A 57,671-nucleotide genomic window follows, 5' to 3' on the forward strand; every position below is an offset into this window, starting at 1 on the left:
AAGGAATCTGAAAGCCTTATATTTACTGGCTTAGAGATTCCGAGAGATTATATCAGTGAAACGGAGGTGGCTGGTTATGACATCAGGAAGCTTATACTTTAAGCTGCTAAAGGAGGATTTCAGGAGAAGGCTGTGGGCCATTGCCCTGGTTTTTCTGGCATTTTTCTTCACTCTTCCCATTGGGCTGGCCCTGAACATGGAGAACGCAGCCAACACCAATTACTACAGGTACAATGATTATGAACCTTTTATCCAGGACGCCGCCATGACCGACCTTCAGTACAAGACAAGGCTTCTGGAACTGAAGACAGAGGTGGTATTAAATGGTGTGGAATACGGGAACGGCATGATTGCCTTTTTGATGATAACCGCGGCAGTGGTCATCGGCGTATCCAGCTTTGCCTATCTGCATAATAAGAAAAAAGTGGATTTTTACCACAGTATTCCGGTGAGGCGGGAGGCGCTGTTTGGGGTCCAGTTCTCAGGAGGCATATTTATTGTCGGCGCTGCCTATGGTCTGAACCTGCTGCTGCTTACCGGGGTGGCCATGTCCTACGGCGTGCCTGCGGGCAGGATACTGGGCGCCATGGCCGGTGGCTGGGCTCTTAACATGCTGTATTACGCCCTCATGTATTCAACTGCTGTGGCAGCCATGATGATGACGGGAAATATTGTGGTAGGCGTTTTGGGAACAGGCGTTTTCTTTTTTCTGCTGCCCGGGATTATGCTGCTTCTGTGCTGGTACTGCGGAACCTTTTTCGTCACTACGGCCAGATATCTGTGGAGTTCGGATCAGTCGCCTTTTATGTGGGGGGTCAGGTACCTGTCTCCATTCAGCGTATACATCAATTCCTTTGGCTGGAAGATGAACGAACTGTCAAAACATGTTCCGGAGCTCATCTGTACGGTACTGGCATTTTTGGCAGTTACCACACTGGATTTGGGGCTGTACCGCAAACGTCCGTCAGAAGCAGCTGGGAAAGCTATGGCATTTAAGAAATCCATGCCGCCTATCCGTATACTGCTGGTGCTGGGAATTGGTCTGGCCGGAGGCATGTTCTTCTGGTCGCTGCAGAGCAGGCTGCGCTGGGGACTGTTCGGAACCATAGTATCAGTGGTGCTGACCCACTGCATCGTGGAAATTATCTATCATTTTGATTTTAAGAAGATGTTCAGTCACAGACTGCAGCTGGGACTGTGCCTTGCAGCTGGAATCCTGGTATTCTTAAGCTTCCGGTATGACTGGTACGGCTACGATTCCTATATTCCGTCCAAGGAAAAGGTCGTATCCGCCAGCCTGGATATCAGTGTGGACAGCAGATGGCTCTCGGATAAGACCTTTGAGACAGGCAGTGACGGAAAGCTGCAGATACGTTATGCAGACCCATATGAATATATAGAAGAAAACATGGTGCTCACCGATAAAGAGGCTGTTATGTCCATGGTGGAAGAGGGAAGGAAGCGCGCCCTCGAGAGAAGGGATGAGCGGCTGGGCATACGCAAGGCAGTGGCCCGGGTTGACGGCTATCATACCAATGCAGCCAGTTCCATCAGCTATATCGGCGGGGCGGACGGCCCCACCTCCATCTTTTTGGCAATGAAGTCAGGCGGAGGGGAGGATTCGGACCAGGAGAAATTTGAGACCAATATGACGGTATGCTACCGCCTGGCAAACGGCCGTGAGGTGAGACGTTCCTATTCCCTGCCTCTGTCTGCCGTGATGGATTCCTATGAGGCATTGTACAGACAGGATGCTTATAAGGAAGGCATGTACAGGATTTTAAGCCAGGAACCGGGACAGGTAAAACAGATTATGTACAGGGAGGCGGACCAGGTCACGGATGTGAGCCAGGACAGCCGTGTCCAGGAGGCCGTGCTAAAGGCGTATCAGCAGGATATGAGGGAGCTGACCGTGGAGGAGCGGCTGGTGGAGATGCCTGTGGGCAGCCTTATGTTCATGACAGACCAGGAGAATACCTATCTCCAGCAGCAGCGCCAGGCAGCCAGGTCGTCATTTGGCGGCATAGCGCGGTATCAGGTGGAGGATGTGAGCCAGTACTGGCCGGTGTACCCATCCTTTGAGCGGACCATTACGCTATTGAAGGAGCAGGGAATAGAACCCGGCACATGTCTGGCGCCTGAGAAGGTGGAGCGCATCGCCATTGACGTGCAGAATTATTTTTATGAACAGCAGGGAGAACTGCCGGAGGGAGAGACCCTGGCAGAACTTCAGAAAATCAATCCCAACTACCAGGAGGACGGTTCTCTGATATTTGAGGATTCCCATACCATCGGTCTGCTGCTGGAAGCCATTGCAGAAGATGAAAGCAGCGGTATGAATTATCTTTGCGAGACAGTGGAGGGAGGCCCCCACTGTACCATAAGGACAGAGAAAGAAGCAGGAGTGGGAGGCTTGCTTATAAAGAACAGAATCACTCCTGAGATAGCGGAACTCTTTACCGGTATACCCATGAATAACGGGAAGTAGACGGTCAGAAGAGGACTGAACACAAAAACAGGGAATCAACCACGTTATGGTGATTGGTTCCCTGTTTTTGTTATTGCGGCACTATCTGTCCGGCACCGCTGCATCCCGTTTAAACACATCGCTTTAGGAGGAACATCCCCCGCATCCGCTGCATCCGCTTTTTGGTTCCCGAACAGTGCCGAAAACCTGTTCATGAAGACGCCTTCCCGTAGGGGTGGCAGCCAGGCCGCCCTCGGCCGTCTCCTTTAAGGTGGAAGACATGGCGTCGCCCACCTTCTTCATGGTCCAGATGACTTCATCCGCAGGTATGGCGCTTTCGATGCCGGCCAGAGCCAGCTCCGCCGCCACAAAAGCACCTGCCACGCCGGAAGCATTGCGCTTGATACAGGGAATCTCCACCAGCCCGGCTACCGGATCGCATACAAGTCCCAGTATATTCTTGATGGCAATGGCGATGGCATGTTCCGCCATTTTCGGGGTACCGCCTGCCAGCTCCACGATGGCAGCGGCAGCCATGGCGGCGGCAGAGCCGCATTCAGCCTGACATCCGCCCTGGGCGCCTGCCAGGGAGGCATTGTTGGCAATGACCATGCCCACGGCAGACGCGGTGAACAGGGACATGACACAGTCTCTTTCCGGAATCTGTTTTTCTGCCTGCATGGTCAGCAGGGCGGCGGGCAGGATGCCGCAGCTTCCAGCTGTGGGGGCAGCCACAATCCGTCCCATGGCAGCGTTGAGTTCCGAGACAGCCAGGGCGCGGTACAGGGCACCGGAGAGAAAGGAGCCGGTCAGGCTCTTTCCGTTTTCAGATATCCGGCGCATCTTATAGGCGCTGCCGCCGGTCAGCCCGCTGGTACTTTTTAGGTCTTTATTGCAGCCGGGATCAATGCACTCTGTCATGACCTGGTAATTTTTCCGCATATGTTCATATACTGATTCCTCTGTCTGCTCCATCTGTTCCGCCTGCTGCCTCAGTACGATGGCAGAGATGGGAAGACCGCTTTTTTCGGCGGCAGCTACGATGGATGCCACGGAAGAGTAATTGAATTCAGGTTCCATAAATATAATTCCTCCTGTAATTATGGGTTTCATCAGCTATATGGGCTGAAGCATGGTGCTGGAGAAAATGTTGGGCAGCACTTTGATTTTCTCGTTCAGTTCCGGTCCGAAACTGCCGTCAATTTCAATGGTCATCACGGCTTCGCCGCCCCGGCTCTGCCTGGACAGGCGGAAGTTGCAGATATTTACCCCGGCGTCTGCCATGACTTCCGTGACAGCCGCAATGGTGCCGGGCGCGTCGCGGTGGAGCACAATCAGGGTTGTGTGCTGGCCGGTGATGGATACCTCCATGCCGTTGACTTCCTTGACAAGTATATTGCCGCCGCCGATGCTGCTTCCCAAAAGAGAGACTGTGTTGCCTGTAACGTCGGTCAGGGTGACCCTGGCCGTATTGGGATGGGCCCCGTCGATTTCGCCTGTGGTAATGCTTACTTCCAGACCCTGTTCCCGTGCTAACTCCGGCGCCCTGCGTATACGGCTGTCGTCTGTGGCCATGCCCATGATACCGGCAATCAGGGCCTTGTCCGTGCCGTGGCCCTTATAGGTCTTTGCAAAAGAGCCGTGAAGGAAAATGTCTGCCTTCACGGCCGGCGCTCCCAACAGAGCCAGGGTTATCCTGCCGATTCTGGCAGCCCCTGCCGTGTGGGAACTGGAAGGGCCTATCATCACCGGCCCCAGGATATCAAATACATTCATGATATTCCGCCTTTCTGTTATTCTTTATCAGTATTATTTGTCAGGCTATGATAAGCTTTGCCCCGGCCCCCCGGATCCGGCTTTCCATCTGAGGGGAGATGCCGGAGTCTGTCACGATGGTATCTACCTCCTCAAAGGGACAAATTTTGAGCAGGCTGGCCTTTCCGAACTTGGTGGAGTCAGCCAGGACAATGGTACGGGTGGCAGAACGGTGCATCTGGTTCTGTATCCGTATCTCGCTCAGCCTCTGGTCCGTACATCCGATGACAGGGTCAATGCCCGTCACGGTCATGAACATGATGTCGATATGAATGCTTTCCAGCGTGGAGGAGAATTCATTGACCAGGGTATACTCATCCCGGTTCAGAATACCGCCTGTGAGAATGATGGTAATGCCGGGATTCTCAGCCAGCATCAGGGCGTTCTGGATGGAGTTGGTCACAACGGTAAGGTTGCGGAACCGTTCCTTTAATACAAGCGCCATCATCTGGCTGGTGCTTCCGTAATCCAGGGCAATCACCTGTCCTTCGCTTACCAGGCCGGCTGCCTTTGATGTGATGGCAGCTTTTTGCTCCAGGTTCTGGGAGTTGCGGATCTGAAGGGAAATGTATCCCCCCGGAATATCCGCTGGTTTTCCGGAATCCGCAGGGACAGCCCCTCCGTGTACCCTGGACAGGCGTCCCTGGCTGTCCAGATACTCCAGGTCCTTGCGGATGGTTTCTGAGGAAACGCCCATCAGCTTCACCAGTTCGGCTGTATGTACAATTCCGTCTTTATCTAAAAGCTGCAGAATCTTTGTATATCGCTGTTTTGCCAGCATATGTTTTAGCCCTCCCTTCTGATGCTTTTCTTAACATAAGTCATTCACAATTTATTATATCCCAAAATCCCAAAATGGAAAAGTGAAAAGTGCAATAATTCCCAAGCTAATCCCAATAACGCTTCACTGCGGCGGAGAAAAAAGATTGCGAAAAACTTGGGTTTAATACGACCGATTTCATTATAACCAACATATTCGCAATTTTATAGATGCGAAATGCACAAAAAGCCAACAAATAATTTGGTATAATTGCGAAAAAATTTGATATTATTGCGAATTAGCTTGAAAACCCAACCAAAAGCAGATATACTAAGTCTGTAGCAAGATGGAAATGTCTTGCAGGGAATGAGAGGTACCGTTTATGGAGTGGGTACCAGATACACACAACGAAAGGAGATTTAATAGATATGAATAATGAAACAAGAGCGAAAATCGTAAAAGCAGCACCCAACCGCTGGCTGGTGTTCTGTATCCTCACATTATCAGGAGGTATTGCATTCAAGCTTTCGTCCATGAAGGACATGTTCTATGTACCCATGCAGCAGTTTATGGGACTCACCAATACCCAAATCGGCGGCGCCCTAAGTGCTTACGGCATCGTGCAGACCATCGGCCTCATTGCAGGTATTTATATCTGCGATATGTTCAGTAAGAAATATATGATTGGCGGCTCCCTGATTGGACTTGGAATCGTGGGTGTATATCTTTCCACCTTCCCCGGATACTGGGGATTTTTGGCAGCCTTCGGCGTAATGGCTATTTTGGGTGAGGTTACATACTGGCCCGTACTGTTAAAGGCCATCCGTCTTCTGGGAGATGAGAAAACACAGGGACGTATGTTCGGGTTCCTGGAAATGGGGCGCGGCGTTGTGGACGTCATCATCGCATCCTCTGCACTGGCCATCTTCAAGGCCATGGGAGAAGGTGCAGCGGCGCTGAGGGGCGGTCTCTTATTCTTATCAGCAGTTACGGCAGCAGCCGGCGTTCTCTGTCTGATTTTTGTTCCCAATGATGAAAAACGCGTGGATGAAACCGGCAAGGAAGTCAATAAGGCACAGGCAGCCTTTGGCGGTATGATGCAGGCTATCAAGAGTGTTGATATTTGGGCTGTTTCTTTGAATGGTTTTACGGTATACTGTATTTATTGCGGACTTACATATTTTATTCCTTTCCTGAACCAGATTTACTTCCTTCCGGCAACAGCCGTAGGTATGTACGGAATCATCAACCAGTACGGCCTTAAGATGGTAGGCGGACCAATCGGCGGCTTTATGTCCGATAAGGTGCACAAATCCTCTGCAAAGCATATCCGCGCAGGCTTTGTGGTATGTATCATCGCCATGGCTCTTTTCCTGATGGTGCCTCATGAGTCCCTGGGACAGGGCGGCAACTGGATAATTGGCGCGGCGTGCACACTGGCTTTCGGAGCCATTGTATTTACCATGAGAGCCGTGTTCTTTGCTCCAATGGATGAAGTCAGGGTTCCAAAGGAGATTACGGGAGCAGCTATGAGCCTTGCATCCCTGGTCATCTACCTTCCCAATGCATTTGCATATGTAATGTACGGCAGTTTCCTTGACAGGTATCCGGGCATGGCAGGATTCAGGATTGTATTCAGCGTCATGATTGGATGGGCGGTTATCGGCGTGGGCGTGTCCACATTCCTGATTCACCGCATCAAGAAGTGCCAGGCAGCAGCTAAGGCAGAGTAGGTCTGCGGACTGATTTTGACAGAAGGACGGTATGAATATATGAAGGAATATCATGGTTTTAAAAATTGCGGAAACTGGTATAAGGGCAATATCCACAGTCATACCACGGTGTCGGACGGCATGCTCACCCCGGAGCAGTCTGTTAAGCTTTACAAGGACAACGGATATCATTTCCTGTGTTTTTCGGAGCATGACATATTTACAGACTATCGGGAGCAGTTCAACACAGAACAATTTATCATAGTGCCGGCCGTGGAGAGCAGTGTGGTGCTGTACCGGGCAAAGGGCACAAGCGAGCGCTATAAGATACATCACCTCCACGGAATACTGGGAACGCAGGCCATGCAGGATGCGGCCCCCCTGGGAACCTACGGACACATGCAGTTCATCCCCCCTATGAAATTTTTCGGGGAGTGGACCGGCCCTGAGGCTGCCCAGAAAGTGGCTGACATGCTGAGGGACCACGGCTGTGTGACCACCTATAATCATCCCATCTGGAGCCGCGTGACAGAAGAGGAGTTTATCCACACAGAGGGCATCAGCTCCCTGGAGATATTTAACTTCAATACAGTGCAGGAATCCAATACCGGCTACGATGTGACATACTGGGACAGGATGCTGCGCATGGGAAAGAAAATCAATGCATTTGCCAGCGACGACAACCACAATGAAGGGCTGTTTGAGGATTCCTGCGGCGGCTGGATCTGCGTGCAGTCTCCTGAATTAAGCCATGACGGCATTGTACAGAATTTTATTGACGGTAATTATTATTCATCATCCGGCCCTGAGATATATGACTGGGGCGTACGGGACGGCAAGGTATGGATTGACACATCCAATGTGAATCATGTAAACTTTGTATGCGGAAATATCATCAATGACGGGACCACGGTTCTGGGTGAGCGGTTTAAGGATACTCTGAACCATGCGGAATATGCCTTGAAGGGCCATGAGACCTATATACGTGTGGAGGCAGTGGACAAATACGGCCGCACCGCATGGACAAATCCCATTTATTTGGAATGGTAATCAGGTACTAAAGGAGGAATGGAAGAATGAAAGAGCTTCAGCAGATTCTTACGACCTTTGACGACTGGCTGTGGGGCAACTGGCTGTTGTTTGTGCTTCTTGGAGTGGGTCTTTTGTATACAATCATAACAGGAGGCATACAGATACGGCGTTTTGGATACATCATAAGAAAGACAATCTGGGAGCCCATTCTCTCAAAAAGCAAGGAATCCAAAGAAGCAGGAACCATTTCTTCCTTCCAGGCCTTGTGTACGGCAGTGGCATCCTGTGTGGGAAGCGGCAATATTGTGGGCGTGTCCACAGCCGTGCTGGCAGGCGGCATGGGAGCTATCTTCTGGATGTGGGTGGCTGCCTTTGTGGGAATGGCTACCAAATACGGCGAGATCATACTGGGTATGCTGTACCGTGAAAAGAATGAAGAGGGAAATTACGTGGGCGGTCCCATGTACTATATCAAAAAGGGACTGCATGCGCCCTGGCTGGCTGTGCTGTGCGCCTTCTTCATGGTAACCCAGATTATCGGAGGCAACTTCATCCAGTCCAACACCATAAGCGGCGTCATGAAGGAGAATTTTGGCGTTCCCTATCTCACAACAGGAATCGCCCTTGTACTTATCATCTTTGTGATTACCCTGGGCGGGCTTAAACGTCTGGCCCATGTGGCCCAGAGGCTGGTTCCCACCATGGCGCTTATCTATGTGGTGGGCGGGCTTCTCATCATCCTGGCCAACATCACCAAGGTACCGGGCGTGTTCGCGGACATATTTGCCGGAGCCTTCGGCCTCAGGGCCATGGCTGGCGGCGCCATGGGATCCATGCTGATTGCCATGCAGAAGGGTGTTGCAAGAGGGCTGTACTCCAATGAAGCAGGCGAGGGATCCGCGCCGGTTATCCACTCTGCGGCCCAGGTAAACCATCCGGTGGAACAGGGCATAACAGGTGTGGCTGAGGTATTCTTAGACACCTTTGTCATCTGTACCATCACAGGTCTTGTGCTGGGAGTCACCGGAGTGCTGGATTCAGGCGCACCGGGAAACGTACTGGCCATCAATGCCTTTGCCAGCGTGTGGGAACCCCTGCGCTATGTGGTGGCTGTCTGTCTCCTGATGTTCTCGTCCACCACCCTGATGAGCCAGTGGTACTTCGGGTTTGTGGGTCTGAACTACATATTCGGCACAAAGGTGGCCGATAAATTCAAATACGTGTTCCCATGCTTCTGCATCATCGGAGCATTGGCGGAGATCGAACTGGTGTGGGTCATCCAGGATGTAGCCCTGGGACTTCTCACCATACCAAACCTAATCGCCATGGTGGCGCTGGCCCCGCAGGTGAGGAAGGCTACCAAGGAGTATTTTGGGAGAGAGGCAGGCGGACGTGGATAGGCGTCCGCGTTCCCGCCTCTCACCCACTGCATATCAGGGCGTCCGCTGTCCTTTCTCCGCACAGGTAAGAAAAAGTCTCTGCCTGAAGATATGGAAAATGGGATAGGGAGGGCCTGCTAAAATTAACTTATAACAGCATTCAGGCAAGGCGCGGTATTGCTTTGGATGCGTCTTTTTATGGGTATGCCAGTAGTCCCGGCATGCCATTTTTCTTTTTTGCGGATTGGTTATAAACGGTGCAGACGCAGAGAAACGCAGCGGGTGAGAGGAAGGGGAGGACCACCTAAGCGTCCGCCCCTTAACAACCAAATCCCCCTATTGACAATCTTTCCCCATAAAGCTACAATCATATCAACAGATGGACCAACTAGTATATGTAAAATAAAGTAAGGTACGCCGTCAGGGAGAAAGAGAGGACATAAGTATGATATCAGAGAAAATGAAACCATTGGTCAATAACAATTCCGCCATCCGCGCCATGTTTGAGGAGGGGAAGCGTCTGGCCGCCATCCACGGTGCGGAGAATGTGTATGATTTCAGTCTGGGCAACCCCAATGTGCCGGCTCCGGCGGAGGTGAACCAGGCAGTCTGTGATATCCTGAAGGAAGAAGAGTCCACCTATGTCCATGGTTATATGAGCAACGCAGGCTATGAGGATGTAAGGCAGGCCGTGGCTGAATCCTTAAATAAGCGCTTCGGCACGCAGCTTCACCAGAATAACATTCTGATGACAGTGGGGGCAGCCAGCGGCCTGAATGTGATTTTAAAGACATTGCTGAACCCGGGGGATGAGGTAATTGCATTTGCTCCCTATTTTGTGGAGTACGGCAACTATGTCCGTAATTACGACGGAAATCTGGTGGTCATTTCACCGGACACAACGGATTTTGAGCCTAATCTGGCAGAGTTTGAGCAGAAGATTAATGAAAAGACCAAGGCGGTTATCATCAATACCCCCAATAACCCTACCGGAGTGGTATACTCCCTGGAAACCCTTACAAAAATGGCTGACATCATGAGGGCTAAAGAAAAGGAACTGGGGACAACCATTGTGCTGCTGTCAGACGAACCTTACAGGGAACTGGCTTATGACGGCGTGGATGTGCCCTATGTGACGAATGTTTATGACAACACCGTTATCTGCTACTCTTACAGCAAGTCTTTGTCCCTGCCGGGAGAGCGGATTGGTTATCTTGTGATTCCCGATGCATTAAAGGACAGCGGTGAAGTGTTCAATGCAGCGACCATTGCGAACCGTGTGCTGGGCTGTGTCAATGCCCCGTCCCTGATGCAGAGAGTCATCCTGCGCTGCCTGGATGCCAAGGTAAATCTGGAGGCATATGACAGAAACAGGAACCTGCTCTACAACGGCCTTAAGGATCTGGGTTTTGAGTGCATCAAGCCCCAGGGAGCATTTTATCTTTTCGTAAAGTCACCGGAGGCCGATGAAAAGAAATTCTGTGAGAACTGCAAGAAATACAATATCCTGGTGGTTCCGGGAACCTCCTTTGCATGCCCTGGCTATGTGCGGATATCTTACTGCGTGTCCTATGAGCAGATTGAACGTTCCCTTCCTGCCTTCGCAAAGGTGGCGGCTGACTACGGCCTTACAAAATAAGCAGCCGCGCCGGGCGGAATACAGCAGGTAAGAAGGAAAAATTCTGGAGGAGAGCAGACATGAGACCATGGGAAATGAATATACGCCGTGTAGTCCCCTATGTACCGGGGGACCAGCCGGCAGGCGATAAGCTGATTAAACTGAATACCAACGAAAACCCCTATCCGCCTGCGCCGGGCGTGGAACGGGCCTTAAGGGAAATGGACGCGGACCGTCTGCGCAAGTATCCAGACCCGTCTTCCGCAGAGCTTGTAACGGCTCTGGCAGAATATTACGGGGTGGGGGAGGACCAGGTGTTTGTGGGCGTTGGATCTGACGATGTTATAGCCATGTCCTTCCTGACCTTTTTTAACTCCCAAAGGCCGGTGCTGTTTCCGGACATCACCTATTCCTTTTACAAGGTTTGGGCGGATCTGTACCGGATTCCCTATGAGACGCCGGCACTGGACGAAAATATGGCTATCCGGTCTCTGGATTATAAAAGGGAAAATGGGGGAATTATATTCCCAAACCCCAATGCGCCCACAGGCCTCTATATGCCCCTGGACCAGGTAGAGGAAATTGTGAGGGCCAACCAGGATGTTATTGTAATCGTGGATGAGGCATACATTGACTTTGCAGGCCCCTCCGCCAGGGAGCTGCTGCCCGGGTATGACAACCTGCTGGTGGTCCAGACCTTCAGCAAGTCCCGTTCCATGGCAGGAGTGCGCATTGGCTTTGCGCTGGGAAGCCCTGCACTGATCAAAGCCCTGAATGATGTTAAATATTCTTATAATTCCTATACAATGAACCTGCCGTCCCAGATCGCGGGCACCCAGGCCGTGAAGGACAGGGCGTATTTTGAGGAGACCAGGGCGAAAATCATGACCACCAGGGAGCGCTCCAAGAAACGGTTTGCAGAACTTGGGTTTACATTCCCGGATTCCATGACGAATTTTATTCTGGTGACCCATGAGCGCGTTCCGGCCAGGGCCATATTCGACGCGCTGAAGAAAGAGCAGATTTATGTGCGCTATTTCAATGCGCCCAGACTTGACAACAGCCTTCGGGTCAGCATTGGCACGGATGAGGAGATGGATGTTTTGTTCCGGTTCCTGGAACAGTACGTGAAGGAGTGGAAGCCGGCCGGGAATTCAGAGTAAGGACAGTAAGGAGGGGCCGGACAGCCGGGTGCCGGTAAGATGAATCGCGGTCAGACGTATGGGAAATGAATCAGACGTATGGGAAATGAAAAGGAGAACGGCTCCGGGGTAAAGGAAAGGGAAAATGCTCCGGAGAACGGAAAAAGCAGTCAGGAGAGATGGATATGATGGAAGAAACAGGCTGGAAGCATTATCTTCGCCTTATACTTAATATTGTAATCCCATTGACGGGCTGGCTGTTAATCTGCCTGCTGGGACCTAAGCTTTTGAAATTTTTCATGCCCTTTGTCATCGGCTGGGTGATTGCAATGATTGCTAATCCCCTGGTGCGCTTTCTGGAGCGGCGGGTGAAGCTGGTGCGCAGGCACAGCTCCATTGTCATTGTGGCGGCAGCCCTGGCCCTTGTTATCGGACTCTTATATCTGCTGGTGTCAAGGACCTTTGTCCTGCTGCGCCAGTTCATCATAGACCTGCCCGGCCTCTATGCCGGCATTGAGGGAGATGTGGCCCGCAGCATGGAGCAGCTGGAGCATTTGTTTGATTTTATGCCCGACAGCATACAGCAGAGCTGGGCCCAGTTTGGAAACAATCTGGGAAGCTATATGGGAACTGTTGTGGAGAAGATTGCATCTCCGACTGTGGAGGCGGCGGGAACCGTGGCCAAAAGCCTTCCGGCCATGCTGGTCTACACCGTGGTCACTATCCTGTCCGCCTATTTCTTTATTGTGGACAGGGACCGGATTCTGGCAGCCATAAAAGCCCATATGCCCCAATGGGCGGGCCGTTACGGGCTGTATCTGAAGGGGGAGGTGCGCCATCTCATAGGCGGTTATTTCATGGCCCAGTTTAAGATTATGGCAGTGGTGTGGCTTATTCTTACGGTGGGGTTTATCGTGTTGGGCGTGGGTTACGGTCCGCTGTGGGCGTTTCTCATCGCCTTTCTGGATTTTCTGCCGGTCTTTGGAACGGGTACAGCCCTTCTTCCATGGGGGCTTATTAAGCTTTTGGGGGGCGAGTACGCTTTTGCGGCCGGCCTGCTGCTGATTTATGTACTGACCCAGGTGACAAGGCAGATTGTGCAGCCAAAGCTGGTGGGAGACAGTATGGGCCTGCCGCCGCTTCTCACGCTGTTTTTGCTGTATCTGGGATTTAAGGCGGACGGGATTGCGGGAATGATTCTGGCCGTACCCATTGGTCTGCTGTTTGTGAATCTGTATCATTACGGAGCGTTTAAAGACATTACGGACAGTTTGTCTGTCCTTGTGAGGGATATAGACCGGTTCCGCCGTAAAGAGGAATAAGGTCCCTGCCATTGAGGCAAAAGGAATAAAATCGAATCAGGAGAAGACGGAGTTGAAAGTAGAGAATAATCTGGATACAGATAAAGTCAGAGGGCTGGTGTGGAGGCTGGCATTTCCTTCCATGCTGGCTCAATTTGTGAATGTGATGTACAGCATCGTGGACCGTATGTACATTGGGAATATTCCGGAGATTGGCGCCCTGGCCCTGGCCGGCGTGGGAATATGCGGTCCCGTGGTCACCCTTATATCATCGTTTGCCAGCTGGATTGGAGTGGGAGGGGCGCCTCTTATGAGTATCCGTCTGGGACAGAAAAATGAGAGGGCCGCCGCCCAGATGGTGGCCAACTGCTTTGCCCTTCTGACAGGAATGGCCCTTATTATCATGATAGTGTCCTATCTGTTTAAGGATCAGCTCCTGGTGTTCTTTGGCGCGGGCCCGGCCATATTTCCCTATGCCAACCAGTATATGAGCTGGTATCTGACAGGTACTGCCTTTGCTTTGATTTCAGCCGGCATGAACCAGTTTATCATATGCCAGGGATTTGCCACGGTGGGCATGAAATCAGTGGTGCTGGGGGCTGTCAGCAATATTGTGCTGGATCCGGTGTTCATTTTTGTTATGAATATGGGAGTCAGGGGTGCTGCCATTGCAACCGTGCTGTCACAGATGGCGTCCTGCATCTACGTGCTGCTGTTTCTGTTCGGGAAACGTCCTCTGGTGCGGATTACCTTTGGCGGTTACAGGTGGAAGACCATGAAGCAGGTGCTTTTGGTGGGCTTGTCCCCCTTTTTAATCATTGCCTCGGACAGCCTGCTCATTATTGTTATGAACATGGTTATAAGCAGCTATGGCGGACCTGAGAGAAGCGATATGCTTCTTACCTGCAATACCATTGTACAGAGCTTTATGCTGATTATCACTATGCCGCTGGGAGGAATTACCGGTGGAACACAGACCGTCATGGGGTATAATTATGGTGCGGGCCGTCCTGACAGGATACGGAAGGCGGAAAAACATATACTGCTTTTATCAGTTGCCTTTACAACTGTCATGTTCATAATTGCCCAGGCAGGACCGGGGTATTTTGTCAGGATATTTACAAGGGAAATGTCCTATGTACGGGTTACGGAGTGGGCAATCCGCATATTTACCCTGTGTATTATCCCACTGGCTGTGGAATATACGGTGGTGGACGGATTTACAGGCATGGGTATCGCAAAGGTGGCTATCAGCCTGTCCATGTTCAGAAAATCGGTCTATTTCCTGGGAATGATTCTGCTGCCCCGTTATTTCGGGGTGGAGGCTGTGTTCTATGCCGAGCCTATTTCGGATATTATGGCCTGCGCGGCTGCGTCCACAACATTTATTATGTTGAGCGGAAAGGTGCTGAAGGACAATCGCAGGCTGTTCTGATGGGGCGGTTTGCGGACAGTCGGACAGAAACATACATAAATGGAAGGAAGAGGAATATGAATATACTGGTAAGCGCCTGTTTGCTGGGTGTGGAATGTAGATATGACGGCCGCGGCGTGCTTATGTCCCAGGCAGAGGAACTTCTAAGCAGACATCACCTGATTCCGGTATGCCCGGAAATCATGGGCGGTCTGGCCACCCCCAGGACACCGGCGGAACGAACGGGTTCGGGAGTCGTTACAAGGGATGGCGAGGATGTCACGGCAGCGTATGAAAAAGGAGCCTGGGAAGTGCTTAAGCTGGCACAGCTTTACGGCTGCCAGGCAGCCATACTAAAGGAGAGAAGCCCTTCCTGCGGAAGCGGGCAGGTCTATGACGGCACATTTACCGGCACCCTTACAAAAGGGGACGGTGTCTGCGCCGCATGTCTGAAGGAACACGGGATTAGAGTATATGGGGAGAGCCAGGTGGGGAGACTGTTGGAAGACATAGAAAGGTAAAGGTGCATGAGGGAAGAAAGAAACAAGGCAGAATCCGTACCAGCCCGGAGCGAGGAAAGGCGTCCCCGCCGAAGCCGCAGCAGGGAGGCTTTCAGACAGCGTCAGAAGGAGCTGGCAGAAAGCAGGGGGCAGGAGAAGCGGGTACAGGAGAATGGGGGGCAGGAGAAGCGGGTACAGGAGAATAAGCTGCAGGAGAATCGGGTACAGGACACCCCGGGGACGGGCGAAGACAGAACGCACGGAGGCCAGCCGGAAAATGACGGCCAGGGAACGTTTAATACACAGGGAAAAGGTCCTTTTGATAAATTCCTGAGCTGGAAAACCGCTGCTCTGGTTCTGATTCTGGCCGTCGCTGTTCTGGCTGGAATCTATGCATACAAAGCCCTGGGTTACCGGAATACATATTTCCCCCATACAGTTATTAATGGGATGGACGTATCAGGGAAAACCGTAGGGGAGGTAAAGGAACTCATAGCCTCCGGCGTAAACGGGTACGGGCTTGTACTTAAGCTGCGGGACGAGGAGCGGGAGACAATCACCGGTGAAAAAATCGGTCTTCATACGGTGTTTGACGGAAGCCTGGAGGAAATCATTCGCCAGCAGAATCCTTTCCGCTGGCCCAGATATCTGCTTAAGGGACCATCTTACGATATAAAGACCATGATTGCCTATGATGCTGATGCTCTGGCTCAGACCCTTGGCGGTCTGTCCTGCTTTGACAGCAGCAGGGCCGTCCTGCCCTCAGACGCTTACCTGTCAGACTATGTGAGCGGCCAGGGATATTCCATTGTGCCTGAGACAGAGGGCACCACACTTGACATGGATAAGGTCAGGGCCCAGGTGGATGAGGCTATATCCAGCCTTGCCCCGGAATTGGACCTGGACGCCCTGGGATGTTATAAGTCTCCGTCCATCCGCAGGGGCAATACCTCTCTGGCAGCGGCCAGGGATGCCAGGAACCGCTATGTGAATATGACTGTGACCTATACCTTCGGCAGCAAGACGGAGGTGCTGGACGGGGATGAGATACATGAGTGGCTTGTGTCTGACGGGGAACAGGTTTCCATTGACCCGGACCAGGCCGCAGCCTACGTAAAGAGCCTGGCCTCTAAATATAATACGGCATACAGGAAGCGCTCTTTTGCCACCAGCTACGGTCAGAATGTGGAGGTATCCGGTTTTTACGGCTGGAGGATCAATCAGTCAGAGGAGACAAGAGAGCTTCTGGGCATTCTGGAGGCAGGAGAGAGTGTCTCCAGGGAACCTGTATATTTGCAGACAGCAGCAAGCCATGACGGGCCGGATTACGGCAGTACCTATGCAGAGGTAAATCTGACGGCCCAGCACCTGATTTTTTACAAGGACGGGCAGAAGGTGCTGGAATCTGATTTTGTGTCCGGCAATGTTTCCAGGGGGCATACTACGCCGCCGGGAATTTTTTCTATTACATACAAGCAGAGAGACGCGGTGCTGAAGGGAGAGGGATATGCCAGCCCGGTGAAGTTCTGGATGCCTTTTAACGGAGGAATTGGTTTTCACGATGCCAGCTGGCGGTCCAGCTTCGGCGGTTCCATCTATAAAAACGGAGGGTCCCATGGCTGCGTAAATATGCCCTATGACAAGGCAAAAGAGCTATTTGAAAATGTATATGCGGGCATGCCTGTTATCTGTTATGACCTTCCGGGAACAGAGAGCAAGAAATCCAGCCAGTCCTCCGGCAGGGCGCCCCGGGAGACAACGGCACCTGCGCAGCCGGCGCCTGTACCCACACAGGCCCCACCGGCGGTCCCACCGTCCGTTTTGCCGGAGACTGTGCCGTCAGAAACACTGCCGTCAGAGGCAGCGCCGCTTGAAACATCACCGCAGCCGTCACAGCCCCAGGTAATCATACAGCCCGCGGACCAGACTACGGCAGCGCCTGCCCAGACACAGCCGTCCCCCAATACCGAAGAAGGGTATGGTCCGGCCTTCCAGACACCCCAGTCCGGCTCAGCAGCCGGGCCGGGCGTCAGCTGACGGAACCTGCCCAGGAGGGGCTGAACCACAAGGAATTTTGCAGAAGGCTGTGGATTTTTCAAGTGAATTTATTGACAAATGGAAAAAACCATTTTATAATGCCTTTAATGCATCTAGGGATTACTCGTAAAGCCATTATTCAAAACTAGGGAGGATATGGACTATGGTAGAAAAGAAAGATGTTAAGGCAACTGTAAAGGCAGCAGCGGAGGCAGCTAAGCCTGCAGAGGCTAAGACAGAAGCAAAACCAGCAGCTCCGGAAAAAGTAGAAGCAAAGGCAGAGGCGGCAGTTCCGGTGAAGGCAGAAGCAGCTCCTGTTGAGAAGGAAGCAAAGGCAGCTCCGGCTAAAAAGACAACAGCCAGGAAAACAGCGGCTAAGACAACATCCAAGAAGGAGACAGCTCCAAAGGAAGCAGCTAAGAAGGAGGCAGCTCCAAAGGCGGAAGAGAAGAAAGAGGCAGCCACCAAAGCAGCAGCTAAGAAAGAAACCGCGAAGAAGGCACCTGCCAAGAAGGCAGCAGAGCCAAAGGCAGCCGTACATTTCCAGTTTGACGGCAAGGACCTTGTGGCAAAGGATGTGCTGGACAGGGCTGTGAAGGCATTTAAGAAATCACACAGAGGCGTTGAGATTAAGACCATTGATCTGTACATTGTCGCAAACGAAGGCGCAGCCTACTATGTGGTAAACGGTGAAGGCGGAGATGATTACAAGATAATACTGTAATTCAGAATAAAGGATTGAAGGATGAAGTGGGTTGCTGTATCATGGATGCAGCAGCTCATTTACTTTATGCGCAGCGGACAGGCATCATGTCAATAAGGACATAAAATCAATAAAGATATAATATCAATAAGGATAGGAAAAGGACAGTATGGCAGATTTACCGGTACGATTTGAAGAGCGGATGAAAGTATTATTAGGAGAAGAATATCCGGCTTTTGCGGCCAGCTATGATAAGGAGAGGGTCCAGGGATTACGGTTTAACAGCCTCAAATTCCCGGACAGGATACGGATACAGGATGCCGTTGGAAGCGGGGAAAACAGGGAAGCGGGGAAAAACGGAGAGGGCAAAGAAATCCGGGAGGCCAAGGCGGTCTGTGAGGCCAAGGCAGACTGTGAGGCCAAAGCAGACTGTGAGGTCAAAGCGGTCTGTGAGGCCGAAGTAACCTGGGAAGAGGCCGGTGCCGCCGAGGCAGCCAAACAGATCGGGCAGGAGACCGGATTTACACTTGAGCGGATTCCGTGGGTGAAGGAAGGGTATTATTATTCCGGCAGCAGACCAGGTAAGCATCCCTATCATGAGGCGGGGCTTTACTATATCCAGGAGCCAAGCGCCATGGCCGTGGTGGAATTATTAGACCCCAGGCCGGGAGAGCGTGTGCTGGATTTGTGCGCAGCGCCGGGAGGAAAATCCAGCCACATCGCCAGCAGGATGAAGGGAAGCGGCTTTCTCCTGTCCAATGAGATTCATCCGGCCAGGGCAAGAATCCTTTCCCAGAACATGGAGAGGATGGGGGTGCGAAACGCAGTGGTGTCCAACGAGGATGCCCAAAGCCTGGCCGGGACATTTGACCATTTTTTTCATAAGATTGTGGTGGACGCACCCTGTTCAGGAGAAGGGATGTTCCGCAAGGATGAGGACGCCAGAAGCCAGTGGAGTGAGGAGCATGTGAAGATGTGCGCCGCCCGTCAGGGCGAGATACTGGATCACGCGGCGTCTATGCTGGCGCCCGGAGGCAGAATGGTATATTCCACCTGTACCTTTGCCCCGGAGGAGAATGAGGGTACGGTTCTGGCCTTCCTGAGACGCCATCCGGAATTTTGCACGGAACAGATGCCTGCCTATTCTGGTTTTACGAAAGGAAAGCCTCAGTGGGCCGGGCCGGAGGCGGAAGGCTGGGGCCTGGAGCGGACCTTTCGCATTATGCCCCACATCCTGGAGGGAGAAGGCCATTTCATGGCTGTCTTAAGAAAAGAAGGAGAGCCGGAAACTGCGGTAAAAGCCGGAAACCGGGACCAGCTGTATCTGGACGGCAGAAAGAGAAAAGAAGTGTTCAGGGATTATGAACCCTTTATCCGGGACACCCTGTCAGAACCGGATACCTTTCTGGAAAGGAAGGAATACGTGCTGTTCGGGGACCAGCTGTATCTGATGCCGGCCGATATGCCGGATATGAAGGGGCTTAAGATTCTCCGGCCGGGTCTTCATATGGGCACCCTTAAAAAGAACCGTTTTGAGCCATCCCATGCCCTGGCACTGGCGCTCAGGAAAGAGGAGGCGCAGTGCTTCTGGGAACTGTCCCCCTCCGGAGACAGCATAATCCGGTACCTGAAAGGAGAAGCTCTCAGCGAGGACGCAGGAACACCTGAGGGATGCCTGAAAGGCTGGGTGCTGGTATGTACCGGCGGTTTCAGCCTGGGCTGGGCCAAGTATGCGAAGGGCATACTCAAAAACCATTATCCCAAGGGTCTGCGGTGGAATTAAAAACAGTCAGATGCCGGACGGCAGAAGCTGTTTCATATCTTCAGGCAGCCCGGCCGTGAATTCCATCTCCTTTCCTGTAATGGGATGCTCAAACCTGAGAAGATAGGAGTGGAGCGGCTGGCGGTCGATATACCGGTAATCCGGACAGTATAAGAAGTCTCCGGGAAGCGGATGCCCTATAGACCTCATGTGGACCCGTATCTGATGTGTCCTGCCTGTTTCCAGGCTGAGACTCACCAGAGACAGGTCCTTTTCTTCATTGTAGAGCAGAGTACGGAAATGGGTGACTGCCCTTTCTCCTGTTTCATGGTCCACCCGGCGCTCGATGGTGGAGCCCTCAGCCCTGGCAATGGGGCTGTCAACCGTGCCTTCCTCAGGTGTATGTCCAAGTACAATGGCCCTGTATTCCCTCCTGATTCTGCGCCCGGTCATTTGTTCCGATAAGATACAGGCGCTGAGCATATGCCTGGCCAGGACCAGCAGACCGGTGGTATCCCTGTCCAACCGGTTAATAACCCGGTAAGTAAAAGCCTCCCCCTTTTCATGGAAATACCAGGAGACGGCGTTGGCCAGGGTATTGTCATAGTGGCCCTGGGAGGGGTGAATAGGCACGCCTGCATCCTTATTGATTACCAGTATATCCTCGTCCTCATATACAATAGAAAGAGGAAGCTTTACCGGTACAATATTCCCGGAATCCTCCTCCTCAGGCAGGGTTACCTCCACTGTCTGCCCGGTCTTAAGCCGGTAACCTGCGTATGCCGCAATTCCGTCCACTGCAAGTCCCTGCGCGGCCTTAATGCGCACTGCCAGCCGGTGGGAAAATCCCTTTGCCTTTAAAAACTGACCTAGGACAATTCCGTCCTCCATGTCTCCAATGGTATAACATATAGCGCTCCGTCTCATGTCTGTTCCTCAACTCTGTTTTCTGTATAGAATCCTGTTAACTGTCTGGATAAGGTGTTAATTCAAATGTTTTTTCTTGCTGGCAGCGTGGTCCACGATGGCGTCCTTACGCAGGAAGCTGGCCCGTTTTACGCTGTCGATTCCGTATTTGCTGCGGATGGCATCCACTGCCTTTTCAAAATCCTTTTTCTTCTGAAGTCCGGGGTCGTCAAAAAGGCTCATCTGTGAGAAACCGTCATCAGATATCTTACCGGCCCGCACACCCATGAGCCGCAGGGGCGTCATATTCCAGGATTCCCTCAGCAGGCGGCAGGAATACTCATAAATCACGGAGGTGGAATCCGTTGGTTCGGGTATGACCATCTGGTGAGACTGGTTCCTGAACTCCCAGTCACGCAGCTCCACACAGACATTATTGCACAGCACATGGTCCGCCCTCAGCCTGGCGCCTACGGTTTCACAGAGGGAGAGCAGGACCTGACAGGCGCTTTCGTAGTCAGATATATCCCTGGAAAGGGTGATACTGTTGCCATATGCCTTATTTACAGGTTCCTTTTCAGCCACAGGGTCATCATCAATGCCGTTGGCATACTGGCGGATGAGGACCGCATACTTTTCGCCCAGGTGGGATTTGAGCACTTCCAGGTTGCAGCATGCCAGCTGCCCGATGGTATGTAACCCCAGGTTTTCCATCTTCCTCTGGGCAGCGCCTCCCACAAAAAACAGCTCCCGTATACGCAGGGGCCACATCTTATCGGGCACCTCCTGAGGAAACAGGGTATGGCATTTATCCGGTTTCTCAAAGTCAGAGGCCATCTTCGCCAGAAGTTTATTGGTGGAGATTCCGATATTTACAGTAAATCCCAGTTCCTTCCGGATTCGTTCCCGGATTTCATTGGCCACCTCCATGGGACTGCCAAAGAGGTGGATAGTGCTGGTCATGTCCAGGAAAATCTCGTCGATACTGAATTTCTCATGGTCCGGCGTATATTCCTCCAAAAGATCCATCATGCGGCGGGAGCATTTAATGTAAAAATCAAACCGGGACGGGACAACCACCAGATCCGGGCACTTACGCAAGGCCTGAACCAGGGGCTCACCTGTGGTGACTCCATACTTCTTGGCCAAAGGAGACTTGGCCAGCACGATTCCGTGGCGGGACTTGGCGTCCCCTCCAACCGCAGAAGCAACCGTTCTCAAATCCAGGGCCTGCGGGTCTTTAAAAAGCCGGTATACACATTCCCAGCTTAAAAATGCTGAATTAACATCAATATGAAAAATAAGACGCTCCCCATGTCCCATGATAAAACACCGGCCTTTCTGTGTTGTTGTCTGTTTACAGATATCATAGCAGAATATGTGTTCGGGGGCAAGAGGTATATGGGGAGAGGAACGCGGATGGGGGAGGTATTGGCGTCCGTGGGAGAAAGGGAGGAGGCAGGTGGGGATACGGCTGCGGGGCAAGTCCGGTCTAAGGGGCTGCGAATCGGCTAAATACAAGAGTAAGACTGCCCAAACTCGCTCCGCTCAAACAGCTGTGCAGTCTTACTCTTAACGCCGATTCACACCTCCTAAGACCGACTAAGCCCCTGTAGATGCATCCCCACCTGCCTCCTCCCTTCCTCCCACCCATTGCGTTTTCTCATCCGCTGTCTTTCCCCAGCTGATAGATTAAGGACGCTGCCCTTCAAGTTTCCGCTCCATTGCTCAGATTTTACCATTCTATACACCTGACATTCCAAGCTGACATTCTCATCTGACATTTCTAACTGGCTTGTTTATCTGGCATGTCTAACTGTCATGTTTATCTGGCATTTCACCGTGCACTTCTATATCCCGGCGTTGGGGATATGGGCAGGTGGGAGAAAAATACGTAGTGGGTGGGAGAGCGGGGGAGGGGAAGGGGAATGCATCTACAGGGGTTTAGAAGGACTTAGGCCCTGGGAATCTGCGTTAAGGGGAAAGCCGCACAGTTGTTTGAGCGCAGGAGTTTGGGCGGCTTTTCCCTTGTATTTAGCAGATTGCCGGGGTCTTAGACCTTCTTAACCCCGCAGCCGTATTCCTCTTCCCCTCCCCCGCTCTCCCACGGACGCGACCCCTCCCCCCTCGCACAAATCCCCCATCCCACATTCCCAGTAATAATCATTTTCCTCCAGGAATACTATTAAAATAAAGCCAACCAGGCGGCGTCGCTTATGAAGCAATGGATTTTTTTGATAACACTGACAATATCACTGGTCTGCACACAGATGAATGCGGCGGCAGACAGTTGGACTTCGGTACCTGCGACAAAAGAGGTACGGGAAGATGGGGATTTCCTGAAGCTGTATGCCCAGTCTGCTGTCCTTATGGATGGGGATACAGGCAGAATATTGTATGGGAAGGGACAGGATATTATCCGGCCCATGGCCAGTACCACGAAAATTATGACCTGTATCCTGGCTCTGGAGAACGGAAGGGGGGAGGATGCGGTGAAGGCGTCTTCCAATGCCGCTTCCCAGCCCAAGGTGCACCTGGGGGTGCGGGAAGGAGAGGAGTACAGGCTGGAGGACCTGCTGTATGCCCTGATGCTGGAATCCTATAATGACGCGGCTGTGATGATAGCAGAGCATATAGGAGGCAGCGTGGAAGGGTTCGCGGCAATGATGAATGAAAAGGCTGCCGGACTGGGCTGCGGGGATACCTATTTTATTACGCCCAATGGGCTGGATGGGGTCAAGACGGATGAACAGGGAAAGGAACATATCCATTCCACCACAGCCTCTGATTTGGCCAGGATTATGCGGTACTGTGTGACAGAGTCCCCTGCAAAGGATGAATTTTTAAAGATAACACAGACACAGAACCACTACTTTACGGATATGGCAGGGAAACGCTCCTTTAACTGTTATAATCACAATGCGTTTTTGACTATGATGGAAGGAGTACTGTCCGGGAAAACGGGATTTACAGGTGGCGCCGGGTATTCTTATGTGGGAGCCATGGAGAATCAGGGAAGGACCTATGTGATTGCCCTTCTGGGCTGCGGCTGGCCGCCTCACAAGACGTATAAATGGTCGGATGCGAGAAAGCTCTACACCTATGGGCTGGAGCATTTTAAGATGAAGGATGTATTTCAGGAGGAAACCTTTGTCAGGGTTCCTGTTTCAGGGGGACTGTGCTGGAAGGAAGGGGAAGGAGCCATTGACCAGGTGGAGCTGTCCATGATGCTGAATCCGGATGATATGCACCTGACACTGCTGATGGGAGAGGGGGAGGAAGCGCGGGTGGTAAAGAAGGTTCCTTCTATATTAATGGCCCCGGTCAGGGAAGGACAGCAGGTGGGGACCGTGGACTATTACCTGGGTGAGGTGCTGGTAAAAAGGTTCCCTGTTTATGCCATGCAGGGAGTGGAGAAGATGAATCTGAGGCGGGCTGCGGACCGTGTGCTGGCTCTGTTTCTGGTGAGGTGAGAAGGGGGAGCCGGCCCTTTGGTCAGGGCGCCGGGAAGGGGATTTTAGAGGGCTTTGGCCGGAATATGCCAGGATTTGCCACATTATTTAATCTTTTCTTACAAATCTTTGTATTATGTGAAGTTTCCGCCGTTCTTGTTGACATATGAACGCTTTTGTCATTATAATAGGATTAATGTCATAAAATAGAAATTCATACGAATTATGGATATGAATGAAGATACAGGAGATTTTTACATAATGAAGGGAAAAAAGTTAAAAAGGGGCCTGGCGCTTGTGCTGGGACTGATGCTGGCCGCTGAGGTTCCGGCATCTGTGGCAACGCCTTTTCAAATGTTTGATTCCTATGCATATACAGGGGCGGCCACGGTTAAGGCCACCTCTTTGAATGTACGAAGCGGAGCCGGAACCGGCTATTCATCAGTGGGCAGGCTGGCGGCGGGAGCGGCAGTTACCGTTATCGGGGAACAGCGCGGAACAGACGGCAATACATGGTATCAGATTCAATACACAGGAACGGGCGGAGCCGTGAATACCGGCTATGTCTCATCCGTCTATATCAGGCTTCCGGTGGCCTATACCAAGGATTCTAATTTTGAAGCATATCTTACCTCACAGGGATTTCCGGAGAGCTACAAGAACGGGCTCAGGCAGCTTCATGCCCAATATCCGAATTGGGTATTCAAAGCCAAGAACACAGGCCTGGACTGGAATACGGTCATTGAAAATGAGTCTGTGCTGGGGCGCAACCTTGTGGCCACAGGCAGTGTTTCCTCCTGGAAGTCCGTTGCCAACGGGGCTTACAACTGGGACAACAGCACATGGACCGGATTCGACGGCAGTAACTGGGTGGCTGCTTCCGAGGATATTATACGGTATTACATGGACCCCAGAAACTTTTTGGATGAGACGTATGTGTTCCAGTTCCTCAACCATGAATATGATGCGAATACCCAGACAAAGGAGGGATTAAACAGCCTCATATCCGGCTCCTTCCTGTCTGGGACAACGAATTCCACAGGGACAGGGGGAAGCGATTTCTCCAGCGGACCAGGATCTTCGACAGGAGGTTCCGGTTCAGGCGGTCCCGGCTCCTCAGGCAGCTCCTCCGGTTCTTCTTCCGGTTCCTCCAGGGGGCCCGGGCGCAGCAGCACCTATGAAGATACACAGCATGGACCGGGGGTTTCCGGCAGTTCTAACGGCTCCGGGGCAGCAGCGGTCTCTCCGGGAGGCAGTTCCTCCGGCGGGTCCTCCGGGGGCAGCAGCCCTTCAGGCAGCGGGGAAGTGAGCCTGGAGTCCCCCCATGCATCCATTGAGCCCAGGGAGCGCAATGTGGTGTCTACCAGTGTAAGCCTGGTGGCTCCGGGACAGGACGGATCCGGCAGCAGCAATGGCCCTGTGTCTTCGGGACAGAGCGGCAGTTCCTCGGGCCCGGTGGCTTCACCCGGATCGGATCAGGTGGTGGACCAGACCGGCACGTCGCCAGGAGGCGGCTCCACAGGTGCAGCTGCTCCTTATGCGGATATTATTATGGCCGCGGCCAGCCAGTCAGGGGTAAGCCCTTATGTGCTGGCAGCCATGATTCTCCAGGAGCAGGGCAATAATGGTACAAGCCCTCTTATTTCCGGTTCCTATTCCGGGTATGAGGGATACTATAACTTCTTTAACGTGGAGGCATACCAGTCCGGCGCAATGTCTGCCATTGAGATGGGGCTCAGGTTTGCGTCCCAGTCCGGTTCCTACGGACGTCCCTGGAACACGGTGGAGAAGGCAATCCGTGGCGGAGCCCAAAATTATGGGGATAATTATGTGAAAGCCGGGCAGAATACATTTTATCTGAAGAAATTCAATGTCCAGGGTTCCAACCTTTACAAGCACCAATATATGAGCAATATCCAGGGAGCTGCCTCAGAGGCGGCCAAGCTGTCCCAGGCTTACACGGCTGATTTGAAAAAGACAGCCCTGGAATTCCATATCCCTGTATTTAACAACATGCCTGAGCAGCCCTGCGTGGCGCCTACCGGAGACGGAAGCCCCAACAACAAGCTGTCCGGTCTCGGGGTGGACGGATTTAATCTGACGCCAAGCTTTAACAGGGATACCCAGGAATATAATCTGATTGTGGATTCTTCCGTGTCAAATATTACAGTCAGCGCATATGCATCGGATTCCAATGCGCGTGTGGACGGCGCGGGCAATGTCTCACTGCAGAACGGCGGAAATGATATCTCCATTGCTGTGACGGCCAAGAACGGAAGCGTCAGGACCTATACCATCCATGTGGTGAAGCAGGACGGCGGACCCACCCAGGGCAGCGGAGGATCGCCTGTATACGGAGGCGGCGGCAGTTCCGGCGGTATAGTCAGTCCGGACGGCAGTTCCGGCGGCAGTTCGGGAGGCAGTTCCGGCAGCAGCGGTCCGGGCGGTTCAGGCGGACCGGGCAGTCCTTCCGGAAGCGGAAGCGGACCAGGCGGAAGCAATGTGACCATTGTAGAGGTGCAGTCCTGATAAAGGGAAGACATTATAATCAGAAAGTGGGAAATGATAATGATTAGACGTATGAGACATGCGGCTGCAGTTCTGGCAATGGCGTGTATGATGACAGTCATGATGCCGGCTCAGATGATAACAGCCTTTGCAGCAAATGCAAGAATCGCCTTTTCCGATCCATCGGCAACCGTGGGCGGCAAGATCAAGGTGAATATGAAGATAACCAGCAGCGATAACCTGGCCAACGCGGATGTGATGCTGTCCTATGATTCCAACATATTGGAATTTGTGGACGGTACCAATGCGGACGGAGGGGCAGGAGCTGTCCGGGTCCATGGGGATGCGGGCACGCCCAATACGGGTACCCTTGCATTTACCCTTAATTTCAATGCCATAGCAGCCGGGACCAGCAAGATTGAGGTCACCAGCCAGGAGATTTATGATTCCAACTCACAGATTGTGACGGTTAACCAGCAGGGAAATTCCACTGTAACGGTCAGCGCCCTCCAGTCAGCTTCCAAGGATGCGACCCTTAAATCCCTCCAGATTTCACCGGGAAGCCTGACGCCGGCCTTTTCACCGGATGTGGACACCTATGCGGTGACGGTTGGTACAGATGTGGATAAGGTGATTGTCAGCGCGGATTGCACGGATGAGAATGCCACTAAGGTGGTCAGCGGAAACGAAGGCCTCCAGATGGGCGAAAACCGTGTGACATGCCGTGTGACAGCCCAGGATGGCGAGACCATCAAGGAATATGTCATTGTGGTGACCAAGGCAGAGGGCGGCGCCAGTGCGGCGGATGCCGATGCTTCTTCCCAGGTAAGGATGCGGATTGCCGAGCGCGTTATCACCATTCTTCCGCCTGATCCTGAGGTCAAAGTTCCGGAGGGATTCAAGGAGAGCACCATTAATATCGACGGCCACAAGGTACAGGGCTGGGTATGGGGCTCTGAGGCAGAGCATCAGTACTGTGTTGTGTACGGTATGAATGAGGCCGGAGAAAAGGGCTTCTACCGGTATGACATGAAGGACGATGAGAGGACCATCCAGCGTTACTTTGAGGATCCGGCCATCAGCGGTTCCGTGACAAAGGAAGTGTACGATGAGCTGGCCCTTACATACGACAAGATTTACGATGATTACAGTCTCCTTAAGATACTGCTGATTGTGACCATTGTCATTGCAATCATTCTGCTGGTCATACTTCTGGTGGTGGTATTTACCAGGGGATCCGGGAAAAAGGGCGGCAGCCGGGATGAACTGGGTGACAAGAAGGACGGTCCGCGGGGCAGCCGGGGCAGAAACAGCAGGAAGGAAAAGGCGGAGGAGCCTGAGCTTTTGGAGAATTCAGAGGATTATCAGGAATATGCCGGTGAGGATGAATACCAGGACTCTGATGAATACGATGAATCCCGGGAGTATGAGGATGATTCTGTCTACGATGACGATGAGGACTACAGAGACCTTCCGGAGGAGGATTATCCGGTGGGCGAAGAGGACGGGGACATCTATGATGAGGAAGAAGATGTCTATGAGCAGGAGGAAGAGCCTCAGGTGGAGATTCCGGTAAAGAAGCCGGTGAAGCCTGCAAGGCCGGTCCAGGCCCCGGCTCATGCGCCGGCCCGGACACCAGCTCATGCGCCGGTTCAGACTCCGGAGCGTACACCGGCCCAGGCGCCGGCATCCAGGCAGAAGCCTCCTGTGACGCAGGAACAGCCGTCTGCCAGAAGGGAAGCAGAGCAGGTGCCTGCAAAACCGGACGGACAGGATGATGATTTTGAGATTTTTGATTTGTAATTAATATATTTGTAATTAATATATTTGTAGTTAAGTATATTTGTAATTAAGTATATTTGTAATTAGGTATAATAGAATTAACAGACCATAAAGGCAGCAGCTATCCGGGATATTCCCGCGGCTGCTGCCTTTTGTGTGCTGCCCTGGCCGTACGCGCCTTCACCGGCCCAGACAATCCTTAATGATAAAAATTTATTATCAGACCATCACAATATATAATTATACTTTATTTTTTGGGGTTGTTATAATAATAACATAAGCCTTTTAATATAGAGTATATATAAAGGATAAAAGAATAAAGGAGGAGGCATTTCATGGGATACAGAATGGATTTAAAGGATGCCGACAGGATGTTTGCAAAGCTTCAGGAAGAGTATGAGATATGGGCGCCAAAACGTTTTGTGGGTAAGGGCAGGTATTCCGACACAGACCTGATTAAGTACGCCAGGGTGGACCGGGCGGAGGAAATCGAGTACAGGGAAAAATCGGATTTTCCGGCCAAGGAGGTATTAAGTCCCATTACCCAGTCTCTGTTCTATTTCACAGAGGATGAATTCATTGAAAGCAAGGCCGGTTCCAAGAAGCTGCTTATATTCATGCGGCCCTGCGATATCCACGCACAGCATCACCAGGAAAAGATCTACCTGACCAACGGCGGCTATGAGGATATATATTATAAACGCATGAACGAGAAGGTAAAGATCGTGATGATGGAGTGCGGCGAGGGCTGGGATACCTGTTTCTGTGCCAGCATGGGAACCAACAAAACCGATGATTATTCCATGGCAGTCCGTTTCGGGGAAGACGGGCTGGAGTTCCAGGTAAAGGACCATGCATTTGCCTCCTATTTCGAGGGCATGGAGGAATGTCCCTTTGAACCGCAGTTTGTGGAAAAAAATGAGCTGACCCTTACCGTGCCGGAGATTCCGGATAAGGAGGTTCTGACAAAGCTTAAAGAACATCCCATGTGGAGGCAGTTTGACGGCCGGTGCATCTCCTGCGGCGCCTGTACCGTGGCGTGCAGCACCTGTACCTGTTTTACCACAACGGATATCATATACAATGAGAACCGCAATGTAGGAGAGCGCAAGAGGACTTCCGCCTCCTGCCAGGTAAAGGACTTCACCGACATGGCGGGCGGCATGAGCTTCAGAAACAGGGCCGGGGACAGGATGCGCTACAAAGTGCTCCACAAATTCCACGATTACAAAGCCAGGTTTAAGGACTACCATATGTGTGTGGGCTGCGGACGTTGTATGGACCGGTGTCCTGAGTACATATCCATCGTGGCTACAGTGAACAAGATGGCAGACGCTATCGAGGAAATAAAAGCCGGTAAGCAGGCATAGGAGAGGGGATGCAGTCATGAATAATATAGTGAAGCCAGTGGCATGTAAGATACGCGAGGTAAGGCGGGAGAGCCTTCATGAATATACATTCAGGGTGGAGACAGACATCCGTCCGTCCCACGGACAGTTCCTGCAGCTTTCCATCCCAAAGGTTGGGGAAGCTCCCATATCCGTCAGCTCCTTCGGGGATGGCTGGATGGATTTCACCATCCGTTCCGTGGGAAAGGTGACGGACGAGATATTTGATAAGCAGCCGGGTGACATTCTTTTCTTAAGGGGAGCCTACGGCAAGGGATGGCCGGTGGAGCAGTTTCAGGGCAAACACATGGTGGTCATTACCGGAGGCACCGGGCTTGCGCCGGTGAAGAGCATGCTGAACATGTTCTGGGAGCAGGAGGATTTTGTGAAGAGCGTGCACCTGATCAGCGGATTTAAGAATGAGGACGGAATCATTTTCAAACATGACCTGGACCGCTGGAAGGAGAAGCTTACCACCATCTACGCCCTGGATACAGACCGCAAGGATGGCTGGGAGACGGGGTTTGTCACAGAGTTCGTGTCACGGATACCTTTTAAGGATTTTGGAGAAGACTACAGTGTCGTGGTGGTTGGACCGCCGCCTATGATGAAGTTTACCGGCCTGGAAGTGCTTAAGCAGGGTGTGCCGGAAGAAAAGATATGGATGTCCTTTGAGCGCAAGATGTCATGTGCCGTGGGAAAATGCGGACACTGCCGCATTGATGAGGTGTATGTCTGTCTGGACGGGCCTGTGTTCAATTATACCCAGGCCAAGTATCTGGTTGATTAAGAGAGGGGTGGCGAAGGAATGAATCATGATATTGATATAAAAAAGGTAAGAATCAACTGTTTCAGACAGTCCAAGGTGGCAGGGGAGTTCATGCTGCAGATGCGTGTGCCGGGAGCTATGATTGAGGCAAAACACTTAAAGCTGGTGCAGGACCTCTGCGAGCGTTTCGGAAACGGCACCTTCCATCTGGGCACCAGGCAGACCTTTGACATACCCGGTGTAAAGTATGAGAACATAGAGGAAGTAAATAAGTACATCAAGTCATATATCCATGATGTGGATGTGGAGATGTGCGGCGTGGACATGGATGTGACGGATTACGGCTACCCTACCATCGGTGCCAGGAATATCATGTCCTGTATCGGAAACGCCCACTGCATCAAGGGCAATGCCAATACATACGAGCTGGCCAGAAAGATTGAGCGCCTGATATTCCCATCCCATTACCATATTAAAGTGGCTGTGGCCGGATGTCCCAATGACTGCGTTAAGGCCAATTTCAACGACTTCGGCATCATGGGCATCAACAAGCAGGTTTATGACATTGACCGCTGTATTGGCTGCGGTTCCTGCGTGGACGCCTGCAAGCACCATGCAACAGGCGTGCTGAGCCTGAACCAGAACGGCAAGATTGACAAGGACGCCTGCTGCTGCGTCGGCTGCGGCGAGTGTTCCCTGATTTGTCCCACCGGAGCATGGACCAGGGGCGATAAGAAGCTGTACCGCGTAACCCTGGGAGGGCGTACGGGCAAGCAGAATCCAAGGGCAGGCAAGCTGTTCCTTAACTGGGTTACGGAGGATGTGATTCTGGGTATGTTTGCCAACTGGCAGAAATTTTCCGCCTGGGCTCTGGATTACAAGCCGGAGTATCTCCACGGCGGCCACCTTATTGACCGTGTGGGATATAAGGAATTCGTAAAACATATCTTTGAAGGGGTGGAGTTCAATCCTGAGGCAAAGATGGCGGATGATATATTCTGGGCCGAGAATGAGCAGCGGGGGAACATGCATGTGATGCCGCTGTCTGAGCATAAGCACGCAGGCCCCCAGGAACCGGCGGCAAAGAAGGCATAGGGGATTTGGGATTATCAACAGCAACGAGGAAATTCAAACAGCGGGGGGTGTGAATACATGCCCTGCTGTTTTTCTGCCGTTTTTGCGCAAAGATTGGCGGCTCCGTGATATTTTAGGGATAGAAAGGGATACTATACAAAGTAAGTACAGACAGCGCGGAAGAATATGCGGACAGCCGGAAATTATTAGTGTACACTAATTTATACAGTGACATTTTGGGGAAAATGTAGTATACTTCTAAGCGAAATAAATTGACGGATATTTAACATATTATGGACGAAAGGAAGAATGAATATGTACTGTGTAAAGCGCATCAATGATGATTTGTTCTGGGTTGGCGGTACAGACCGGAGGCTGGCCTTATTCGAAAACGCCTATCCTATTCCGCGGGGGGTTTCCTATAATGCTTACCTGCTGCTGGATGAGAAGACTGTGTTGTTTGACACGGTGGACAGGGCAATCACGGAGCAGTTTTTTGAGAACATAGACGCGCTGTTAAAGGGACGTGCCTTAGATTACGTGGTGGTGAACCACATGGAGCCGGACCACTGCGCCACCCTCGGGGAGATTGTGCTGCGGTATCCGGGCGTACAGGTTGTGTGCAACCCTAAAACGATTCCGATTATCAAACAGTTTTATAATTTTGATATTGATTCCAGGGCCATTGTGGTCAAGGAAAATGATACCCTTTGCACCGGACGTCATACATTTACCTTCCTCATGGCACCCATGGTGCACTGGCCGGAGGTTATGGTGACCTATGATACCACGGACAAGACCCTGTTCTCCGCAGATGCCTTCGGCACCTTCGGGGCCATGAACGGCAACCTGTTTGCGGATGAGGTCAACTTTGAGAGAGACTGGCTGGATGATGCCAGACGTTATTATACCAATATCGTGGGCAAGTACGGACCATCTGTGCAGACCCTGTTAAAGAAGGCGTCCGGCCTGGATATCCGTACCCTGTGCCCGCTTCACGGCCCGGTATGGCGTAAAGATATTAGCTGGTACGTGGACAAGTATCTGACCTGGAGCAGCTATGAACCGGAGGAAAAGGCGGTTATGATTGCCTACGGCTCCATTTATGGAAATACAGAGAATGCAGCCAATATCCTGGCCTGCAAGCTGGCGGAGAGGGGAATCAGGAACATTGCGATGTATGACGCTTCCTCCACCCATCCTTCCACCATTATCTCCGAGGCATTCCGCTGCAGCCACCTGGTGTTTGCATCTGCCACCTATAATGGAGGCATCTTTAGCAGCATGGAGCATGTGCTTATGGATCTGAAGGCCCATAACCTGCAGAACAGGACGGTGGCCCTGATGGAAAACGGATCCTGGGGCGTGCTGTCAGGCAAGCAGATGAAGGAAATCATCGGCACCATGAAGAATATGACGGTTCTGGAACAGATGGTGACTGTAAAATCCTCCCTTAAGGAATCCCAGATGGAAGAACTGGATGCCATGGCCGATGCCATTGTAAACTCCATGAAATAGCAGTACCCAATCAGGGACAATTGTGATTTATAACGGTTTGCCGGATGGCTTTGTTTGAGCCATCCGGTGTTTTATTGTGATTTATTGTACTTTTTGTGTATTTTTGGTTGTAAATATTGCATTTTTTTGTGAAATTTAGTAGTATAGAACATACATCCCGTAATTTAGAGCATTGAAATATGGGATGCTCAGGAAAATACAAATGATGCGAGAGGATATGATGACATGGGGATTATGAGACTGATTGAGGGGATAAGGGCGGGGAAGGCAGTCAGTGTGTTTTCCGGAAACCAGGAATATTTATTTTCTGCCGGTAAACCGGGCCCTGCCTGTCCGGATGGTTTTTGGGAAATTAGCGTCAGATGCAGGCCGGAGGCAGTCTCTGACCGAACCGGGCCGGGTAATGGTCCCTTTTTATTTTTCGACAGCAGAACCAACCGGTTTCTGGATTTTACCGGGGGTCTTCTGGAGGCACTGTTTCCCATGTCCTCTGAACATATCTATGATATGGCTGTCCTTGAACAGGAAGTGAACCTGAGGGTGAACCGGTATATTACTCACAATCTGATATATAAGATACAGGAAGGTGCGGCAAAATACGGGCGGGAGGAGTTTGATGAAGGAGAGATACGGGAGCAGGCATATGTATGCTATATGACAGGGGCCTGGGGCCACCTCCATGTGCCGGTCCGGGCTTTTGACATGGAACAGTTCTGCCGTATGGACGGACGCCGGTCCAGGACAGGAGAAGGGCCGTTTGTGGAAGCGTATGCCCGTCTCATAATGCTTCATTTAAGTGAACAGTTTCCATCCGGCGAAGTGGCCAGAAGCTTTCTGGAGGATATATGCAGAAAGGATACGGGCCGCCAGCGCAACTACGATGTCATCTGCCGTGAATATGCAAAGGACAGCTTTGTGGAGCAGGAGCTGGAACATCTGATGCGGGAGGCAACTGACAGCATGAAGCGGGCCAAGAGCCTGTGCCAGCTCTTAAAGGCAAAATGCAGTGTGAAGCCGCAGGTGGAGCTGGACCAGGAGATACTGGCGGTTTCCCTTGCTTCAGACTGCCCCGGCCCTGTTATAGGAAGGAAGCGGGATCTGTATTACTCCTGACGGCAACCGTACGGCATGTCTGCCAGGAGGTGCAGGACGCATTTCAGGGACGCGCCTGCAAAGGGGGCCGGCCGTTGACGGACCAGGGACAGGATGGTACAATATGGATAGCTATAAGGAATGACAGGAGGACAGGAATCATGATTAGAAGAAAAGACGAGATGGAGCCCGTGACCAGGCATGAGCTGCAGAAGGGGATGGGGGATGTGACCTTTCACACCTTCATGACAAAGGAGGAGGCCTATGGTTCGGGCAGGACCTTTGCCCGTGTTGTGTTTGAGCCGGGTACATCCATTGGGATACATGAGCATCATGGGGAGTTTGAAGGGTATTATATTCTGAAAGGGCAGGCCCTGGTAACAGATAACGGTGTGGAAACAGTGCTGAATCCCGGAGATTACCACATGTGCAAGGACGGGGACAGCCACGGCATTGGCTGTTACGGGGATGAAACCATGGAAATCATTGCCCTTATTATCAATGTTCCGGCATAAGAGATGCCGGAGGAGAGATTTTGCCCGGGACATTGGACGGGGCTGTCTGCTTTGGAAGGATTGTTTGAATCTGGTTTCTGGCAGACAGCTCTGTATTTTTGACTGAAACATGTATTTTAATACATGGAAAAACTGTAGTATAATGAATAATATGTTGTATTTTTAAAATCCCTGTAGTAAAATAATATTTGATTATGGGTTTTCAGACCCATGCTTGCGCATCATCTCGGCCAGACAGCGTATGACGGGGAGAAGTTCCAGGGCTTCCTTTTCGCTCAGGCTGTGGAGCTCCCAGAACAGCTGCTGTTTACCGTCGCCCATGGACTCGGTTTCAGGGTAAAAGATACGGTCGGCGGGAATTCTCAAAGTGGTTACCAGAGGATAAAGCACCTCGAATTTGGGGTTTCCGCGGAAATTTTCTATATTAATAATGGTACGGACATCTATACCCAGCTTCTCTGCCAGGGAAGCCTGGGACATTCCCTGTTCTTCGCGGGCTTTTCGGATGACCGTACCTAAAGTTTTAACGTAGTCATGCATTGTGATTCACCTCAATACTAGTGTACACTACACTTCTTATATTATGAATCACTATGCAATACATATAAAATATGAATTGAGATACACTAAACTCCTGGATGGAATGCCGGGAGGGGGAAAGGAAGTTTTGCATGGGTGAAGGGACAGAAGACAGAAGGCAGGCGTACATAAAACATGTGGTACTGGAACCGGGGCTTGAAATGGAGTATGCACAGCCGCTTCTGACATTATTTGACGAACTGCTGGCCTGGGACCTGGCATCCGGGGACAGCCGCATTATATTTTACACAGAGGGCAGGAGCCGTCTGCGGGAGAACCGGACAGAGCAGGAATTTCAGGCATTTGCCTGGAGCCATGTACATCCCCGGGAGTGCAGGCAGTTCCAGGCGTTTTTCAGCGCCGTGCACATGAAAGAACTTTACGGGAGCAAACATCCTGAGAAGCTGGTTTACCGCCAAAGGACGGCAGAGGGAGGCTATGTGTGGGTGGAGGTGGTGGCCATAACAGCCGGCGGCGGAGGTACAATGCTGTGTTATGTCCGCGATATGGGAAAGGAAGAACAGAAGCGGTATATACAGGAGCAGATTATTGATCAATATGTGTATAAAAAATGTGATTTCTTCCTGTGTTTGGATGGAGACACGGGTTACTATGAAATCCTGCAGAAAAATGACAGCCGTATTCAGGGACAGATGCCTCATTCGGGGAATTATGAGCAGGAGCTGGAGGAATGTATCAGGAAGTATGTGGTGTCTGAGGACAGGGACCTGCTTCTGGAGAAGGCATCTATGAACAATGTCCTGGATGTGTTGGAGCGTGAAGGCGAGCTGATGGTATCCTATGGTGAGAAGGGGACGGACGGCCGGTATGCCCGTAAATTGCTTCGCTATGTATACTTTGACAGACAGGAGCAAAAAATTCTCCTTATGCGCCAGGATATTACGGCAGAGTACCTGGAGCAGCGCAGGCAGAAGAAGCGCCTCAGCGACGCCCTCCTTCATGCAAGGATTGATTCCCTTACAGGTTTGTATAACCGCCAGGCAGTAAATGCCAAGATCAATGGAATCCTTAGGGGGGCCGCAGTGATGCCCCCTTCTGTGCTGCTTTTTATTGATTTGGATAATTTTAAGACAGTGAACGATACTCTTGGCCACCGGTATGGGGATAAGGTGCTGTGCTCTGTGGCAGAGTGCTTCCGCCAGGTCCTCCGCACTTCCGACATAATCGGAAGGGTGGGAGGCGACGAGTTCGTGGCTTTTCTCTCAGGAGTCACATCACTTGATGAGGCAAGGGAGTGCGCCGGACGTCTGTGCCAGGCGGTGAGCCGCATACCGGATTTAGACCTGAGAGGCTGTGGGCTGTCCTGCAGCATCGGAGGGGCTGTGTGCCCAAGGGACGGAAGGGATTACGATTCTCTTCTCATGAAAGCGGATATAGCTGTCTATGAAGCCAAGCGCCGGGGAAAGAATCAGTTCGCCTTTTACGAGCCCGGAATGAGGCCTCATTCCGAGCCCTGACCTGTGCGGGCGTGTCTAGCCCACCACCTCAATGTGATAGGTTTTCAGCCAGAAGTTGACCTGGAGGAGATAGGCCAGCATCTGAGGGCCGGCCATGAGCTGGCCGTACCATGGTTTTCCGTAGTCAGAGGGGCTGGTGAGGAAGCGGGCCAGTTTTTTCCGGTCCAGGAAGTCCATTACCGGGGAGTGGCTGTCGTCCATCATTTCCCTTACACGGTCCACAAGCAGTTTTTCATAGGCGGTATCATAGGTTTTAGGATAGGGGGACTTTTTCCGGAACAGTATTTCATCCGGGAGAAGTCCTTTTCCTGACTGGCGGAGCAGGTTCTTTACCAGTCCGTCCCTTGTTTTCATGTCCCAGGGTACGTTCCAGACGTATTCCATGATTCGGTGGTCCGCAAAGGGAACCCTTGCCTCCAGCCCGGAGTACATGCTGGTGCGGTCCATGCGGTTGAGAAGGGTCTGCATGAACCAGCGCAGGTTTAACCAGGCGATTTCCCGGCGCCTTGCTTCCTCCGGGGAATCCTCTTCCAGGACAGGGGTCTCTGCCACGGAGCGCTCATAGGTGTCCAGCACATACCGGTCCATGTCCAGATACTCTAAGAAGCTGTCGGCCAACAGGGCTTTTCTGGGGGCCAGGTCCATGGTCCACGGGAAGGTATGGGCTTCAAAACATTCCTTTTTATGGAACCATGGGTAGCCGCCGAATATTTCGTCGGCGCATTCCCCGGTCAGGGCCACCTTGTTGTGTTCCTTGACCATGGAGCAGAACTGGAGCATGGAGGAGTCGATATCCCCCATGGCCGGCAGATCATGGGCCAGGACAGAATCAAACAGACGGTCAGCCTGGGTCAGGTTTCCGCATTCCAGGTAATGATGGTCGGAATCCAGGAATTTTACCATCTGGTCCACATAGGGGCGGTCCTGGGAGGGCTGGAAGGAGTTGGCCCGGAAGAACTTATCGTTGTCCACAAAGTCAAAGGAGAAGGTGGTCAGGCGCTTTCCCTGCTTTTTCAGTTCCTTTGCGCAGATGGCAGACACCAGGCTGGAATCCACGCCCCCCGAGAGGAAGGTACAGATGGGCACATCTGAAACCATCTGCCTGCGCACGGAATCCTCCACCAGAAATGATGTTTTCTCAATGGTTCGTTCATAGCTGTCCTCATGGGGACGGCTGACCAGCTTCCAATAACTCTGCTGGCGGATTCCATCAGGGGTACATATGAGGTAATGGCCCGGAAGCAGTTCCTCCATGTCCTTTAGGACGCCGCAGCCATAGGTCCTGGCAGGCCCGACGGAGAACACTTCATTCAGTCCCCTGCGGTCTAACTGCGCCTTGACGCCGGGATAGGCCAGGATTCCTTTGAGCTCGGAAGAAAAAATGAGTTCCTCGCCTCTTATTGTATAGAACAGAGGTTTTACCCCGGCCCGGTCCCGGAACAGGCACAGACGGTTTAAGGCCGTGTCCATGATGGCAAAGGCAAAGATACCGTTCAGGCGTTTTACAAAGTCAGGGCCGTATTCCATATAGCCTGCCAGTATGACCTCCGTGTCGCTGGAGGTCTGGAAGGAATATCCCGCGGCCATAAGCTCCTGGCGCAGTTCATCGGTATTGTACAGTTCCCCGTTGTAGACAATGGCAAAGGTCTGTCCGGAGCCTGATTTCACCATGGGCTGGTGGCCTCCGGCCAGATCTATGATGGACAGGCGGGCATGGGACAGGCCGCCGTGTTCCGAGAGCCACCGTCCGGCGTCATCGGGGCCACGGTGGCGTAAGCGTTCTGCCATGGCCTGCAGGACAGATTCATAGTGTTCTTTCTCTTTCAGGTAATGGTCATGAGGGTTATAAAAACCGGCAATTCCGCACATAATTTATTCCTCCTGTCATGATGTGGAAATGTGTTTGGTGTTAAAGCATAAAGCATGCCAGGGCAAAGGTACAGGCAAAGCCGATACAGACCGGTATCAGGTTTTTCCTGGCCAGTTCCAGCGGGCTTACATTGCAGATGGCGGCAACCGGGATGAGTCCCCACGGCACGATGGTGCCGCCGCCCACGAAGATAGCCGCAATCTGGCCCAGGGCCGCCATGACCGGAACAGACGAGCCGGTGGCGGTTCCAAAGGTCCTGGCCAGGGCGCCGGTCAGGGGAAGGCCTGAAAAACCGGAACCGTCCAGACCTGTCAGTCCGCCGACCACCATCTGTATAAAGGCCGCCATATATTTATTAAGGGGGGCATTCTGCGCCAGCCACAGGGCCCAGTCATTCATGATGCCACGGTTAAACCGTTCCCCCATGATGGAGGTGATTCCATCCCCTCCTAAAAAGAAAAAGGCACCGATTATAATAACCGGAGCAAAGATGCGGATGGCAAAGAGAAAACCTTCAGTGACATAGCCCGTGACCTTTTCCAGGGACTGTTTTCCAAAGCCCAGCAAAGCGCCCAGGCAGGTGATGAGGAGAGCGGTGCCGGAGACCATGCTGGTGGCATCCCCGCCCTTCAGGCCGCACAGGAGCATGAGAATAATATCCCCTGCAAAGGCAATCGGGGTAAAGACAGCCAGGAACAGGGCGGCCTTTTTATGTCCCTGGGGCCTGGAGGGTTCTGCCTGTATGGAGAGCCTGGGGCCCCTGGCATCCAGCTGGCTCCTGTTTAACACATATGCGCTGAGGACGGTGACAATGCCCATCATCCAGAATAAAGGCCATGCCTGCCGGAGAATAGAGGATGTGTCAAGGCCTGCTGCGCCTGCTGAGATAGCGGGAGCGCCCTGAATCACCACATCGTAGCTCAGCGCAAAGCCGTGTCCGAACAGGTTCATGGCCATGGCTGCGGCTAAGGGATTCAGGCCTGCCTTTACAGCAAAGGGCAGCATGATGGCACCCACCAGTGCAACAGAGGGACTGGGCCACAGGAACAGGGAAAACAGGAACATGGTAAGCCCCAGGATCCACCAGGTCAGGGAAGGTGTTTTCATAATGCCGGCCATGGGAACCATCATCAGATAGTCGCTTCCCAGGTCCTTCAGGCATTTGGAAAGGGAGGTGACCAGGGCAATGGTTGCCAGCACCTCCATGAATTCCCTGCCTGCGTAGAGAACAGCGGAAAATACGGTTATGATGCCGCCGGTAACAGATTTAAGGCCGATGAGGCCCAGGATAAACAGGAAGGCGATGCAGACGGCAGGCGTATCCTTTTTGAGGACCATCACTGCCAGGATAACAATGACGCCTATGAGATAAGCGTAGTGGAGCGGAGTCAGCACTACTGCGGATTCTATCATAATAAGTCACTCCTGTATTTATGGAATATAATCTATGATATGGGGAAATGCTCTCCTCCGTGAAAAGGAAATCAGGAAATTAGGGGTTGATTTTATGGCCAGGTGCTGGTATGCTAGATAAGGATTAAATTTTAAAATGAAAGGAAGTGAACCGGAGTGGAAGGTCGAAGTCATAAGTTGGAAGCAGACAATTATCATAAGCGTTTGGTAGTGGGAGCTGCGTCGGCGGCTTTGATCCCGCTTTGCTTTCACTGCCGTTAATTATAGGATTCATATGCGTTTATGATGATAGCCATTATTACAGGAGGAGTCTGTAATTATGGCTGTTTTGTTGTTGCGGTCCGGCCATCCAGGGCAGGACTGCGGCATTTTGCGTGCTGCTTTCATGATGTCACCATTCATGGAAGGAATAAGATGCAGGAGAATTTTGATTTAAAAGAGCTGATGGAGCTGTTAGACACAATGCAGCTCAGGTTACTGAAGGAAAAGCTGATTGAGATGAACGAGGTGGATATTGCTGCGTTCATCGAGGAGCTGGATTCCGAGAAGACCGTAGTGGTCTACCGCATGCTTCCCAAGGAGCTGGCAAGCGATGTGTTCGCCTGCCTGCCTGTGGAGAAGCAGGAGCATATTATCAACAGCATCACGGATTATGAGCTCAGCGCCATTGTAAACGACCTGTTTGTGGACGATGCCGTGGATATGCTGGAAGAACTGCCGGCCAATGTGGTCAAGCGTGTGCTTAAGAACTCCACGCCGGACACCAGGAAGCTGATCAACCAGTTTTTAAAATATCCGGAAGGCAGCGCCGGAAGCATAATGACGGCAGAGTATGTGGGCCTGAAGAAGCGCATGACCGTGGAGGAGGCATTTGCCTACATCCGCAGGCACGGCGTGGATAAGGAGACCATTTACACCTGTTATGTCATGGACGCAAAGAGGGCCCTGGAGGGTGTGGTGACGGTCAAGGATCTGCTGATGCATCCCTATGAGGAAGTCATCGGCAACATCATGGATTCACATGTGATCAAGGCCGTGACCACAGACGACCAGGAGGAGGTGGCGGAGAGCTTCCGTAAGTACGACCTCCTGAGCCTTCCGGTGGTGGATCATGAGAACCGTCTGGTGGGCATCGTTACCGTGGACGACGTGGTGGATGTTATGGAGCAGGAGGCCACAGAGGACTTTGAGAAGATGGCAGCCATGCTCCCCAGCGAGAAGCCTTATCTTAAGACAGGCGTGTTTGCCCTGGCAAAGAACCGTCTGGCCTGGCTTCTGATTCTCATGATCAGCAGCATGATTACAGGCAGCATTCTGGCAAAGTACGAGGCGGCCTTTGCGGTGATACCGCTGCTGGTGACCTTCATTCCCATGCTGACAGATACTGGCGGCAATGCGGGCAGCCAGAGCAGCACCATGATTATCCGCGGCATGGCAGTGGGAGAGATTGAAGCCGGGGATATCCTGCGGGTACTCTGGAAGGAACTGCGGGTGGGAGTCATTGTGGGCGTCCTGCTGGGACTGGTCAATTATATACAGCTGGTAATCCGTTTTCCAGGACAGGAAATGCTCTGCCTTACAGTGGTACTGAGCCTTTTAGCCACCGTCATGCTGGCCAAAACCATTGGCTGTGTCCTGCCCATTGCGGCTCAGGTTCTCCATCTGGACCCGGCCATCATGGCTGCCCCGCTTATTACCACCATTGTGGATGCGGTGAGCCTGATTATATATTTTCAGCTGGCTTGCAGCCTGCTGAAGATTTAGGAAGAATGTTCAGAGCCGGAATCTTGTTTCTATACAGGATTCCGGCCTTTTGCTTTTGGATGGTTTCCGGCCATTTGGTCCCCGGCTATTTGGTTCTCTGTCCTATTTTGGCCCCACAATTTGTCAATCCTCAGAACCCTCTATTGACAATGGGGAACAGATTTTACTATAATAAAGGTAAGTTATAAAACATGTTTCAAGTCTTTGATATCTGTCCCCGCGTCCGGTTTCAGCAGAACTTATAGTATGGAGGTGTCGTGTTTTCTTGAGGCGCCTCCGGTCTTATACCATATATTCCATCAAGAAAGAGAGGTAGTTATATGAACCAGGAACAGCTAAGAATCATGAGCGGGAAAAAAGGGTTTATCGCAGCGTTAGACCAGAGCGGCGGCAGTACGCCAAAGGCGCTTAAGAATTACGGAATCAGAGAGGACCAGTACAGCAATGATGAGGAGATGTTCAATCTGGTCCATGAGATGCGTACCAGGATTATAACCAGTCCCTCCTTTACCTCAGACCATATCCTGGCAGCCATCCTTTTTGAGAATACCATGGAGCGGAAGATTGGGGATAAGCTGACTGCGGATTACCTGTGGGAGGAGAAGGGTATCATCCCTATCCTGAAGGTGGATAAGGGTCTGGCAGAGGAAGCGGACGGAGTCCGGCTGATGAAGCCTGTTCCGGGGCTGGATGAACTCCTTGTACGTGCGGTGGAGCGGCATATTTTCGGAACTAAGATGCGTTCCGTGATTAAGCAGGCTAACCCTGTGGGCATCAAAAAGATTGTGGACCAGCAGTTTGAAATCGGGCTTCGCATTGCGGCTGCGGGACTGGTTCCCATACTGGAGCCGGAGATTGATATTTACAGTCCGGATAAGTCTGAATCTGAGCAAATCATGAAGGATGAAATCAAGAAACATCTGGCAGCGCTTCCGGAGGATACCAGGCTGATGTTTAAACTGTCCATTCCGGATAAGCACGGATTCTACAGCGACCTCATGGAAGATTCCCATGTAGTGCGTGTGGTGGCGCTGTCCGGCGGATATTCCCGCCAGGAGGCCAATGAGCGCTTAAGCCGCAGTCCGGGACTGATTGCCAGCTTTTCCAGGGCATTGTCCGAAGGCCTTAATGCCAATCAGACCCAGGGCGAGTTTGACCGTATGCTGGCCCAGTCCATTAAGGAGATTTACGATGCATCCATAACCTGAGACAGGGAGGCTCCGCTATTGCTGCGGAGCCTTTTTGCGATCTTGAAACATAGGGCTGGGTATTGGGCTTATTGGGTGTATTTGGCGGACGGCCTTCTGTTTACAAGGACTGTTATAAATGGTATCATATAAAAAGATGTGATGAAAATGTATCCCGGTAAAAGGATGCAGAGGCGTTGAGTTATGACAAGAGGAATCTATGAAACGTAAGTTAATTGGAAAATGGCATGTTGCCGCTTTTTTGGTGTTCTGCTTTGTGTTCGCACTGACAGCCAGCGGTGTTTTTTACAATCAGCGCGGGAAGCTGGCCGGGGAATTCGGAAACATGGTGGCAGCGAACCTGACTTCTTATACCCAGGCCCAAAAGCGTTACCTGAACAGTTCCATCACGGATGCCTGGAATACCCTGAAAGGGATTTCTGGTCTGGTGGAACAGATTATCCCGGAATATACGGAGGATTCCCTGAACGGATATCTGGATCAGCTTAATTTGCAGAACAGGGACTATATGATAGAATATGTGACCCTGCAGGAGCTGGAGAGAAGGCTGAGGGTTCAGCAGGCGTCGGAACGTGACTGGAGCCTGTTTGGTGAGATTGAGCAGGGAACAGGTGTGGTGTCCGATATATGGGACTGGAAGAAGGCGGGAAACAAGTCTGTTTTCACGGTAGCGGAACCGGTCTGGAAGAATGGAGAGGTGATTGGAGTGCTGCAGACCAGACTGGAGCCCCTGGCCATCACGGAACAGGTTCCTGAGGCAAGCGCATTTACACGCAGCAGCACACTCATTGTGAGACGTGATGGAACAATTCTTGCCAGTGAGAATCACAACCGTGGTGATATATCCACAGGGAACCTGTTTGATTCGGTAAAGGTAGCCGGCATTACGGATGAAGTAGTGGAGCAGATGGAAGAGCGCTTCTATGGAGACGGGTCAGACAGCTTCATGTTTGAGGGGAAGGGGGATTCCTACTATTTTTCCTGGGATTATCTGGGGTATAATGAGTGGTATATCGTAAATTTTGTACGCTCGCCTGATGTGGCCATTCATTATGACAATATTTTGAAGGAGCTTATCTATGCCAGCCTGTTTCTGATTGGCCTTACGGCTGCTCTGGGCGGCGGAATCGTGGTTTTGTTCCTGCATTACCGGAGAAGCCTGGACTTTGAGACTAAGAAGTACGGACTTCTGGCGGAGTTTTCTGATACGGCCCTTTTTGAATACGACAGGAGAAAGGACACCCTGGAATTTACCAACAATGCCAGGCGCATCCTGATGCTGGATGAGCTTAAAATCAGCCATGTCATGGGAAAAAAGACCAGGACAGACTTGTTTGTCCAGGAGGACAGGAAGGTTATGGAGGATATGCTGAGAGGCAGAACCGGCAGCGGGGAGGACAAAATCCAGTATGCAGAACTGCGGCTTAAGAGTATATCCGGCGAGTATCACTGGTTCGGATGTCATTATAAGGCCATTACCTCTGATGCAGGGACAGTGGCCAAGGTGGTGGGCAAGCTGGCGGACATTTCGCGGCAGAGAAGCAGGGAGCAGGAGCTTCGGGAACAGGCTATGCGGGACGTGCTTACGGGAATCTACAACAAGGCAGGTGAAAAGCTGATTGACCGCATGGTTAAGGAAAAAGGACAGGGACTGTTTCTGATGCTGGATTTAAATGATTTTAAGAGCATCAACGATACCATGGGCCATGCGGCAGGGGATGCCATACTCACTGAGATGGGAAGAGTCCTTAAGGGAGCCTGCAGGGAAAATGATATAGTGGCCCGCATTGGCGGGGATGAATTTGTCATGTTCCTTCCGGGGGCATTTGACTGGCAGACAGGAAAACGCAAGATAGGGGAAATACAGGACAGTCTCAGGACAGTCATGATAACCACCTGGGGAATCAGGGGAATCAGGGCCAGTATTGGCGCCGCCCTGTGCCCGGAGGACGGGATGGATTACGAGACCTTATTTAAGGCTGCGGACGAGGCTATGTATCTGGACAAGGAGCAGTCCAAAAACCGGAATGAAAGCAGGGAGGCAGGAGAGGAAAAACAGGACAGGACAATATCATGACACAGCAGGAGGAACAGGACATGAAGCACGGATGGGGAAGTGTAATTCTGTCAGGCGGACAGGGACGCCGTATGGGCGGTATTGACAAAGGAGGACTGGACTATAAGGGAGAGTCTTTTTGCGGGCATATACAGAAGCAGCTTCAGGCCCTGGACATCCCGTGCTACCTGTCCCGGGCCTGTTATGCAGGCAGCGGTGGCAGGGAAAGCGGACTGGAAGTGATTGAAGATACTGTAAAGGGGGCAGAAGGAGAGTGGATTGGCCCCATGGGCGGTATATGGTCCTGCTTTCAGCGCACAGGACTTGATGGGCTGTTCTTTGTGTCCTGTGATATGCCTTTATTCAGGAAAGAGATGGCGGCTATTCTGATGGAGCGCTGGGAGCCGGGGGCGGACGCGGTGCTGTGGAGAACCAGGGACGGCCGTATACAGCCATTATGCGGCTTTTACGCAGCCACCTGTCTGGAGGCGCTGGGAGACACGATCCGTCAGGGAAATTACCGGCTGATGAAGTTCCTGGATTCTGTGCGCTGTATTGTGGTGGATACGTCAGAGGCCCATATACCGGATATCTGGTTTGCCAATGTGAATTCACCCTCCGCCTACAGGAGCCTGGAAGGGCTGCGCACGCCTGTCCTGGCTGTAAGCGGCAGAAAGAACACCGGTAAGACAGCCCTTTTGGAGATGCTGGTTGGAGAACTGGACAGGGTGGGAATCCGGTCTGCGGTAATCAAGCATGACGGCCATGAGTTTGAGGCTGATGTGCCGGGAACCGACAGCCGGAGGATAAAGGAGGCAGGGGCATACGGCACAGTGGTGTACTCCGGCACCAAATTTTCCATGACAAAGGAGCAGCCTTCCATGAAGGCAGAGGATTTCTTTGGTTTCTTCCCGGAGGCAGACATTATTTTCCTGGAAGGACAGAAAGATTCAGATTATCCAAAGCTGGAGGTACTGAGAAGGGAAGTCTCGGATGTCCCGGTGTGCAGGCCGGAAACAGTGCTGGCTTATATCTGGAGCGGGCAGATTGCCAGGAGCGGGGAGAACACCTGGAGCGGGGAAGATTGCCTGGGCAGGGGTAACCGCCGGAATGGGAAATGTCCCGTACTCACAGCTGCTCAGAAAGACCGCATCCTGGAAATCGTGATTGGGCACATGGACAGGTACTGCCGGGGAGACGGCGGTGATGAGCTATGACCGTTAAGGAAGCAGTATAGAGCCGTACCCGTCAGCTTCTGAAAAACTTTTTCTTAGTCCGGATAGCTTCTTTCCATTTACAACAATCATTCAGGTGGAGCATTACATGGCGGGTAGGCGGCATAAGCAGTATGCCCGCCACATCCTTTTTTTCCCAGAAATCAAGCAGCCATATGGAGGTTTCCTGTTGTGTAACTCCGCCAACGGACAGGATTTTCTCTATATCATCCTGCCGGATCTGGCGCTTTAAATCAGCGGCACTTAAGCTGAGGATTATGTCCCTTGTCGTTTGCGCCACGGCATTTCTGTAACAAATCAATTGCTCTGTATTGACATTTCTGCTAAAGTCTATAATCTCATCGTCAGAGAGTGCATTTCCGGTATCTGTAATCCGGGCATTCAGCCGTTCTTTCCAGTCCTGGTTGAACACCTGTTCTTTCCGGGCGACCAGGATGTTCATGGTCAAATCTTCGATTCTGGCGATATGCCACAAACCCCACGCAATAGTTTCATCTTTTCCTGTCGGCATGATGGCATATTCGTTCTGTTTCAAATCACATAAAAGATTATCCACCTCGTTTTTGTCTGTACCGGATGCCACAGAAGAATGCAGCTTTGCATGTATTTGCAGAAACAGGTCTTTTGAGCGTTCGGTCTCCGAAGTCTTTCGGATGATGCTGCTTAATTCTTTGTGCTGTTCACTTAATCCGCGGCCAAAATATTTCATTTTTTTTACTCCTAAAGCCGAATTGATGAATCCATTTTATTTTTCAGGAAATTCCTGTAACATTTCATATATGTCATCGCCGGCGCTGGTGCATAGTTTCTTAGATGAATTTTTACGGTCGTTCTGTCTCCCGTAATGGAATTGTCTTACCTTTTATATGGAGCCTTTGACTTATATACCTAATTCTAATATTTGGGGATGTATCTGTCAAATGCAAAAATATTTTATTATGGCAATATTTTTATGCAGAAAAAGATGATAGCGGTGATAACAAGACGGAAGATTTTCAGTATCAGGTTTGAACGCTGTTTTAATATATTCACTCTTGTAGGATCCGATTCCCTGTGATAAAATAAAGACAAAAATAAAAAATGTTTTTATTTAAAAGAGGGGAAACGATGCCTAAAGTCGGTTATTCTGAAAAAGAACGGGTACAAATCAGAGAGGCATTAATTGCTGTGGGGCTGGATTTGATGACAAAGCAGGGAATACAGCACACCACGGTGGAGCAGATCTATAAGAAGGTGGGTATATCACGCACTTTCTTTTACTCTTTTTTTCCGAATAAAGAGGAGCTGATTGTGGAGGCCCTTTATCTGCAGCAGCCCCAACTCATTGAATATGCCCGGAAACTGATGAACGATCCAGCCATAAGCTGGAGGGATAAGGTGAAAAAGTTTCTCCACTCTCTATGTCATGGTGAAAAATATGGGATCGCTGTCTTGACGATGGATGAGCAGCGCCTGATCTTCAAGCGTTTATCCAGGGATAGTTATAAGGTGTTCAGAGATAAGCAATTAAGCCTTTTACATGCAATATTAAATAGTTTTGAGATTGAAGCCGACACAGAACAGCTTAAATTAGTGCTCAATCTGACGTTATTAATCGTGATTACATGCCGGGCTCTCCCAGAAAATTTACCATTACTGGTTTCCGAGGCTTCTGATGGGACTGCGGAGTTTCAAATGGAGGCGCTTGTGGATTATCTTGAAAAGCTAAAATGTAAACCAATCTTATAAAAAGATAAGGCACCTGCATCTGCTTATTTCCTCGCATTTGGTATGACACATCCGCTATTTCCCGTGGGTAAATAGGGGAATTCACATAATAAACGGCTGTGGCCATAATTGGTTTCAGCTTAATATAATAAATATTTAATTACAGGAGGAAGCAATAATGGGAATTTTTGGTAAGCTTTTTAAAGGACCTGAAATTGATATGGTAAAAAGCAATGCAAATGCAAAAAAAATGCGTGCTTTGTTTAATCAGGCTGTAGAAAATGGGGACGATTACCGATTGATCTTTGGCTTTACCGAAGATGTAAGCCGTTTTAATTATGGGTTTGTTCATGGCAGCAAATCGAAAATAGGAAATCTTCTTGTTGGCTGGAATGAGGTAAACCAGACGATTGTAGTTGTTCCAACAGTCCCTGATCTTTCCGGATGTGGTGATCCAACCTATTACCGCCGGTCGGAAATCCTGAAAGCATACCGGAATAAGTACCCCACGGATGCCTTTATCATTTATCCCGACAGAAAGAGTTATATTGGCATCAATGCCTACGATTGGCTGGAGGATGAAAAACTCTATGTGTATGTGTCGCAGGATGAAGAACTGGCTGCTTTTACTGAATTCTTTAAGACGCATTTTGCAACGAAATGAGGTGGGAGATAATTTTGGGAGAAATTGAAGCATTCTTACTGGTTCCTGCAGTGCTATCCGTGTTCGGTCATATCTGGTTTCACCTGGTGGAGGCATTGCTGGGGGAATGGTTCATTCAGCGGTATAATATAGATGTAAGGTCGTCGAAACTGAAAACAGAAGAAAGCTTTCATTGATTATCCGGGAGGACATATGTATAAGATGTATTTAGTTACTTTTTTCGCCAGCACATTTCATATTTTGAGGTTTATTGCTCTGGTTTTAATTATAGCATGCTGCATTAAATATTTGAAAAGCAGATGAGATGTGTTTCAGGGAGATCTGCAAAGGGTACGGATAGCCGGGGCTTCTGCCAATAAGCAGAAGCCCGTTTTTTATATGTACGGCAATCTGGATGAAGCAATAGGATTATCGGATGTCACTTACTGAGTTTACATCCGCAGATGTGTGGAAGAAGAATCTCCTTTCGAAGGGGGAAGGAGAGACATGGTGCAGATATAGATAATACAAAAAAATATCAGAGAAAAAGGACAAAAGCAAAAAGAACAAATGTTCGAATAAAATGTTGCGGTTTACAGATGAAGGCAGTATAATAAAGGAGAGTGGATTGCAATAATAGAATAAACAGAATAACAAATTTAAGAAAAGAAACAAAAAACAGGAATGGACATCCTGGGGAAAGGGAGTATAATCGTGGAACAGCGGATCTATATCGTCATAGATTTAAAGTCCTTTTACGCCTCTGTGGAATGTGTGGAACGGGGGCTGGACACCATGACAGCCAGATTGGTGGTGGCGGACCCGGAGCGGACGGAAAAGACCATCTGCCTGTCTATTTCCCCTGCCATGAAGAGACTGGGAATCCATAACCGATGCCGCGTCTTTGAGATTCCAAAGAGTGTGGATTACATCATGGCACAGCCCCGTATGCAGCTTTATATTGATTATGCAGCCGGAATTTACGGCATATATCTGAAATATATCTCAAAGGAAGATATTCATGTGTATTCCATTGATGAGTGTTTTATGGATGTAACCAATTACCTGCCCCTTTACCATATGACGGCCAGGGAGCTGGGGCAGACCATTATGGCTGATATTTTTCGGGAATATGGTATTCGGGCCACCTGCGGGGTTGGCACCAACCTCTACCTGGCCAAGATTGCCCTGGATATAACGGCCAAGCATTCCCCGGATTTTATCGGAGAGCTGGACGAGGAAACCTTTCAAAGAACTCTCTGGGACCACAAGCCGCTGACAGATTTCTGGCGCATTGGAAGGGGTATTGCCGCAAAGCTGGAAAAGTATGGGATTCATACGGCGGGGGACATTGCCAGGACTGATGAAGACTTTTTGTATAAACTGTTTGGCGTGGATGCGGAGCTGCTGATCGACCATGCATGGGGGAGGGAGACCGCCACCATTGCGGCTATCAAGTCCTATAAGGCCAGAACAAACTGCCTCACCAGCGGACAGGTCCTGGGATGCGATTACAGCTTTGAAGATGCAAAGCTGATTGTGAAGGAAATGATGGATTTGCTGTGTCTGGAGATGGTGGAAAAGAACCTGGTGTCGGATTCAGTGACCTTACAGGTGGGCTATTCCAGGCAGCTGGCAGTTGAGTCCTCCAGAGGAACAGCGTCCCTGGACGCGGAGACAAATGCAGATATCATTCTGGTTCCCGCAGTGTCCGCCCTGTTTGAGCGTATTGCCAATCCTAATCTGGCCATACACCGGCTTAACATTTCAGTAAACCACGTGATTGAGGAGGAGTACAGGCAATACAGCATGTTTACCGATGTGCAGGAGCTGGAACGGAACCGTAAACTGCAGACAGCCATGCTGGATATAAAGAAGAAGTTTGGGAAGAATGCAATCCTTAAAGGGATAAATCTGCAGGAGACGTCCACCATGCAGGAACGGAACCAGCAGATTGGAGGCCATAAAAGCGGGATTTATAAGGATGGCGGGAACAAAAGCAAAGAGTGCGGCAAAGAGCGTGAAGGCGCAGAACACAAAGCCGGAGGGAAGAGAGATGGCAGGTAGACCAAGGGCAAAGATGTCTGTTCAGGACAGGGCAAAACAATTCCTTCCGTTTGCAGCCCTTAAGGGACTGCCGGAAGCACTGGCGGAAAAAGAGCGGGTAGTGGTGCCCAAAATCATTCTGACAGAGGACATGTCTGAAGAACTGAACCGGAAAATGCAGCAGATTGAGCCGGGAATGATAATCGGTGTGGTTTATTTTCATAAAGACGAATACCTGAAGGTGACCGGGATGGTTGCCCGGTTCAATATCAGCAGCCGGGTCCTTCAGGTGGTAAATACGAAAATCAGCTTTGACGATGTGCTGGATATTGAATTTTGCCGGTGATTTTATTGATGCCGCAGAGCATTGCCTGGTCAATGGCTGCCTGTGCCTTATCACGGCCAATCCGGTTCCTGTCACCGGAAAAGGCCGGCAGCCGGAGGCTGCCCGGCCCAGGAACCGAAATATTCTTATTTTCTGCTTATCTGAAATCAGAACCCATCATACAGGGACACTCCATAGTCTTTCGTCGGAGAGTACTTCCACAAGGCGTTTGCAGTAAGCGTCCGCCAGGGCAATCCCCTTTTCTTTGGAGGCAGCACAGCTTTCTCCCATAATTCCGTTTTCAGTGTGGCTTTCCATGTAATGGAAGGTGGAGAGGGCGCCGCAGCCCTCGTAATCGCTGCATCCACCAGGATTCCCGCTCAGGTTAGTGTAGCTGGTATCCACCAATGATTCATCATAGGACAGTATCAGGGAAGTCTCAACCTCTCCGGAATGAATCATATAGTTCTGTTTGTCCAGGAAAGGCGATTCATCAACCCCAGCCGTATATGGAACGTTGTATACAGGGAATCCCAGCTCCTGGTTAATATCAATTAATGCCACATCAATAGGCGCGGTATTTCCGCCGTGTCCGTTTATAATGGCAATTTTCCAGAACCCCTGGACCGCGATTGCCCTGCACTGCTCCTTTAGAACCTGTATAAAGGTTCCCGGTGTAAGACTGAGACTTCCGGAAAAATGCATGTGGTGCATGGAATTGGCAATGACAAAGGCAGGAGCAATCACAACAGGAATCCCTTTATCCCACATCTCTTTTGCCGCGCGCTCAGCAATCCACTGGGCCAGTATGGTGTCTGTAGCCACGGGAAGATGGGGGCCGTGCTGTTCAACAGCCCCCATTGGTATCATCACCACAGCATTCTTTTCAGCAAGCTTTTTCAGCTCCGGCGCACGAAGCTGTTCCCACAATAATTGGTTTTTCATATGATTATCCTCTCTTTGCTTATAATATATTGCGTAATATATGTATTTCAATTGCTATATGTATTTCAATTGCCATATGGATTTAAAGGGGCTATGGAACTAAATTGCTACAATAAGTATTGCATGTGAAAAAGATTATGTCAACGTGAACTGTTTCACAAATATAAGAGAAAATAATGGACTTTTTTACATTGTTGTATTCATTCAAAAAAACTATAATATTCCTATATTTATAGATTTTTTATTACTTCTGGAGGAGGGTTTTCACATGCCAAGGGAAATTCAGCAACTTGTCAACAGCCCTATGTTATGGATGATTACACTTATGTCCATTGCACTGGTATTAGGTATGGCTGCCTATTTTCTGGTTAAAAGCATCAAGGTGGCTAAAAGTATTGGGGTTACAAAGGAACAAATCAGCATAACGGTTAAGACGGCAGGCATATCTGCGGTGGCTCCTTCCGTAGTCATTGCAGTGGGCATGATATCCCTGCTGATTATGGTAGGGGCGCCCACAGCCCTGCTGCGGCTTTCGGTTGTGGGAAATGTGGGGTATGAACTGCAGTCTGTGGGAATTGCGGCAGATGCGTTTGGGACAACTGCAAGCGCAGCCACATTGACGCCAGGTATATTTCAGACAACCGTATTCCTGATGGCATTCGGCTGTATCGGATATCTTGTTATCCCGGCCCTTCTCTGTACTAAGATGGATAAGGTGATCCGGAAAATCAGCGGTAAGGACGCAACCGTGGCAACTATTATTTCAACTGCAGCGATTCTGGGCTGCTACGCATATGTGGATGCCCCTTACATACTGAAAATGGATGCGTCCACAGTGGCGCTGGCGGGGGGATTCGCGGTAATGCTTCTGCTGCAGGCCATACAGAAAAGGACAAGGAAAAAATGGCTTCTGGAATGGGGACTGTTAATTTCCATGGCTGCCGGTATGTGTTTGGGATTATTCGTATAGAGCGGAGGAGGGAAGGATGAAAAACGAAAAGGCGGAAAACCAAAAGATGGAGGATGTATATAATAAAGAATATCTGCCCTCAATTGTGAGGGTTGGACGGTTTGTATTATTGGCAAGCACATTATTTTTCTTTGCTCCATTTTTATATACCTGGATTGGATGGGGGGTCACGCCGGATTGGCCGGCTATCGTAAAGGGCACTTTTGCCTGGCTGCTGATTAACCTTCCGTGGTGGATATCGGAGCCGGTGGCTTATTTCCCGGTACAGGGCGTCACAGGCATGCTTCTCTGCTCACTGGCGGGAAATGCATCCAATATGCGTATGCCCTGCGCCATAACAGCCCAGAAAGCAGCCGGGGTGGACCCGGGGACCCAAAAAGGTTCGCTGATTTCCACCATTGCCATCTCCATAACATGCTTTGTCAGCATTGGTATACTGGCTGTAGCGGTCTTTGCGGGGCAGGCTGCATTAAGCCGGCTTCCGGCGTCTGTATCCAATGGACTGAGCCTTCTGCTCCCGGCGCTGTTCGGGTGTATCTTTGCCCAATTTTTGTCTGGAAATGAAAAAAGCGGCGCCTTTTCCATCCTGACAGCACTTGGAGTACTGCTTCTTTATAAAAAAGGCTTTTTAAGCGCCATCCCGGCGGACGGAGGAAGTATTATTGTCATGCTTGTGCCGATATTGGGAACCATGGCCTTTGCCTATGCCACGGCGAAAAAGAAAGGAAAAGAACCGGTTATTTAATAATATAGCAATGCATATGAGAATAAATATGCATTGCTATATTTTTGTTTTGAAATATTATATAATGGAGTAAATTAGACGCTGCCCTGGGCTGCCTTTGGCGCAGAAGCCGGAACAGGTGCAGACCAGCAGATTGGATTTTGCGGAGGTGCAAAGATGTACACAAGAAATGTATGGATTATTATGTGGGGGACAATATATCTTGCATCTTTTAAAGCAGATTGCTTTCACTTATTATCAAACAAAGGAACCAATATCATCGAAAACCAATATTACCGATTTTTTACCGGTTTATTAGTGCATGTGAATTGTTTTCATTTAATTATTAATGCAGCAGCATTATACTGGGTTTTGTATTTCTTAGATGGGAAAATAAATGAAATCAAATTAATGATTTTTTCATTGGTGACAGGTTCCTTAACAAATATGATTTTTTCAATGCTTTATCCAAATAGCCAGAGTATAGGAGGTTCACCGGTGGTTTTTAGTTTAATTGCTTTAATGGCAGTTCTTCAAGTGGTGAGGAAAGATTTGCCTGGGTTTAACCTCAATACAGCATACGGGCAATGGATTGCAGGCTATGCCATCTTAAGTAATATTCCAGTATTTTCTAAAAACAGTTCAACGTTGGTTATTCATTCAATCGCATTTTCTGTGGCTTTTATATTAGGGATTATAGGAATGAAAATAAATCTTATTTAGCTGCACAACGATTGGGTTACGAACAGGAGAGGGGATTTATGGACATCAGAATTCTATTGGAAGTGTTGGATACCAGACAAAATCAGTACAAATATACCGGCCCCATGGAAGGGCAGGTATATGGGGTCCAGGTACAGAACGGCTCTTATTCTTATTTGGAGGGGATGCTGTATGTTCAGCCGTCCCTTACCCATCCCCGCCCGCCTAAAAATACCTGTGTCATTGCGGGGGAAACAGATCTTTATGAGGTGCTGCAGAAGATACTTCTGAATTATAACCGCAAGGAGTCCCTGCTCATTAAGATGCAGGACAAGTTAACCGCATTCCGCTCATCGGAGACAGACATGATTTCGGGGGTCATGGATAATCCGTGTATCCTGCTGCGGGAGGATTATAAACCGCTGGTATGGAATGGGTTTGATGGGGAAGATGAATTTTTGTGGATTGCCAGCATTGATTTTAAGGCAGTGTCTAAAAAGGGACAGCATTTGAATATATGTTATCAGGAGTGTTCCGATGAAATCCCGTATCCATTGATGATTGTCCATTATACCAATCCCAGAGGGAAAAAGCGGTATTGTGTGCTGGCCGAAAGGAATACCAGGTTTGACCGGGTGACGGATCCCATTTTTCTAAAGAAAATCTGTAATATCCTGCAGTGCTATACATTTACCAACAATGGCATCGTACAGCCAATCTCGCGGCTGGACGAGCTGTTGGAGGGGATGATCCGAAGAATTCCCGCCCAGCCGGAACTGATGCTCAATGAGCTGTTAAAAGCAGGATGGGTGGAAAAGGAAAAATATTATGTGCTGCTGATTGATGTGAGCCTGGGCAAGACAAAGGTCAACGACGTGGGGGAACTGTCAAAGAGACTGAACGCCAGGGTGTTCAGCCACGAAAATTACTACGTGTGTCTGCTGACAGGCACTTGTGCGGAGGAGTATGATTCCAGGACCCAGCTGGGAATAGAGGATTTTCTGGTGGAACGGAATTTTTATGCGGGGTTGAGCTACGGATTTTTTAATATTGTGAATATTTCCATTGGATATAAGCAGTCGGTGGAGGCAATCAGGGTGCTGTTTAACACGTTAAACGGAGTACATTATTACGCGTTTGCGGACAGCATTGTGACGTATCTTGTGAAAACCAGTGTGAACTGCGGAGAATTTACCATGGAAAGCCTGTGCCATCCCAGCGTGTATAAGATTTTTGAGTATGATAAGAAGTATGGGAGTGATTACATGAACTTCCTGCGAATCTATATCTATTCCGGTGGAAGTGTGAAAAGAACGGCAGAGGCGCTCTTTATGCATAAGAATACGGTTTACCAGAAGATTGAAAAATTAAAGGAATTTTTCCACGTGGATGTCAACGATTTGTATGCCTATGTTAAATTATACGTCTCCCTGGTCATCCTCGAACAGATGCCCATATATGATTCAAACGACTTCCTGAAGTGGATGTAAAAAAGACTTTTTTTGGGCTTTTTAAATGTATTTTTTTCCATATATACAAAAACATAATAATTGTAAAATATCTATAGATAAATTCGATAGCACAATTTGTCTATAGATATTTTTTTTCATGGAAAGGAGGTTGACTATGGGACCGTTGGGACTGCCCTGGGGGACGTTTCTTATGTTTGCATCTGCTGTAATCGGATGTCCTCTCATAACTGAATTGATTCTCCGCTCTAAATGGTGGAAGAAGAAATCAGATTACTACTGGTCATTTAACCAGACAGATGATGAGGAGGAATGACCAAAAAGAGAACATGACATTGTTTTTGGAGAGGAGGATTTCATGAAAATAGGTTGGCTTCAGATTATCATGGCCGTCATATATATGGGGATATTAATTGGCGTCGGTCTTTATATGAGCCGGAAAGTAAAATCATCAGATGATTTCTGGATTGGGGGAAGACAGGTAGGGCCTGTGGCGACAGCTCTTTCTTACGGGGCTGCCTATGTCAGCACGGTCGCAATCATCGGGGACCCGCCCATGTATTATAACTACGGCCTTGGATATGCTGCGTTTGAGATTATGATAAGCGTTTTTTTCTGCTGTATCCTGATCTTTATTGTGTTTGCACCGAAGATGCGGGCGCTTTCAGAGAGATTAAATGTCGTGTCCCTCTCAGGTTTCCTGGCTATCCGGTATAAGTCCAACCAGTTCAGGCTGCTGTGCGGAACCCTTGTGTCGGTTATGATGGTGCCGTATGCAATCTCAGCCATGAAGGGCATTGCAGACGCCATGCATGCCATTGTGGGGATTCCTTATGCCATGGGAGTGGTGGTCATTGCCGTGGTATCCTTCTGCTACCTGGTAACCGCCGGATACTGGGGTGTTTCCACCACGGATATCATTCAGGGAATCACCATTGCAGTATCCTGCCTTCTGGTGGCGGTAATCGTCATCACAAAAAGCGGCGGGGTGACAGCGGCTGTGACGTACATGGGTTCGGTATCCCCCTCGCATATACAGCCGTCTTCAGGACTGACATTCGCGCAGCTGTTCAGCTGGGCAGGAGTTTGGGCGCTGATTGCGTTTGGACAGCCCCAGCTTGTGACAAAGTTCATGGGGCTGAGGGATTCCAGAACCGTGGGAACCGTGATAAGGGTTGCGGTTGTATGGGAAATTATATTCATGGTTTCCATTGCCATGATTGGCGCCGCGGCATTTAAGCTTTTTAGGGCAGTGCCCTTTGACAATGTGGACGCCATTGTTCCCACCCTGGTGGCAGAACATACCAATGCAGTTGTGTCAGGGATATTTCTCTGCGGGATACTGGCCGCCGGTCTTTCCACCACAGTGGCCCTGGTACTGACATCTTCCGGCGCAGTGACCAAGGATATTTACGAAGATTATTACTGCGCCAGGAGCAATGCAAAGCAGGATTCCGGTAAATCCGTCAGAATATCCAGGATTGCCACGGGCATCATTCTTGTGGTGGTGGTAATCGGCTCCATTTATCCGCCTGATTTTATCTGGTCACTGTCAACCATGTCTGCAGGCGTTATGGGAGCCGCCTTTACGGCTCCGCTGGTTTTGGGGCTCTACTGGAAAAGGGCAACAAGACAGGGATGCATGGCGGGTATTATCGGAGGGTCTGCTGTCTCTATTATCTGGTATTTTGCAGGACTTACCAGCGTGGTGCATTCCTTTGTCCCGGGTACGGCGGTGTCGTTCCTGCTTATGGTACTGGTCTCCCTCTGTACGCCAAGGATGGAGGAGGAACATCTGGATGTGTTCTTTGAGCCGGGGTGCAGTAAAAATAAAATTCAGGCGGCAATTGCTGCCGGCAGCAAATAATCAATGAAGCAAAGATAAGAGAGG

At 50.6% G+C, this 57,671-nt stretch carries 47 protein-coding genes; 37 read left to right on the forward strand and 10 right to left on the reverse strand.

Annotated features, from left to right (window positions below; genetic code table 11):
* Positions 1-76: 76 nt before the first annotated feature.
* On the forward strand, positions 77-2,488 hold the full coding sequence (locus LI015_RS18740) for a DUF6449 domain-containing protein (protein ID WP_002573527.1): 2,412 nt from the start codon (positions 77-79) through the stop codon (positions 2,486-2,488).
* Positions 2,489-2,611: 123 nt separating this feature from the next.
* On the opposite strand, the gene sdaAA is transcribed toward LI015_RS18740, so the two are convergent.
* From sdaAA to LI015_RS18755, 3 genes are read right to left on the reverse strand one after another with little or no spacing between them, the layout of a single operon-like run.
* Positions 2,612-3,547, reverse strand: coding sequence for an L-serine ammonia-lyase, iron-sulfur-dependent, subunit alpha (gene sdaAA, locus LI015_RS18745; protein WP_002567148.1), 936 nt, complete (start codon positions 3,545-3,547; stop codon positions 2,612-2,614).
* 36 nt (positions 3,548-3,583) lie between these two features.
* Positions 3,584-4,243, reverse strand: a complete 660-nt coding sequence (gene sdaAB, locus LI015_RS18750; protein WP_002567149.1) for an L-serine ammonia-lyase, iron-sulfur-dependent subunit beta — start codon at positions 4,241-4,243, stop codon at positions 3,584-3,586.
* Positions 4,244-4,283: 40 nt separating this feature from the next.
* Positions 4,284-5,063, reverse strand: a complete 780-nt coding sequence (locus LI015_RS18755) for a DeoR/GlpR family DNA-binding transcription regulator (protein WP_227125987.1) — start codon at positions 5,061-5,063, stop codon at positions 4,284-4,286.
* Between the two features lie 407 nt (positions 5,064-5,470).
* On the opposite strand from LI015_RS18755, the gene LI015_RS18760 reads away from it, so the two are divergent.
* The 11 genes from LI015_RS18760 to LI015_RS18810 all read left to right on the forward strand — a co-directional run bounded on the left by LI015_RS18760 (position 5,471) and on the right by LI015_RS18810 (position 19,663).
* Positions 5,471-6,775 carry an MFS transporter gene (locus LI015_RS18760; protein ID WP_002567151.1) on the forward strand — a complete coding sequence of 435 codons (1,305 nt, stop codon included), beginning with the start codon at positions 5,471-5,473 and terminating at the stop codon, positions 6,773-6,775.
* Positions 6,776-6,814: 39 nt separating this feature from the next.
* Positions 6,815-7,804, forward strand: a complete 990-nt coding sequence (locus tag LI015_RS18765) for a CehA/McbA family metallohydrolase (protein WP_002567152.1) — start codon at positions 6,815-6,817, stop codon at positions 7,802-7,804.
* Positions 7,805-7,830: 26 nt separating this feature from the next.
* The gene (locus tag LI015_RS18770) at positions 7,831-9,186 is read left to right on the forward strand and encodes an alanine/glycine:cation symporter family protein (protein WP_002567153.1); all 1,356 of its coding nucleotides are present in this window, start codon (positions 7,831-7,833) and stop codon (positions 9,184-9,186) included.
* A gap of 424 nt (positions 9,187-9,610) precedes the next feature.
* Positions 9,611-10,804: a pyridoxal phosphate-dependent aminotransferase gene (locus LI015_RS18775; protein ID WP_002567154.1), complete on the forward strand. Its 1,194-nt coding sequence runs from the start codon at positions 9,611-9,613 to the stop codon at positions 10,802-10,804.
* Between the two features lie 59 nt (positions 10,805-10,863).
* On the forward strand, positions 10,864-11,946 hold the full coding sequence (gene hisC, locus LI015_RS18780; RefSeq protein WP_118019213.1) for a histidinol-phosphate transaminase: 1,083 nt from the start codon (positions 10,864-10,866) through the stop codon (positions 11,944-11,946).
* A gap of 164 nt (positions 11,947-12,110) precedes the next feature.
* The gene (ytvI, locus tag LI015_RS18785; protein ID WP_002567156.1) at positions 12,111-13,247 is read left to right on the forward strand and encodes a sporulation integral membrane protein YtvI; all 1,137 of its coding nucleotides are present in this window, start codon (positions 12,111-12,113) and stop codon (positions 13,245-13,247) included.
* Positions 13,248-13,299: 52 nt separating this feature from the next.
* Positions 13,300-14,661 (forward strand): MATE family efflux transporter, encoded by a 1,362-nt coding sequence (locus LI015_RS18790; protein ID WP_002567157.1) that lies wholly within the window; start codon positions 13,300-13,302, stop codon positions 14,659-14,661.
* 56 nt (positions 14,662-14,717) lie between these two features.
* The gene (locus LI015_RS18795; RefSeq protein WP_227125989.1) at positions 14,718-15,161 is read left to right on the forward strand and encodes a DUF523 domain-containing protein; all 444 of its coding nucleotides are present in this window, start codon (positions 14,718-14,720) and stop codon (positions 15,159-15,161) included.
* Between the two features lie 6 nt (positions 15,162-15,167).
* On the forward strand, positions 15,168-17,177 hold the full coding sequence (locus tag LI015_RS18800; RefSeq protein WP_227125990.1) for a L,D-transpeptidase family protein: 2,010 nt from the start codon (positions 15,168-15,170) through the stop codon (positions 17,175-17,177).
* Positions 17,178-17,340: 163 nt separating this feature from the next.
* On the forward strand, positions 17,341-17,901 hold the full coding sequence (locus LI015_RS18805) for a DUF6465 family protein (RefSeq protein ID WP_227125992.1): 561 nt from the start codon (positions 17,341-17,343) through the stop codon (positions 17,899-17,901).
* A 148-nt stretch (positions 17,902-18,049) separates the two neighbouring features.
* Complete coding sequence (locus LI015_RS18810; RefSeq protein ID WP_227125995.1) at positions 18,050-19,663, forward strand: RsmF rRNA methyltransferase first C-terminal domain-containing protein; 1,614 nt, start codon at positions 18,050-18,052, stop codon at positions 19,661-19,663.
* Positions 19,664-19,669: 6 nt separating this feature from the next.
* Here LI015_RS18810 and LI015_RS18815 read toward each other — a convergent pair whose 3' ends face one another.
* A complete protein-coding gene (locus LI015_RS18815; RefSeq protein ID WP_002567162.1) occupies positions 19,670-20,569 on the reverse strand; it encodes an RluA family pseudouridine synthase in 900 nt (299 codons plus the stop codon).
* 57 nt (positions 20,570-20,626) lie between these two features.
* Complete coding sequence (locus LI015_RS18820; RefSeq protein WP_227126047.1) at positions 20,627-21,874, reverse strand: DNA polymerase Y family protein; 1,248 nt, start codon at positions 21,872-21,874, stop codon at positions 20,627-20,629.
* An 890-nt stretch (positions 21,875-22,764) separates the two neighbouring features.
* Between LI015_RS18820 and LI015_RS18825 the strand changes: the two genes are divergently transcribed.
* The 9 genes from LI015_RS18825 to LI015_RS18865 all read left to right on the forward strand — a co-directional run bounded on the left by LI015_RS18825 (position 22,765) and on the right by LI015_RS18865 (position 34,646).
* A complete protein-coding gene (locus LI015_RS18825) occupies positions 22,765-24,021 on the forward strand; it encodes a D-alanyl-D-alanine carboxypeptidase family protein (protein ID WP_227125997.1) in 1,257 nt (418 codons plus the stop codon).
* A 240-nt stretch (positions 24,022-24,261) separates the two neighbouring features.
* Positions 24,262-26,529, forward strand: a complete 2,268-nt coding sequence (locus LI015_RS18830; protein WP_227125999.1) for an SH3 domain-containing protein — start codon at positions 24,262-24,264, stop codon at positions 26,527-26,529.
* 39 nt (positions 26,530-26,568) lie between these two features.
* Positions 26,569-28,311 carry a cadherin-like beta sandwich domain-containing protein gene (locus tag LI015_RS18835; RefSeq protein WP_002573517.1) on the forward strand — a complete coding sequence of 581 codons (1,743 nt, stop codon included), beginning with the start codon at positions 26,569-26,571 and terminating at the stop codon, positions 28,309-28,311.
* 314 nt (positions 28,312-28,625) lie between these two features.
* Positions 28,626-29,660, forward strand: coding sequence for an anaerobic sulfite reductase subunit AsrA (gene asrA, locus LI015_RS18840; protein WP_002567167.1), 1,035 nt, complete (start codon positions 28,626-28,628; stop codon positions 29,658-29,660).
* Positions 29,661-29,676: 16 nt separating this feature from the next.
* On the forward strand, positions 29,677-30,468 hold the full coding sequence (gene asrB / locus LI015_RS18845; protein ID WP_227126001.1) for an anaerobic sulfite reductase subunit AsrB: 792 nt from the start codon (positions 29,677-29,679) through the stop codon (positions 30,466-30,468).
* A gap of 18 nt (positions 30,469-30,486) precedes the next feature.
* On the forward strand, positions 30,487-31,542 hold the full coding sequence (gene asrC / locus LI015_RS18850; RefSeq protein ID WP_002573515.1) for a sulfite reductase subunit C: 1,056 nt from the start codon (positions 30,487-30,489) through the stop codon (positions 31,540-31,542).
* Positions 31,543-31,836: 294 nt separating this feature from the next.
* On the forward strand, positions 31,837-33,039 hold the full coding sequence (locus LI015_RS18855) for an FprA family A-type flavoprotein (RefSeq protein WP_002567170.1): 1,203 nt from the start codon (positions 31,837-31,839) through the stop codon (positions 33,037-33,039).
* Between the two features lie 225 nt (positions 33,040-33,264).
* Positions 33,265-34,152: a hypothetical protein gene (locus LI015_RS18860; RefSeq protein ID WP_119204635.1), complete on the forward strand. Its 888-nt coding sequence runs from the start codon at positions 33,265-33,267 to the stop codon at positions 34,150-34,152.
* 140 nt (positions 34,153-34,292) lie between these two features.
* A complete protein-coding gene (locus LI015_RS18865) occupies positions 34,293-34,646 on the forward strand; it encodes a cupin domain-containing protein (protein WP_002567172.1) in 354 nt (117 codons plus the stop codon).
* A gap of 192 nt (positions 34,647-34,838) precedes the next feature.
* Here the strand turns inward: LI015_RS18865 and LI015_RS18870 are convergent, their stop codons facing one another.
* Positions 34,839-35,186 carry a helix-turn-helix transcriptional regulator gene (locus LI015_RS18870; RefSeq protein WP_227126003.1) on the reverse strand — a complete coding sequence of 116 codons (348 nt, stop codon included), beginning with the start codon at positions 35,184-35,186 and terminating at the stop codon, positions 34,839-34,841.
* Between the two features lie 131 nt (positions 35,187-35,317).
* Here LI015_RS18870 and LI015_RS18875 point away from each other — a divergent pair, with 131 nt between their 5' ends.
* Entirely contained in the window at positions 35,318-36,703 is a 1,386-nt protein-coding gene (locus LI015_RS18875) for a GGDEF domain-containing protein (protein ID WP_227126005.1), read from the forward strand.
* Positions 36,704-36,718: 15 nt separating this feature from the next.
* Here LI015_RS18875 and asnB read toward each other — a convergent pair whose 3' ends face one another.
* Positions 36,719-38,572: an asparagine synthase (glutamine-hydrolyzing) gene (gene asnB, locus LI015_RS18880; RefSeq protein ID WP_002573513.1), complete on the reverse strand. Its 1,854-nt coding sequence runs from the start codon at positions 38,570-38,572 to the stop codon at positions 36,719-36,721.
* A 40-nt stretch (positions 38,573-38,612) separates the two neighbouring features.
* The gene (locus tag LI015_RS18885) at positions 38,613-39,986 is read right to left on the reverse strand and encodes a hypothetical protein (protein ID WP_002567176.1); all 1,374 of its coding nucleotides are present in this window, start codon (positions 39,984-39,986) and stop codon (positions 38,613-38,615) included.
* Positions 39,987-40,400: 414 nt separating this feature from the next.
* On the opposite strand from LI015_RS18885, the gene mgtE reads away from it, so the two are divergent.
* The 4 genes from mgtE to mobB all read left to right on the forward strand — a co-directional run bounded on the left by mgtE (position 40,401) and on the right by mobB (position 46,231).
* Positions 40,401-41,750: a magnesium transporter gene (mgtE, locus tag LI015_RS18890; protein ID WP_007035852.1), complete on the forward strand. Its 1,350-nt coding sequence runs from the start codon at positions 40,401-40,403 to the stop codon at positions 41,748-41,750.
* Between the two features lie 320 nt (positions 41,751-42,070).
* A complete protein-coding gene (locus tag LI015_RS18895) occupies positions 42,071-42,958 on the forward strand; it encodes a fructose bisphosphate aldolase (protein ID WP_118019206.1) in 888 nt (295 codons plus the stop codon).
* Positions 42,959-43,157: 199 nt separating this feature from the next.
* Positions 43,158-45,035 (forward strand): sensor domain-containing diguanylate cyclase, encoded by a 1,878-nt coding sequence (locus LI015_RS18900; protein ID WP_002567179.1) that lies wholly within the window; start codon positions 43,158-43,160, stop codon positions 45,033-45,035.
* A complete protein-coding gene (gene mobB, locus LI015_RS18905) occupies positions 45,032-46,231 on the forward strand; it encodes a molybdopterin-guanine dinucleotide biosynthesis protein B (RefSeq protein ID WP_334301047.1) in 1,200 nt (399 codons plus the stop codon). Before LI015_RS18900 ends, mobB begins: the two co-directional genes overlap by 4 nt.
* A 31-nt stretch (positions 46,232-46,262) precedes the next feature.
* Here mobB and LI015_RS18910 read toward each other — a convergent pair whose 3' ends face one another.
* Entirely contained in the window at positions 46,263-46,958 is a 696-nt protein-coding gene (locus LI015_RS18910; protein WP_227126015.1) for a DinB family protein, read from the reverse strand.
* A gap of 398 nt (positions 46,959-47,356) precedes the next feature.
* Between LI015_RS18910 and LI015_RS18915 the strand changes: the two genes are divergently transcribed.
* The 5 genes from LI015_RS18915 (at position 47,357) to LI015_RS18935 (ending at position 50,991) form a co-directional block, all read left to right on the forward strand.
* On the forward strand, positions 47,357-47,977 hold the full coding sequence (locus LI015_RS18915) for a TetR/AcrR family transcriptional regulator (RefSeq protein WP_227126017.1): 621 nt from the start codon (positions 47,357-47,359) through the stop codon (positions 47,975-47,977).
* 157 nt (positions 47,978-48,134) lie between these two features.
* The gene (locus LI015_RS18920) at positions 48,135-48,620 is read left to right on the forward strand and encodes a hypothetical protein (protein ID WP_002567183.1); all 486 of its coding nucleotides are present in this window, start codon (positions 48,135-48,137) and stop codon (positions 48,618-48,620) included.
* Positions 48,621-48,634: 14 nt separating this feature from the next.
* Positions 48,635-48,796 (forward strand): hypothetical protein, encoded by a 162-nt coding sequence (locus tag LI015_RS18925; RefSeq protein WP_227126019.1) that lies wholly within the window; start codon positions 48,635-48,637, stop codon positions 48,794-48,796.
* A gap of 487 nt (positions 48,797-49,283) precedes the next feature.
* Entirely contained in the window at positions 49,284-50,666 is a 1,383-nt protein-coding gene (locus LI015_RS18930; RefSeq protein ID WP_227126021.1) for a Y-family DNA polymerase, read from the forward strand.
* Complete coding sequence (locus tag LI015_RS18935; RefSeq protein WP_002567187.1) at positions 50,656-50,991, forward strand: YolD-like family protein; 336 nt, start codon at positions 50,656-50,658, stop codon at positions 50,989-50,991. Before LI015_RS18930 ends, LI015_RS18935 begins: the two co-directional genes overlap by 11 nt.
* Before the next feature lie 156 nt (positions 50,992-51,147).
* Here the strand turns inward: LI015_RS18935 and LI015_RS18940 are convergent, their stop codons facing one another.
* Complete coding sequence (locus LI015_RS18940) at positions 51,148-51,915, reverse strand: creatininase family protein (RefSeq protein ID WP_227126023.1); 768 nt, start codon at positions 51,913-51,915, stop codon at positions 51,148-51,150.
* Positions 51,916-52,183: 268 nt separating this feature from the next.
* Between LI015_RS18940 and LI015_RS18945 the strand changes: the two genes are divergently transcribed.
* The 6 genes from LI015_RS18945 (at position 52,184) to LI015_RS18970 (ending at position 57,647) form a co-directional block, all read left to right on the forward strand.
* Entirely contained in the window at positions 52,184-52,885 is a 702-nt protein-coding gene (locus LI015_RS18945) for a DUF5058 family protein (RefSeq protein WP_227126025.1), read from the forward strand.
* Between the two features lie 16 nt (positions 52,886-52,901).
* Positions 52,902-53,630, forward strand: coding sequence for a hypothetical protein (locus LI015_RS18950; protein WP_195631582.1), 729 nt, complete (start codon positions 52,902-52,904; stop codon positions 53,628-53,630).
* Positions 53,631-53,786: 156 nt separating this feature from the next.
* Entirely contained in the window at positions 53,787-54,332 is a 546-nt protein-coding gene (locus LI015_RS18955; protein ID WP_002591579.1) for a rhomboid family intramembrane serine protease, read from the forward strand.
* 38 nt (positions 54,333-54,370) lie between these two features.
* Complete coding sequence (locus tag LI015_RS18960; protein ID WP_002567191.1) at positions 54,371-55,801, forward strand: PucR family transcriptional regulator; 1,431 nt, start codon at positions 54,371-54,373, stop codon at positions 55,799-55,801.
* Positions 55,802-55,937: 136 nt separating this feature from the next.
* Positions 55,938-56,096 carry a hypothetical protein gene (locus LI015_RS18965; RefSeq protein ID WP_002567192.1) on the forward strand — a complete coding sequence of 53 codons (159 nt, stop codon included), beginning with the start codon at positions 55,938-55,940 and terminating at the stop codon, positions 56,094-56,096.
* A 42-nt stretch (positions 56,097-56,138) separates the two neighbouring features.
* On the forward strand, positions 56,139-57,647 hold the full coding sequence (locus LI015_RS18970; RefSeq protein ID WP_002567193.1) for a sodium/proline symporter: 1,509 nt from the start codon (positions 56,139-56,141) through the stop codon (positions 57,645-57,647).
* Positions 57,648-57,671 lie beyond the last annotated feature (24 nt).

This window comes from Enterocloster sp. 210928-DFI.2.20 (assembly GCF_020554465.1).
Taxonomy (GTDB): Bacteria; Bacillota; Clostridia; order Lachnospirales; family Lachnospiraceae; genus Enterocloster; species Enterocloster bolteae.

Coding starts and splice junctions, on each gene's coding strand:
- LI015_RS18870 (WP_227126003.1), bottom strand. CDS start 35,186: ATGCATGACTACGTTAAAACTTTAGGTACGGTCATCCGAAAAGCCCGC.
- LI015_RS18945 (WP_227126025.1), top strand. CDS start 52,184: ATGCCAAGGGAAATTCAGCAACTTGTCAACAGCCCTATGTTATGGATG.
- sdaAB (WP_002567149.1), bottom strand. CDS start 4,243: ATGAATGTATTTGATATCCTGGGGCCGGTGATGATAGGCCCTTCCAGT.
- LI015_RS18865 (WP_002567172.1), top strand. CDS start 34,293: ATGATTAGAAGAAAAGACGAGATGGAGCCCGTGACCAGGCATGAGCTG.
- LI015_RS18800 (WP_227125990.1), top strand. CDS start 15,168: ATGAGGGAAGAAAGAAACAAGGCAGAATCCGTACCAGCCCGGAGCGAG.
- LI015_RS18740 (WP_002573527.1), top strand. CDS start 77: ATGACATCAGGAAGCTTATACTTTAAGCTGCTAAAGGAGGATTTCAGG.
- LI015_RS18765 (WP_002567152.1), top strand. CDS start 6,815: ATGAAGGAATATCATGGTTTTAAAAATTGCGGAAACTGGTATAAGGGC.
- LI015_RS18965 (WP_002567192.1), top strand. CDS start 55,938: ATGGGACCGTTGGGACTGCCCTGGGGGACGTTTCTTATGTTTGCATCT.
- ytvI (WP_002567156.1), top strand. CDS start 12,111: ATGATGGAAGAAACAGGCTGGAAGCATTATCTTCGCCTTATACTTAAT.
- LI015_RS18970 (WP_002567193.1), top strand. CDS start 56,139: ATGAAAATAGGTTGGCTTCAGATTATCATGGCCGTCATATATATGGGG.
- asrB (WP_227126001.1), top strand. CDS start 29,677: ATGAATAATATAGTGAAGCCAGTGGCATGTAAGATACGCGAGGTAAGG.
- LI015_RS18795 (WP_227125989.1), top strand. CDS start 14,718: ATGAATATACTGGTAAGCGCCTGTTTGCTGGGTGTGGAATGTAGATAT.
- LI015_RS18775 (WP_002567154.1), top strand. CDS start 9,611: ATGATATCAGAGAAAATGAAACCATTGGTCAATAACAATTCCGCCATC.
- LI015_RS18940 (WP_227126023.1), bottom strand. CDS start 51,915: ATGAAAAACCAATTATTGTGGGAACAGCTTCGTGCGCCGGAGCTGAAA.
- LI015_RS18805 (WP_227125992.1), top strand. CDS start 17,341: ATGGTAGAAAAGAAAGATGTTAAGGCAACTGTAAAGGCAGCAGCGGAG.
- asrC (WP_002573515.1), top strand. CDS start 30,487: ATGAATCATGATATTGATATAAAAAAGGTAAGAATCAACTGTTTCAGA.
- LI015_RS18960 (WP_002567191.1), top strand. CDS start 54,371: ATGGACATCAGAATTCTATTGGAAGTGTTGGATACCAGACAAAATCAG.
- LI015_RS18760 (WP_002567151.1), top strand. CDS start 5,471: ATGAATAATGAAACAAGAGCGAAAATCGTAAAAGCAGCACCCAACCGC.
- LI015_RS18875 (WP_227126005.1), top strand. CDS start 35,318: ATGGGTGAAGGGACAGAAGACAGAAGGCAGGCGTACATAAAACATGTG.
- LI015_RS18815 (WP_002567162.1), bottom strand. CDS start 20,569: ATGAGACGGAGCGCTATATGTTATACCATTGGAGACATGGAGGACGGA.
- LI015_RS18855 (WP_002567170.1), top strand. CDS start 31,837: ATGTACTGTGTAAAGCGCATCAATGATGATTTGTTCTGGGTTGGCGGT.
- mobB (WP_334301047.1), top strand. CDS start 45,032: ATGACACAGCAGGAGGAACAGGACATGAAGCACGGATGGGGAAGTGTA.
- LI015_RS18770 (WP_002567153.1), top strand. CDS start 7,831: ATGAAAGAGCTTCAGCAGATTCTTACGACCTTTGACGACTGGCTGTGG.
- LI015_RS18810 (WP_227125995.1), top strand. CDS start 18,050: ATGGCAGATTTACCGGTACGATTTGAAGAGCGGATGAAAGTATTATTA.
- LI015_RS18860 (WP_119204635.1), top strand. CDS start 33,265: ATGGGGATTATGAGACTGATTGAGGGGATAAGGGCGGGGAAGGCAGTC.
- LI015_RS18885 (WP_002567176.1), bottom strand. CDS start 39,986: ATGATAGAATCCGCAGTAGTGCTGACTCCGCTCCACTACGCTTATCTC.
- LI015_RS18825 (WP_227125997.1), top strand. CDS start 22,765: ATGAAGCAATGGATTTTTTTGATAACACTGACAATATCACTGGTCTGC.
- sdaAA (WP_002567148.1), bottom strand. CDS start 3,547: ATGGAACCTGAATTCAATTACTCTTCCGTGGCATCCATCGTAGCTGCC.
- LI015_RS18900 (WP_002567179.1), top strand. CDS start 43,158: ATGAAACGTAAGTTAATTGGAAAATGGCATGTTGCCGCTTTTTTGGTG.
- LI015_RS18950 (WP_195631582.1), top strand. CDS start 52,902: ATGAAAAACGAAAAGGCGGAAAACCAAAAGATGGAGGATGTATATAAT.
- LI015_RS18935 (WP_002567187.1), top strand. CDS start 50,656: ATGGCAGGTAGACCAAGGGCAAAGATGTCTGTTCAGGACAGGGCAAAA.
- LI015_RS18910 (WP_227126015.1), bottom strand. CDS start 46,958: ATGAAATATTTTGGCCGCGGATTAAGTGAACAGCACAAAGAATTAAGC.
- LI015_RS18955 (WP_002591579.1), top strand. CDS start 53,787: ATGTACACAAGAAATGTATGGATTATTATGTGGGGGACAATATATCTT.
- hisC (WP_118019213.1), top strand. CDS start 10,864: ATGAGACCATGGGAAATGAATATACGCCGTGTAGTCCCCTATGTACCG.
- LI015_RS18835 (WP_002573517.1), top strand. CDS start 26,569: ATGATTAGACGTATGAGACATGCGGCTGCAGTTCTGGCAATGGCGTGT.
- LI015_RS18920 (WP_002567183.1), top strand. CDS start 48,135: ATGGGAATTTTTGGTAAGCTTTTTAAAGGACCTGAAATTGATATGGTA.
- LI015_RS18755 (WP_227125987.1), bottom strand. CDS start 5,063: ATGCTGGCAAAACAGCGATATACAAAGATTCTGCAGCTTTTAGATAAA.
- LI015_RS18915 (WP_227126017.1), top strand. CDS start 47,357: ATGCCTAAAGTCGGTTATTCTGAAAAAGAACGGGTACAAATCAGAGAG.
- mgtE (WP_007035852.1), top strand. CDS start 40,401: ATGCAGGAGAATTTTGATTTAAAAGAGCTGATGGAGCTGTTAGACACA.
- asnB (WP_002573513.1), bottom strand. CDS start 38,572: ATGTGCGGAATTGCCGGTTTTTATAACCCTCATGACCATTACCTGAAA.
- LI015_RS18830 (WP_227125999.1), top strand. CDS start 24,262: ATGAAGGGAAAAAAGTTAAAAAGGGGCCTGGCGCTTGTGCTGGGACTG.
- LI015_RS18895 (WP_118019206.1), top strand. CDS start 42,071: ATGAACCAGGAACAGCTAAGAATCATGAGCGGGAAAAAAGGGTTTATC.
- asrA (WP_002567167.1), top strand. CDS start 28,626: ATGGGATACAGAATGGATTTAAAGGATGCCGACAGGATGTTTGCAAAG.
- LI015_RS18930 (WP_227126021.1), top strand. CDS start 49,284: ATGGACATCCTGGGGAAAGGGAGTATAATCGTGGAACAGCGGATCTAT.